Source organism: Hyphomicrobiales bacterium (genome assembly GCA_039973685.1).
In the GTDB taxonomy this organism is placed as follows: domain Bacteria; phylum Pseudomonadota; class Alphaproteobacteria; order Rhizobiales; family JACESI01; genus JACESI01.
Window position 1 is genome coordinate 1 of record JBDWKL010000027.1, and the last position, 50,736, is coordinate 50,736.

Sequence of the window (50,736 nt, forward strand, 5' to 3'; positions counted from 1 at the left end):
TTGTGCGCCAGATGAGATGGGCATCGGCCCGATCTATGCTGTGCCAGCACTGCTTGAAAAGCACAATCTCAAAATGGATGATATTGGCCTTTGGGAACTTAATGAAGCGTTCGCCGTGCAGGTGCTTTATTGCCGTGACAAGCTGGGTATTCCGAATGACGTTTTAAACGTGAATGGTGGCGCCATTTCCATCGGCCATCCTTATGGCATGTCGGGCGCGCGCATGGTTGGTCATGCCTTGATTGAGGGCAAACGGCGCGGCGCGAAATACGTGGTTTCCACCATGTGTGTCGGCGGCGGTATGGGTGCTGCTGGTCTCTTTGAGGTGCTATAGTTCGCTATGTCTGACGAGGCGCAAAACTTAGATATTGCAGCCGTCGCCACCTATGTGCGTGAGCGGATGAATGGCTTTGGTGATGTGACCAACGTCACTAAGTTTGAGACGGGACAATCAAACCCGACTTATCTGCTTGAGACTGCCGCGAAGAACTTTGTATTACGCCGCAAACCGATGGGTGAGCTTTTGAAATCTGCCCATGCGGTTGATCGCGAATTTCGCGTGCAAAGCGCCTTAGCGGGAAGCGCTGTTCCTGTCGCAAGAATGCATGTGCTGTCAGATGATGATAGCGTTCTTGGGTCTCAGTTTTATATTATGGACCACGTGGACGGACGCGGCTTTGATGACCCGCGTTTGCCTGATCTAGCGGTTGAAGAGCGCAAGCCTGTTCTATCAGAAATGGCCCGTGTTTTAGCAGCGCTTCACGATGTTGATATTAATGCTGTTGGTCTTTCTGAATATGGCCCGTCTGGTAATTATTACGTGAGGCAAATCTCGCGATGGTCGAAGCAATATCTTGCCTCAAAAACGCAAGAGCTGGAGCCGATGGACCGTCTCATGGCAGCGCTTGATGAGCATATGCCAGAAGAAGATGGTTTGCGCACGCTGGTGCATGGTGACTACCGCATCGACAATATGATCTTTGATAAGAACAGTGAGAAGTGCCTCGCGGTTTTGGATTGGGAAATCTCAACCCTCGGCCACCCATATGCTGACCTTGCGGGCGTGATCATGCAATGGCAAATGCCAACTGGAAAATTGGGGCGTGGGCTAGCAGGTGTTGATCGCGCGGCACATGGTCTGTTGAGTGATCAAGAATTCATCGACCTTTATTGCGCTCATCGGGGCATCGAGAAAATTGAGAATTTTGGGTTCTATCTTGGATTCTGTTTCTTCCGCATGGCCGCCGTCTTAGAAGGGGTGAAACGCCGTGCCCTTGATGGCAATGCGTCTAATCCGAAAAAAGCACTGGAGCTTGGTGCCCATGTGCCCGCCTTTGCAGCGGGTGGTTTAAAGGCACTTGGTTATGAATGAGGGGCGTTACCAAGATAAAGTCGTAATGATCACAGGTGCTGCTGGTGGGTTTGGCGCTGAGGCGGCTAAGCGTTTCGCGGTAGAAGGGGCGCTGCTTGTGCTTTCAGATATTGATGAACAGGCGCTTGAGGCGTTGGGCGAGCAACTTCGAACTGTTGGCGTAGACATTTTGACCGAAAAGCTCGATGTCACCGAAGAAGAGCAGATGAAAGACCATGTGGCCGCCTGTCTTTCCAAATTCGGCAAGTTGGATGTGGCTATCAATAACGCGGGTATCGCCCATGAGATGGCACCAATCACAGCACTCGACGTTGAGACTTATGAAAAGGCAATGGCAGTCAATGCACGGTCCGTTTTCTTGGGCATGAAACACCAATTGCCACCGATGATTAAGCAGGGAGCAGGTGCTATCCTCAATGTCTCTTCTGCTGCAGGGCTGGTTGGTGCTGGATATATGTCCGCCTATGCAGCCTCCAAGCACGCGGTTATTGGCCTGACCAAAGCCGCAGCCGACGAAGTGGCGCGCAAAGGGGTGCGGGTGAATGCGTTATGTCCGTCTTTCGCTGACACGCCATTGTTTTCTGAGATTGCCGATAAGTTTGGTGAAAGCCGTGGCATTGAACGCAGTGAGGCTTATCAGCAAATTTCCTCACGTGTGCCAATGCAGCGGGTCGCAGAAAGCGGAGAGATCGTGCAAGCGATGTTATGGATTTGCGACGAAGAAAATAGCTTCATGACGGGGCAAGCAATTTCAATTGATGGCGGTTTGACCGCGATTTAAAGACCAATTCAGGAGATAAGCGGCGATGGCGACCCATCCAGATATTATTGAAGCCCCCTATGAGTACCAAGCCTTGCTCGGTTTTGAGATGGTGGAATGGACCGAAACACTGGTGCGTATTCAGGCCGAGATGAAACCGAAGCTCACCAATCGCTACGGCCTGCCGCATGGTGGTGTGCACGCGTCTCTGCTTGATACGGCGATGGGATATTGCGGATGTTTTACGGGCGACCCCGACAACAAGAAATTCGCGATGACGCTCTCCATGACGGTGAACTATCTGTCGCGCCCTAAGGGCAAAATGCTGATTGCCGAAGGGGTGAAAATTGGTGGCGGCAGGAAGGTGTTCTTTGCCGAAGGTAAAGTAATTGACGAGACGGGCGAATTGATCGCCACAGGGTCTGGTTCATTTCGTTATCGCACGGGCAGTGCTGGCTAGATAATTAAACCGCGTCGAAATCCAAAACAACTTTCTTGCTGAGTGCGCGTAATTGGCACGCGAGCACGAAGCCGTCATTGGTTTCCCATTCTTCCAGTGAGAAGTTCTGGATCATCTCAGCGTCACCTTCCACTAATTTGCAGCGGCATGTGGCGCACATGCCATTGGCGCAGGAATAGGGTAGGTCGAGGCCAGATTGGGCGGCGGCTTCTAGTAAGGGTTGCTCTTTGGAAAGCGGGAATTTGCGCCGCGAACCATCAAGCACAATTTCAATTTCTGCATCGCTGGCGTTGGTTGCCTTTTGCGCTGACCCTGCCGTGCGAAGCGGCGTTGATGGGGTGAAGAGTTCGAACTTGATGCGATTTTTCTCAACACCCAAGTCTTCAAGCGCTGATGAAGCGGCCTTGATCATCGGCTCTGGCCCGCAAACATAAATAGCGTCATAACTTAGTGGATCAATCAGCCCGCGCGTTGCCATGGTTTGCAGTTTTTCTGCATCCAACCGCCCGTTGAATAAATCCACATCTTGCGCTTCTTCATCCATCACATGGGTCATGAGAAAGCGGGTGAGATATTGGTCCTTCAAATCATCAAACGACGACTTGAACATAACGCTGTCGGTATTGCGATTGGCATAGCAAAGGGTAACACGACTATCAGCCTCGCCCTCCAGAACAGAGCGGGCGATGGAGTGGATGGGGGTTACACCAGAACCGGCAGCTAGCAGCAGGTAATTATGCGTGCCACCAATCGGCGCCATGAAGCGGCCTTGTGGCGTCATCACCGAGAGCGTGTCGCCAGCTTTAAGCGTTTGTGCGAAGGATGAGAAAGCGCCGTCCTCAATGCGCTTTACACCGACGCTTAAGTGCTCTGCGCCGAGAGGCGATGAGATGGAATAAGAACGCCTTGTGTCTTCGCCGTTGATTTCAGTTCTGAGTGTCAAATATTGACCGGGGGTGAAGGTGAAGTCGTCTTCCAATTCTTGCGGAATGGTGAAACTGATCACCACGCTATCAGCCGTGTCTTGATCGACGGATGAAACTTGAAGCGTGTGGAAGCGGGGTGTTTTATTGCTCATTTCGCCGCCTTAAATGCACTTGAAATAGTCAAACGGTTCCGCGCAATTTGTGCAACGGTATAGGGCTTTACAGGCGGTGGAGCCAAACTCTGAGACCTTTTCCGTCTCCGTTGATTGGCAGCGCGGGCAGGTGACTACCGTCTCACCAAAGAGCGCGCGTTTTGAGTTCTCGCCTTTTACGGGTGGTGCGATGCCATAGGCCGTGAGCTTGTCGCGTCCTTGATCTGTTATCCAGTCCGTTGTCCATGCAGGTGAAATCACGCGGTTTATAACTGGCTCAAAGCCTGCTGCTCGAAGAGCGTTTTCAACTGCTAGTTCAATAGCAAGCACAGCTGGGCAGCCAGAATAAGTTGGTGTGAGGTCAGCGACGGCGCGGCCCTGTTCATCTATCTCAACGCTCCGCAAGATGCCGAGGTCTTCGATGGTCAATACCGGAATTTCTGGATCAAGCACCTGTGCTGCCACTTCATAAGCGCGGCGCTCGGTTGCTTTGTCATCAAAGGAGAGGGCGGCACTTACCATGAAAGCCCCGGATAGGTCCGTTGCAGGTATTGAAGGTCTGCGAGTAGAAAGCCCATGTCTTCTGTGTGGTGTCCTTTGCGCCCACCCGTTTGAGCAGGGGCAAGGTCAGGGACGGGTAAGAGAGCTTCTGCAAAAATCGGCGCGATACGGTCTAGCCACTTTTGTTGCAAGCTTGCTGGATCTGGCAAAACATCGGCTGTTGCAAGCGCTTGCGTGACCTCATTGCTTTCAAAGAACTCAGGCAAATAAGGCGCGAGTTCTTCCAGCGCTTCTTGAGTGCGTCGGGTGCTCTCTTCGGTGCCATCACCAAGGCGGATCACCCATTCACCGCTATGGCGAATATGATAGGCGACCTCTTTGATTGCTTTACCTGCAATGCCGCGCAGGGTTTCATCTGGTGAGGTTAGTGCTTCCTGCCAATAAGCTTCCATAAAGCAGGCGAAGAACAATTGGCGCAGCATGGTGTGGGCGAAGTCACCGTTTGGTCGTTCGCAGATTAAGAGGTTTTGATACTCCCGCTCTAGCCGCAAGTAAGCAAGCTGATCTTCATCGCGGTCTTTTCCCTCAACCTCGCCAGCATAAGTGTAGAGGCTACGGGCCTGACCGATGAGATCAAGCGCGATGTTGGGCATGGCCAAATCTTCTTCCAGCATCGGCGCATGGCCGCACCATTCTGATAGGCGATGACCGAGGATTAAATGATCATCAGCCAACTGCAGCAGGTTTTGGAAAAGGGCGCTTTTGGTGTCCGCCATTACATATGCCCAATTTCGTCGGGAATATCGTAGAAGGTTGGATGGCGGTAGATTTTGTCATCCGATGGATCGAACAGCTCTTCGCTGTTCTGCGGGTCTGAAGCGACAATCTCACTTGACGGAATAACCCAGACCGATGTTCCTTCGCCGCGTCGTGTGTAGACGTCACGCGCCGCTTGGATTGCCATTTCTGCATCAGCTGCATGGAGCGAACCGCAATGGCGGTGGGCCAATCCGTTGCGCGGGCGGATGAACACTTCCCATAGTGGAATTTCGCCAGAATTATTTGTCTCGTCAGCCATGATCAATCCTACTCCGCCGCTACTTTGGCAGCTTGCGCCCGCTCGCGACGTTTGGCGGCATGGGCAAGCGCTGCCTCGCGCACCCATTCGCCGTCTTCCCATGCCTTGCGGCGGGTTTTTATGCGCTGCTTGTTCATTGGGCCATTGCCTTTGACGACTTTCCAAAACTCGTCCCAATCAATCGGACCAAAATCATAACCGCCTTTGCCGTCGTTCTTTTCCTCATTCCATTTGAGGTCTGGGTCTGGAATGGTGAGGCCGATGAATTCAGCTTGAGGCACAGTGGCATCAATGAATTTTTGACGCAGTTCGTTGTTCGTGAAACGCTTGATTTTCCAAGCAGTGGATTGGTCGCCATGAGTGCTTTCAGAATCATCTGGGCCAAACATCATCAGGCTTGGCCACCACCAGCGGTTCAACGCATCTTGGGCCATTTCTTTCTGCTCAGGCGCGCCTTGTGCAAGGGCCATCATCAGCTCATAGCCTTGGCGCTGGTGAAAGCTTTCTTCCTTGCAAACGCGGATCATGGCGCGTGCATAGGGCCCATAAGAGCAGCGGCAAAGCGGCACTTGGTTCATAATCGCCGCGCCATCTACCAGCCAACCAATTGCGCCAATGTCTGCCCATGTTTGTGTCGGGTAATTGAAGATGGATGAGTATTTCGCTTTGCCAGATAAGAGCTCTTCCGTCATCTGCTTGCGCGTAACGCCCAGCGTTTCAGCGGCGGAATAAAGATAAAGCCCGTGGCCACCTTCATCTTGTACTTTGGCGAGTAGGGCCGCTTTTCGGCGCAGGGTTGGCGCGCGGGTAATCCAGTTACCTTCTGGCAACATGCCGACGATTTCAGAATGGGCGTGCTGCCCGATTTGGCGCACTAAGGTCTTGCGGTAGGCAGCAGGCATTGGATCGTTCGGCTCGATCTTTTGATCGGCATCGATACGGGCTTGAAAGGCATCAAGAAATTCTTGCGTCTCTTCCGTTTCAGTTTTTGCGCCGATTAATCCTTGCGAATACATGCGAGCCTCCGTCAATCCTCATCAAACAATATATGTTACGAAAAATATTAAATCAAGAATATTTTGTAATATTTTTAATTATTGGAAGCGCTGCTGAAGGTGTTTTAAACCTGTGTCAGTCGTAGGCGTTTCCCACCAGTTTTCCGATGAGATGATGACGTGACCATAAAGCGCTTTCACCTGTGCGTGCGTCTTGCCACCGACCCAATCAGCATTCGAAAGGCTTTGAGGCAAAAGCGGGTGGCGCAAGACAAGGCGTCGCCAAAAATGGATGGTGATGAAACGAAGCGCCATGGCTTCCAATGGGGAGAGGTTCGCTGCATTGGAGGTATCAATGGATTGCAGCAAGTCATGCAAAGTTTGGTAATTATCGCTGAGCGATTGAGGAATAAGCTGATCTTTTACCCAATTTGGTATGTCCTCAATGGTCGCTTCAAGTGTCAGGCAATCTTTGCCCGCCAAAGGTTCTTGGCTGAGGCATGTGGTCTTGTTGATCTGGAAAGACGTTGCGTGATCAACTGTTGTTGGATCAATCGGCTCGTTGTGAATGGCGAGGTGCCACTGATCGTTGGTGCTGAAAAAGCTAGGATGATAAATCCGTTCAGAGGCGGCAAGGAAGGTGTTCGCGCCAGACTTGCTGAGACTATAGGCGCTGGTGCGGCCTTGTTTATGGCGTGTAAGCCAGCCTTCTTTCGCAAGCCTAGACATGGCTGTTCGAAGGGCGTTGCCCTCAATGCCGATTGCGTCGGTTAATTGCAAAAGCTCTTGTGTGGAAATCGGTGTGCCGCGCGGTTGAACGAGGTCGCCGAAGATCGTCACGACAATGGACCAAACACGCAGGCGGCTGGTTTTGTGCAGTTCGTTTAAAAACGGGGTGAGGGTGGGGAGCGTCGTCATTCGCCTGTTTTATTTGCCGTATTCGTTCATGGTCAAAAGTTCATATTCGGCCACTTGCTCATCGTCTTGATTGGTGAGCGTAACATTCCAGCGCACTTCGCCATAGGTGTCTGTGCGTTTTGTTTTGCGTTTCACCGTTAGGCGCACTTTGATGCTGTCACCTGCTGCAACTGGTTTTTGAAAACTCAGCTCATTAAGGCCCGTATTGGCGAGCACAGGGCCGGGGTTTGGTTCCACGAAAAGTCCCGCTGCAAAACTCAAAAGTAAGTATCCATGGGCAACGCGACCGGGGAAGAACGGGTTTGCTTTTGCGGCTTCATCATCCATGTGGGCATAAAATGTATCGCCTGTGAAATTGGCGAAATGTTCGATGTCCTCCAAGGTCACTTTGCGTGGAGCGGTGTGAATTGTTTCGCCAATTTGCACCTCATCAAAGCTGCGAGTGAAGGGATGGGCTGGAGCCTCAATCTCTTTTGCGCCCTTAATCCAACGGCCTGAGATGGCGGTCAAAATATCAGGGCTACCCTGTATCGCCGTGCGTTGCATGTAGTGCATCACGCCACGAATGCCACCAAGCTCTTCGCCGCCGCCTGCACGGCCTGGCCCACCATGCACCATGTGAGGCAACGGTGCGCCGTGACCTGTTGCTTCGCCCATCGAGGTACGGTCGTTGAAATAGAGCCGTCCGTGGTGAGACGCGGACGCCAGCACCATTTCGCGGGCAACTTCAGGATCATGCGTGATGATCGAGGCAACCAGCGAGCCGCCGCCACGGTTGAGCAATTGAGCTGCGTGGTTGGCGTCTGAATAGGGCATGATGGTTGCAACGGGGCCGAAGGCTTCAACGGCATGGATGTTTGTCGCTTCATCAGGGTTGGCGCAATAAAATAGTTGCGGCGAAACAAACGCGCCTTTTTGTGCATCCGCTCCTTCGACAGTTGGCAGGTCGGCATTGCCAAATACGCATTCGCATTCGCTAGATAACAGTTCAGCCTTTGCTAAAACATCAGCCCGTTGTGCCTGTGAGGCAAGGGCACCCATGCGGGTTTCTTTCAGCCGTGGGTCGCCAATGGTGGTTTTTGAAAGGCGTTGTTTGATTGCCTCAATCACAGGCTCAATCGTGGCCTCAGGCACCATGAGGCGACGAATAGCCGTGCATTTTTGACCAGCCTTTACGGTCATTTCTTGTGCGACTTCTTTGACGAAAAGATCAAACTCTGGTGTGCCGACTATGGCGTCAGGTCCAAGAACAGAAGCGTTGAGGCTGTCCTGTTCTGCGGCAAAACGGGTGGAGTTGGCCATCAACTTGGGATTGGAACGCAACATCAGCGCGGTATCAGCCGAGCCTGTAAAACTCACTACATCTTGCGAACCGAGCTGATCGAGTAGATCGCCAGTGCTGCCAACAATCAGTTGGATCGCACCATCAGGCAGGAGACCGCTTTCGATCATCATACGGAAACAAGCTTCAGCCACATAGCTGGTAGATGTTGCCGGCTTGATGATAGCTGGCATGCCTGCCAAAAATGTCGGTGCGAATTTTTCTAACATGCCCCAGACGGGAAAATTGAAAGCGTTGATGTGGACGGCGACGCCTTGAAGCGGTGTGCAGACGTGCTGACCAAGAAATGTGCCATTGCGGCTGAGTTGTTCAACCTCGCCATCGATGTAAATACGCTCATCTGGCATTTCGCGACGACCTTTGGAGGCGAAGACTTGGGTGGTGATGATGCCGCCATCAATATCGACCTTACTGTCACCCAATGTTGCGCCCGTATTGTAGGAAAGATCATAGAGGTGATCGCGCCGTTCGCGCAGGTAAATTGCGAGCGCTTTGAGGATGCGGGCGCGGTCGTGAAACGTCATTTTGTGAAGGGCTGGACCACCCTTTGTGATCGCGTAATCAATCATGTTGGAGTAGGAAAGGGGCGTGCTTCCGATCTCGGCAATTACGTCTCCAGTTACGGCTGATGGGACGGCTCTTTTGTCTCCATTGGCAGCTATCCACTCGCCGTGTGCAAAACTGTTTAGCGATAAAATTTCCATAAAACTCCCTTTCAATTTTTCCATTACTTCATTAGTTGTGATTTGGATGCAATGATTTTTTCATCGAGTTGGGAGGCTCTATGTCGGAATTTATTTTGACGAATATGCATGACGGTTGGATGGAAATTACCCTCAATCGTCCTGACAGATTGAACTCATTTAACGATGAAATGCACGCCCAATTACGCGATGCTTTAGACCGTGCAAGCGAGCCAGATATTCGCGCCGTTCTCTTAACAGGTTCTGGCCGTGGCTTTTGTGCGGGGCAAGATTTAGATGGCCGCGACCCTCGAAAAATGGACGGGCCGCCAGACCTCAATGATACGATTTCACGTCTCTACAACCCTCTCATCAAACGATTGCAAGCCCTTGAAAAGCCAGTAATTTGTGCTGTTAACGGTGTAGCTGCTGGGGCGGGGGCAAACATCTCGTTTTCCTGCGATATTTTACTAGCCTCCGACAAAGCAAAATTCATTCAGTCCTTTGCAAAAGTGGGCCTTGTTCCAGATGCTGGTGGTACTTGGAACCTTACTCATTTGCTCGGACCGTTACGCGCAAAAGCATGGGCGATGAGTGCTGAACCGATTGACGCTGCAACCGCTCATGCGTGGGGCCTTGTTTGGAAGGTTTACCCACAAGATGAACTTATGGATGCAGCCCGCACCATGACCGCTGATTTTGCCCAAGGTGCAACACTTGGCCTTGCAAAGACAAAACAATTGATTGCGCAAGCTGGAACCAACTCGCTCGAAGAGCAAGTTGTGTTGGAAGCGGAGACCCAAGGTGTGTGCGGTCGTTCTCATGATTATAAGGAAGGCGTTTCTGCTTTTCTCGATAAACGCGCGCCCAATTTTAAGGGCTGTTGACAGCTCATAAGGATCATTTTCAAAATGCCATTGTCTGCCCAAGAAAGAGCTGAAAAATCTGCCGCAAATATGTGGGCAAATGATCGTGCGAGCAAAGCATTGGGGTTTACGATTGAACGTGTCGCACCAGGTGAAGCCGTGCTGACAATGGCGGTGCAAGAAGATCATCTTAACGGTCATGATACGTGCCACGGCGGCATCATTTTTTCGCTGGCTGATAGCGCTTTCGGCTTTGCTTGTAACTCATACAACAAGAATGTGGTTGGTCAGCATTGTTCTGTTACTTATCTGGTGCCGGGTAAGAAAGGTGACACGCTGATAGCCCATGCAAAAGAAGCAAACAGGACAGGTCGCACGGGTGTTTATGATGTGGTTGTGACCAATCAATCAGGTGAGGAACTCGTCCATTTTCGCGGTGTGTCGCGAGAGGTTTCGGGTCAACATTTTCAAGAGGATGAAGCGTGAGAGAAGCTTATATTTGTGAGGGGCTGCGGTCTCCAATTGGTCGTTATGGTGGCACGTTATCGTCTGTGCGGCCTGATGATTTGCTTGCCACTGTGATGAAGGCGGTTTGTGCGTCTGCGCCTAATCTGGATGCAGCAGCGATTGATGATGTGATTATTGGGTGCGCTAATCAGGCGGGTGAAGATAACCGCAATGTAGCGCGTATGGCCGTTTTGCTCGCGGGCCTACCACAAACGATTGGCGGGGCGACGCTCAACCGTCTTTGTGGTTCTGGTCTCGATGCTATTTCTCAAGCTGCCCGCGCGATCAAAGCAGGTGAAGCAGACCTCATTTTAGCTGGTGGTGTGGAAAGCATGAGCCGTGCACCGTTTGTTATGCCAAAGCCAGATGCTGCTTTTTCGCGCAAGGCTGAAATTTATGACACGACGATTGGCTGGCGCTTCATCAACAAGCAATTGAAGAAAGAGTTTGGCGTCGATTCCATGCCAGAAACGGCGGAGAATGTTGCCGAAGATTTCCAGATTTCGCGAGAAGATCAAGATGCCTTCGCGTTTAACAGTCAACAAAAGGCAGCCAAAGCGATAGCGTCAGGTCGTTTAGCGAAAGAGATTACACCTATCAGCGTGCCACAACGTCGCAAAGATCCGATTTTGTTTGAAACTGATGAGCATCCGCGTGAAACATCGCTTGAGAAGCTCGCAAGCCTTTCAACGCCGTTTCGAGAAGGCGGCAGTGTAACGGCGGGCAATGCATCAGGCACCAATGATGGGGCGGCGGCCTTATTGATTGCGTCTGCTGAGGCGGTTGAAAAATACGGTTTGACCCCAAAAGCGAAAGTTGTTGCAACAAGCATTGCAGGTGTTGAACCGCGCATTATGGGCATTGGGCCAGCACCTGCCACGACCAAGCTTTTAGAGCGCACGGGCCATAAAATCAGCGATATTGATATCATCGAGCTCAATGAAGCATTCGCCAGTCAGGGCCTCGCGGTTCTGCGTCAACTTGGCGTTGCGGATGATGCTGATTTCGTCAATCCAAATGGCGGCGCAATTGCGCTGGGTCATCCGCTTGGCATGTCTGGCACTAGGCTTGTGCTAACGGCAGCGCATGAATTGCAAGAACGCGGCGCAAACCGTGCTGTTTGCACCATGTGTATTGGCGTGGGCCAAGGAATTGCCATGATGTTGGAAGCTGCTTAACGGCGCGTCGGGAGGAACGAATGGAAGACTTATCACCAAAAGCGGGCGATTTGGAGCCAATTGAAACGGCAAGCCGTGATGAACTGCAAAGCGTTCAATTGGAGCGCATGAAGACATCGCTGAAACGGGCCTATGATAATGTTCCCCACTATAAGAAATCATTCGATGATGCGGGCGTACATCCAGATGATCTGACTTCGCTTGAAGACCTTGCGAAATTTCCTTTTACGGTGAAAGCAGACCTGCGCGATAACTATCCGTTCGGCATGTTTGCTGTACCCCGTGAGGAGCTTGTCCGCGTTCATGCCTCTTCTGGCACCACTGGCCAGCCGACTGTGGTTGGTTATACCCAAAATGATATTGATATGTGGGCTGGTGTGATTGCCAGAAGCCTCAAGGCGGCGGGCCTGCGTAAAGGTGACCTGCTGCATAATGGCTATGGTTATGGCCTGTTTACAGGCGGACTTGGTGTTCATACGGGCGCAGAGAAAATGGGGCTGACCGTGGTGCCCATTTCTGGCGGCATGACAGAGCGCCAAGTGCGGTTGATGGAAGATTTTCAGGCAACGGGCATTACGGTAACACCATCTTATATGTTGTCGATCCTCGATGAATATCATCGCCAAGGTCGCGACCCGCGCAAAAGCCCGATGAAGGTTGGCGTGTTTGGGGCGGAGCCTTGGACCAACGCCATGCGTAAAGAGGTGGAAGACGCCTTTGATATGCATGCGGTGGATATTTATGGCCTATCAGAAATTATCGGTCCAGGTGTGGCGAGTGAGTGCGTTGAGACCAAAGACGGGCCACATATTTGGGAGGATCATTTCTATCCCGAAGTGATTGATCCTGATACTGGCGAAGTCTTACCAGATGGCGAGCTGGGTGAATTGGTCTTTACATCGCTTACCAAAGAAGCCTTCCCAATCATCCGTTATCGCACCCGCGATCTAACCCGCCTTTTGCCGGGTACAGCGCGCACCATGCGGCGTATGGAAAAGGTGACAGGACGCAGTGATGACATGATGATCTTGCGCGGTGTCAATGTGTTCCCAACCCAGATTGAAGAGCAGCTCATGAAGGTTGAGGCGCTGTCTGCCCATTTCCAAATTGAACTGACCAAGAAAGATCGCATGGACCATATGATAGTCCATTGTGAGACGCTGAAGGATGGCAATGGCGACGTGGCCTCCAAAGAATTGAGCCGTTTGATCAAAGAGACCATCGGTATTTCTGCGGAAGTGCGAGCAGGGGGTGAAAATTCTGTGGCGCGTTCGCAAGGTAAGGCGGTTCGTATTGTTGATAATCGCGGCGAGTAATTATACAGGCAAAGCGGTCGTTCACTGATGTTTTATAGCCATTACCTTGCCATTGGGCGGGTAGGTCTGTAACGAAGCTATAAATTGCTTGTTATTCAGAAGGTTTTTCCATGAATTATGTTTCCTCCCGTTTGGCCCCAGTAAAACCATCCGCCTCTGCAACTGTAAGCGCTGCCGCGAAAGCTGCCCGTGCGCGTGGTGAAGACGTGATTGACCTCGGTCTTGGCGAGCCAGATTTTGATACGCCGAAGCATATTGTTGAAGCAGCTCATGCAGCGGCCCTTAAAGGCGAAACCCGCTATCCGCCGCATGACGGAACGGCGGCATTGAAGCAGGCTGTATCTGATAAGCTGAAACGCGATAATAATCTCGATTATGACGTCTCTGAGGTCATCGTCAGTAACGGCGCCAAGCAGATTATTTTTAATGCGATCATGGCTTCCATTGAACAAGACGACGAAGTGCTCCTATGCGCCCCTTATTTTGGTTCTTATGCGGACATCGTGTTGATCTTGGGCGGCAAGCCTGTGTCTGTGCCTTGTACGGCCGAAGACGGGTTTCGCCTGACACCTGAAAACCTAGAGGCGGCGATTACGCCAAAAAGCCGTTGGTTGTTCTTGAACCTGCCGTCAAATCCATCTGGCGCTGTGTTCTCTGCTGATGATCTCAAAGCCATTGGTGCGGTGGTCGCAAAGCATCCAAACTTGATGGTTCTCTCAGATGAGATTTATGAGCACATCTTGTTTGATGGTCAGAAATTCGATTCATTCGCCGAAGTGTGTCCCGATCTGAAAGACCGCGTTCTCACCGTCAATGGTGTGTCGAAAGCCTATGCCATGACAGGCTGGCGCATTGGTTATGGGGCAGGGCCTCAGCCTTTGATTAAGGCGATGACCAAGGTGCAATCGCAGATTTCTTCTGGTGCTTGTTCTGTTGCGCAAGCTGCCGCCGTTGCTGCACTAAATGGCCCGCAAGACGAAGTACACCGTTTCCGTGAGGCATTTGAAAACCGTCGTAATCTCGTGGTGGACCGTGTAGCCAAAATTGATGGCCTGACCCTAGATCCCCCTGGTGGTGCCTTTTATGCGTTGATTGGCTGTGACGGCTGCATTGGCGCGAAAACGCCTGAGGGTAAGACAATCGAAAACGATATTGATTTCGCGCAGTTCCTGCTTGATGAAGCCAAAATTGCGGCCGTGCCCGGCGATGCTTACGGCCTCTCGCCCTTCTTCCGCATTTCAACGGCAACATCAGAAGATGTACTGACTGAAGCAATGGACCGGATTGAAGCGGCAGTTGCTAAGCTTGAAAAGTAGCGTGAATAAAATACACGCTTGACCTTCTAGTTACTGGAATGTCTATCATGGGCCTGTTGATCATCAAACAGGCCCATTTTTCGTTTTGGAACAAGCATCAAAAATCCCGCAAGAAACCCATGCCATAGACCCCGTCTGCGGCATGTCGGTTAACCTATCCAAAGGAAAGCCAAGCCTTACCTATAAGGGCGTGACGCAGCATTTTTGTTGCCACGGATGCCACGATAAATTTGAGGCTGATCCGTATTTCTATCTTTCTGGCAATAACAACATTAAGGCCGCAAAGAAGGTGGAGGGGGCTAAATATATTTGCCCTATGTGTCCCGAAGTCGAGGAGCACGACCCCGTGCCATGCCCAACTTGCGGCATGGCGTTAGAGGTTGAAGGCGGTGTTTCTGATGGCCCCAATGAAGAGCTGATCGATTTTACCAAACGCTTTTGGGGGAGCGCTATTTGTGCGGGTTTGATTGTGATTTTGACCATGGGTGGTTGGGTTGGATTGCCTATTCGTGACTGGATTGGCGAAACCACCGCGCGTTGGGTTGAGCTGATACTCGCCACGCCTGTGGTTTTATGGGCGGCAAAACCTTTGATGGAGCGCGGTTGGTCGTCGCTTCTTACAAGAAATTATAATATGTGGACGCTCATCATGCTGGGCGTTGGTACGGCTTATATCTTTAGCGTGGCAGGCGTTTTGTTGCCGTCTCTCTTTCCAACATCAATCCTCGATGCAGCAGGCCATGCGCCGCTTTATTTTGAAGCAGCCGCCGTCATCACCGCGTTTGTGTTCTTCGGCCAAATGCTTGAGCTACGCGCCCGCGACCGCACGGGTGATGCGGTGCGTGCATTGGTCGGCTTAGCGCCAAGCACGGCGAGACGTATCACGCCGGACGGCGATGAATACGACGCGCCGCTTGATAATATTTTGGAAGGTGACCGCCTGCGTGTGCGGCCTGGTGAAAGCGTTCCCGTTGATGGGGTGATTGAAGACGGTCAAAGCTATATTGATGAAAGCATGATCACGGGCGAGCCTGTTCCTATTTCAAAACAGGTGGGCGACCGTGTGAGCACAGGCACGCTCAACCAAAACGGCACCTTGATCGTGGGGGCGGAGCAAGTTGGCGCGGACACGATATTGTCGCGCATCGTGGCGATGGTTGCCAATGCTCAACGCAGCAAAGCGCCGATCCAGCGGTTGGCAGATCAAGTGTCATCGGTTTTCGTGCCTGCTGTTGTACTGGTTGCGGTGCTCGCTTTCTTGGTCTGGTCTTTCGCTTTTAACAACACCCCATTTGGCGTGGTCGCAGCGGTCTCTGTTCTTGTTATCGCTTGCCCCTGTGCTCTTGGGCTTGCAACCCCCATGTCAGTTACAATCGCAAGCGGCATCGGCGCGTTAAATGGCTTGCTCATCAAAGATGCTCGCGCCTTGGAGGCGATGGCGAAGGTGGATGTGCTCGTGGTTGATAAGACAGGCACATTGACTGAGGGGAGGCCATCCGTCAGCGATGTCATCGCATTCTCCGATGTAAGCGAGATCGACATCGTGTCGATGGCTGCATCTCTCGAACGTGGATCAGAACATCCTCTTGCTCGTGCGGTTTTGGACCATGCTGAAAAGCAAGGCGTTTCGCTTTCTATTGTCACAGGTTTTGAAGCAATTGTGGGGCATGGTGTTGGTGGTGTTTTGAATGAGCAAATTGTCTTTCTCGGCAATGAGGCTTTGATGGAAGCAAATGGTCTCATGCCGCCAACAGAAGAAATTCAGACTCTGCAAGAACAAGGCAAGACCGTTATTCTTCTCGCCAGCAGTGAGCAACTCATCGGCGCGATAGCTATTTCTGACCCGATACGCGAAAGCGCAAAGGCGACGCTGGAAGCTCTGACCCATGAAGGGATTGAGGTTATTTTGGCCACGGGCGACAATGAGATCACGGCGAACCATGTAGCGAAAGAATTGGGGCTTGGTGATGTCCATGCAGGATTATTCCCTGCGGACAAAAAGCAACTCGTCGATGACCTGCGCGCCAAAGGTAAGCGCGTTGCAATGGCTGGCGACGGTATCAACGATGCGCCGGCTCTTGCTAGTGCTGATATTGGTATCGCGCTTGGCAGTGGTGCGGATGTTGCGATTGAAAGCGCAGGTGTGACCTTGCTCAATGAAGATTTAAACGGATTGTTGAAGCTGGTGCGCTTGTCTCGTGAGACGTTGAAGAATATCAAGCAAAACTTGTTCTTCGCCTTCATTTATAATGCGGTTGGTGTGCCGATAGCAGCGGGCATTTTGTTCCCTGTTTGGGGCGTTTTACTATCCCCCATGATCGCTGCTGCCGCCATGAGCTTGTCGTCAGTCTCCGTCGTCTCAAACGCACTTAGGCTTAAAGGGATAAAATTATGAACATTGGCCGCGCTGCAGAACTCACTAATTTGCCCACCAAGACCATTCGGTTTTATGAGGAAATCGAGTTGATCAAACCTCAACGTGCTAACAATGGGTATCGAGATTATAGTGACGACGATATTCACCGCCTGAAGTTCTTACAGCGGGCGCGAAGTCTTGGGTTTAGCATTGATGAATGCCGCGCACTCTTCTCGCTCTATGAAGATGAAGACCGCGCGAGTGCTGATGTGAAGGCGATAGCCTTGACGAAGATTGAGGCAGTGGACGCCAAAATTCGTGAGCTTCAATCCCTGCGCGATACGCTAAGCCATCTGGCCGAGACCTGTAATGGCGACAACCGACCAGATTGTCCCATCATCCGCGATTTAGCCGGAGAGACGAGCTAACTTAAACGCACTGATCAGGATGTGCTTTTTGGAACGCTGATAGTTCGTTACAGGCATCCATAATGGCATTGATCCGCGTCATGTCGTCGATCTTCGCGCCCCAGCGATTGGCATTGAAAATTTGCGGCATGAGGCAGAAGTCGGCAAGGCCTGGTTTGTCGCCATGACAAAAGCGGCCTGTATTTGGATGATCAAGCATCGTTTCAAACGCAAGCAAACCTTGGCGGATAAATTTGTGCATCCAATCATCGCGCACCTGTTCAGGTTCGCCCTTGGCGATCGTTTGCACATGGGCAATGAGGCCAGAATTGCATATTGGCTGGATTTCCATAGCAATCGCATTGGAAAGCGCCCGCAGGCGTTGGCGCTCAACGGGGTCTTTCGGCATAAAACCGAGATCGCGTGTTTCATCGAGATATTCGATGATGGCGGTTGATTGGGTGAGCATTAGCCCGTCAATATCAAGCGCAGGCACAATGCCTTGCGGGTTGCGGGCGAGGTGCTCCGCGTCCTTTTGCTCTCCAGTTAGAAGGTTCACAGGCACTGTATCGAATGTAATGCCAGCCGTGTTGAGCGCGATACGCACGCGGTAGCTAGCAGAAGAAAGCTTGTAGCCATAAAGAGTGGTCATGTTTGGTCCTCCTGTGCTTTTTCAAGCAATCCATCCATTGTTTCTCCCGCGCCAATGTGGTTCGCCATTAAAAGGACGAGCCTTGCATTGAGACGGGCTGATTGTTCGTCGCTCAAGCCATCATGTAGGCTCATCAAGCGTTCGTAGAAATCATCATTGAGAAGAGTTGTCATGCTATGCGGCTCTCTCATTGGTTGCGCCTGTGTGACGGGCGAGGGTGGCGAGGTGGTTGAGTGCCTCTTCGCTTACATCATTTGTGATGGCAGCAATGTAACGGTCTGGCCTAATGAGATAGGCACAGTTCACGCCATACCGTTTGGCCAGAAGGTTTGTGCTATCTTTAAGGCGTTGTGCTGTGTCTAATTGCCCATCATGTATGTCATATAGATCAGCGCCGCTCTGGTTGAGCATCAGCAATTGATGATTGCCTGTCATGCAATCAATCAACTGGCAGGCCTTGCCATCTTTCGACACGGGAGAATCGACAATAACGGTGCCGATTTTGCGAGGGGCTTTTGCATCGGTTTCTTGATCAAGCGGCAGGGCGCAAGGCACTGATAGACGGCCAGAGTTGATGAGCTTGCGGGCGAAATCTTCTTTGCCAGCAAGTTTCAAAACCTCATCACGGAACATCATTTCCATCGACGACTTAGGCGTCATGAAGCGCGTGGCGCGGCTTGAGTTTTGAACGTTCTCACTCGCACCAAGAAGGCGCTCAGTATTGTAGGTCTCAATCAGGCCTTGATCCGCGCCACCCAATACAGCAGCCAGCTTCCACCCAAGATTGTCCACATCATGGATGCCGCCATTGCCACCGCGCGCGCCGAAGGGGGAAACCACGTGAGCGCTATCACCAACGAAGATCACGCGGTTATGCACCATGCGCTTCAGCTTTGCGCATTGGAATTTATAAACGCTCATCCAATCAAGCTTGAACGGCTTGTCTCCAAGAATAGCCTTGAGGCGAGGCATAACGGCGGCTTCGGTTTTCTCATGCTCGGTATCCGCATCTGGGCCGAGTTGAAGGTCTATGCGGTAGATATTGTCTGGTTGTTTGTGAAGCAGAGCAGACTGGCCGTTATGGAAAGGTGGCTTGAACCAAAACCAGCGCTCTGGCTCATCGGTTTCAAACGGGCTTTGTTCCATTTCAACATCAGCAATGAGGAACTGCTCCTCGAACGTTTCACCCTTGAATGAAAGTCCCATACGTTGCCGCGTGGCAGAACCTGCGCCATCACAGGCGAGCACGTATTCAGCGGCTAAGGCATAAGCCCCATCGGGCGTTTCAACAGTTAGGTGAACCAAATCGCCATCATCTTGGTGGTCCACAACCTTGTTCTTCCAACGAAGATCAATCAGATCAGGAAACTCCGCGCAGCGCTCGGCCAGATATTGCTCGACGTAATATTGTTGCAGGTTGATGAAGGCTGGATATTTGTGACCGTCTTCTGGCAGTAGGTTGAAATTATAGACCTCATCCTCGCCATGAAACAGCCGCCCGATCTTCCACGTAACGCCTTTATCAAGCATCCGCTCGCCAATGCCTAAGCGGTCGAAGATTTCAAGCGTGTGTTTCGCCCAACAAATAGCGCGGGAGCCAATGGAAACGACGTTGTTATCATCCAGAACGATGACCTTGATGCCGCGCTGTGCCAAATCAATCGCTGCCGCCAAACCAATCGGCCCAGCGCCGATAATAGCGACAGGCACCGTGGAGGCCTCACCACCTTCAAGCTCTGGCGGCTTCACATAATCAAACGGTTGATATTGATAGTTCGCCATTGCTCCTCCCAAAGCATTGGTTAGCTCTGAAGTGCGTTCCACATTTCCTTATCGCGTTCCGCCGTCCAAATGCGCGGGTGGTCTAGGCCACGTGCTTCGTCATAAGCGCGGGCCACGTTGAAAGGTAGGCAATGTTCGTAGATTGCATAATCCTTGAACTTATCATCACACGCATCGCGGCACGCATCCCATGCGTCTTTCAAGCTGCCACCACCGCGTGCAATACGGGCGATGGGGTCATAGGTTGAGCGGATGAAATCGTTGGTGAGGTCGATCGCTTCATTGACCATTTTCTTGCCGACAAGCGCATCACCGCGACCAGGTGCGATGGCGTCCACATCATATGAGCGGATGGCTTCCAGCGTTGTTGGCCAGTCTGCAAAGTGACCGTCGCCGCAATAGCAAGCTGATTTATATTCAACGATATCGCCGGTGAACATAACGTTTTGGTCTGGCACGAAAGCAACGATGTCGCCTGCTGTATGAGCGCGACCCACATGCATGAGGTCCACGCGGCGCTTGCCAAGATAGATCGTCATGCTTTTTGAAAATGTCTGTGTCGGCCACGTCAGACCCGGAATGCTTTCATGGCCTTGGAAAAGACGCGGGAAGCGGTCGAATTCGCTGTCCCAATCTTCTTGGCCACGTTCTAGCACCATAGCGCGGGCGGCATCTGACATGATGACTTCTGATGCATTGAAAGCAGATGCGCCTAGCACACGCACCGCATGATAATGAGTGAGCACCACATGCTTGATCGGTTTGTCCGTCACACCGCGTACATGCTCAATCACCTTCTGTGCTAAGCGGGGTGTCGCTTGCGCTTCAATGATCATCACGCTGTCATCGCCAATGATAACGCCAGAGTTCGGATCACCCTCAGCGGTGAAAGCGTAAAGCCCGTCACCAACTTGCGTAAAAGAAATCTCTTTTTCCGCCATGTCGCCTTGTGATGCGAATGCTTTAGCCATTTTGTTGTTCCACCTTTTGCTCGATAGCCCCAAAAATTGAATGGCCGTCTTTGTCTGTCATTTCAATGCGCACGGTGTCACCGAACTTCATGAACTCAGTGGTTGGTTTGCCGTCGTTGATGGTTTCAATCATGCGAATTTCTGCAATGCAGGAATAACCAACGCCACCTTCTGAAATCGCTTTGCCTGCTCCTCCATCTAGCTTGTTGGAAACGGTGCCTGAGCCGATGATTGTTCCAGCAGATAGGGGACGCGTTTTAGCGGCGTGGGCGATTAGAGTTGGGAAATCGAATGTCATATCCACGCCCGCATCGGCTTTGCCAAACGGTTGGTCGTTATAGGTGACGAGCAATGGGAGATGCAGTTTTCCGCCATCCCATGCGTCGCCCAGTGCTTCGGGTGTCACGGTGACAGGTGAAAAGGCGGAGGATGGTTTTGATTGGAAGAAGCCGAAACCCTTGCCAAGTTCTGCTGGAATGAGGCCGCGCAGGGAGACATCGTTGACCAGCATGACGAGACGAATGGCACTTGCTGCTTCTTCACGGCTGGCACCCATTGGCACATCGCCAACGATGACGGCGACTTCGCCTTCCATGTCGATGCCATAGGCTTCATCAGTCATGATAATTGGATCGCGAGGGGCGATGAATGTGTCGGAACCACCTTGATACATCAGCGGGTCTTCCCAGAAAGATGCAGGAATTTCAGCACCACGCGCTTTGCGTACTAATTCCACGTGGTTCACATAAGCGGACCCATCAGCCCACTGGTAAGCGCGAGGCAAGGGCGAGGCGGCATCGGCTTCATGAAATCGTTGAACTGGCTGCGAGCCAGACCGCATACCTTCTGCCACCCGCTCCAAACGTGGGCCGACATGGTCCCAGTCATCAAGGGCTGCTTGTAAGGTACGGGCAATGTGGGGAACGTCGCTGCACTGGGTTAGATCGTCAGAGACGACAACAAGACGGCCATCGCGGGTTTGGTCTTTTAAGGTAGCGAGTTTCATGAATTTCCTTACTTAATCTTGTTTGCCTTGTGGGGTTCCATCAAAGCGGCGTTCTAGGCCGTCCCAGCAGTCAACATAGTCGTCTTGTAACTTGCCATTTTTTGCCGCGAATTCCGTTACTTGTTGAGGGTAGCGGGTCTCAAACATAAAGGCCATTGTGCCATCCAGCTTCACTGGTTTTAGCTCAGCCTTGGTTGCTTTGTCATAGCCAAAGGCATCTGGTCCGTGGGGCAGCATCATGTTGTGGAGGCTCATGCCGCCGGGCACGAATCCTTTTTCTTTGGCGTCATATTGGCCGTATATGAGGCCCATAAATTCGCTCATGATGTTGCGATGGTACCAAGGCGGGCGGAAGGTGTGTTCTGCCACCATCCAACGCGGTGGGAAGATCACGAAATCAACATTAGCGGTGCCCGCTTCATCAGTTGGAGCGGTAAGGACCGTATAGATTGACGGATCGGGATGATCAAACAAGATCGCGCCTACGGGGGAGAAGGTACGAAGATCATACTTATAAGGCGCGTAATTGCCGTGCCATGCCACCACATCAAGTGGGGAATGTTCGATGAAAGTTTCATGGAACGTGCCACACCATTTCACGGTCAAGCGACACTTGGTGCCGTCTTTGTCTTCATAGGCCGCAACGGGTGTTTTGAAGTCGCGAGGGTTAGCAAGGCAATTTGCGCCGACGGGACCGCGATTTGGCAGGGTGAGCTTTGCGCCGTAGTTCTCGCAGATATAACCGCGCGCACTCTCATCCAGCGTTGAAACCTTAAACATCATGCCGCGTGGTAGAACGGCAATTTCTGATGGCTCAAGTTCAATGATACCCATCTCAGTGAAGATTTCCAAACGCCCGACTTGCGGCACAATCAGCATCTCTCCATCTGCATTGAAGAAATACTCATCGTCCATATTTGCGTTAAACAGATAGGCGTGGGAGGCCATGCCAGTTTGGGCTGTGGTGTCACCTGCAACCGTGATTGTCTTTATGCCGTCCAAGAAATTTGTGGGCGTTGCTGGAAGGTCTAACGGGTCCCAACGATATTGACCGAGAGGCAAAGCGTGCTTCGCGTTCGCGTCTGCAGATTTCCAGTCTGATTTCTCAATTTGAGTGAAAGCTTTTGTGTGCTTCACACTTGGGCGAATACGGTAGAGCCATGAACGCTCATTGGTGCCGCTTGGTGCCGTGAAGGGTGAGCCTGATAACTGTTCAGCATAAAGACCATAAGCGCAGTTCTGCGGACTGTTTTGACCCTGTGGTAATGCGCCTTCTAAACTTTCGGTCTCAAAATCGTTGCCGAAACCGGGCATGTAAGCTGGCTTGTTGAGCATCTTTGATCCTTTGCAACAAAGCGCATTTGATGTATTAGTTGCAAACGTAACAATGATTTGTGCAACTATCAAGCAGGGTTTTCATATGTCGGAAAATAATACTGGGTCCTTCCAATTACAAGAATTCTGGCCTTATGCCCTTAACCAAGCGGCTGAGGCAACTAGTCTTGGATTTCAATCGGTCTATCGAAAAAAGTTGGCAATGACACGCACAGAATGGCGTGTTTTGGCCCATTTGGGTGAGTTTGGGCAGATGACGGCGAAAGAAATATGCCATCGGGCAAGCCTGCATAAGACAAAGGTTTCTCGGGCTGTCGTTGCATTGGAGAATAAGCGCTGGCTTAACCGTTCTACCCATGAGCAAGACAGGCGCGCTGAGTATTTGATTCTAACTTCTGCAGGTGAGCAAGCCTATCACGACCTCACAAAAGACGGGGATGCGCTTAATGCTGAACTCGTCGCAGGGCTTAATGCCGATGAGCTTGCGACTTTCAGAAAAGTCTTAGATACCCTGTCGCGCAATGCGAAGGACTTTGTTTAGTCTTCAAACACATAGTGCAACAGCTGCACCTCATTAAAGAACATTGCATAAAAGTCTGGAAGCATATCGCGGGCTTTATATCGAGCCTCAGTCTCCATCGCCTGATCGAGTGAGGCTTGGTCTTCGTAGGTGACGATGAGAGCCAGCGGAATGGTTGGGCCGTTTTTATCGTCTTCAACATTGAACAGAATTTTGACGTCTTCGCTTGGCTGAAACCCGCGCCACAAGGGAGCGAGTTCTGCTTCCACATAGGCACGCATCGCGGCCTCTTGTCCTGCCTTAATGGTTCCTTGAAAGAATGCGCATTTGGTGATCATGGCTAGCCACCACGATGTTTGAAGCTATCACGGCGGAAACTATAGAGCGCGTTCGGGTCAACGGCGATGTCGACAACGGCTGGCTTGCCACAGGCGAGAGCGGCTTCCACCGCGCCTGCTACATCGCCAAGATTGTCTGCACGAAAACCTCTTGCTCCGTATAGCTCTGCTAGTTCATCAAAACGCGGGCTTGAAATATCAGCACCGATATAACGGCCATTGAAGAAATCGCGCTGATAGGCTTTTTCTGCACCCCAACATTGGTTGTTCATGACTAGTGTGACCGTGTTGATGTTGTGATCAACGGCGGTGGAAAGCTCGGAGACCGTCATCCCGAAACCGCCATCTCCCATAAGGCTGACGACGGGTCGGTCTGGACGGGCGCATTTGATGCCGAGGCCAGCCGCGAAGGAGAAGCCAACAAGGCCAAAATCAAGCGGCGTGAACAGGCTTTTGGGTGTCCAGTAATTCAGCGCGTCAGTTGCTTGCAGGCATAGGGTGCCAGCATCCATGGTGATAGCTGCCTCTTGCGGTATCACGCCACGCAGGGTTTTGAAGAGGCCAGAGGGCTGCGTCGGGTCGGTTAAGATCGCATCCGCATCACGTTTGGCGAGATAGGCTTGGCGCTCTTCTTGAAATGTTGTGGTCCACTGATCAGCCAGCGCGCGGTTTTCGATTTTTTCAATTGCCGCCGTCATTTGTTTTGCGGCCATTGGGGCATCTGACCAAATGCCAAGCTCAACAGGGAAAAAGCGGCCAATCGCTGTCGGTTCTAATTCTACATGGATGATCTTCGCATCGCGGTTGATGTTGTCATAGGTATAGAATGTCGAGTTAAACCCGAGGCGTGTCCCAAGCGCCAAAATAACGTCAGCCTCCTTTGCAAGCCGAGAAGCAACGGGATTGCCGCGTGGGCCCATTTGCCCCGCGTTTAGGGGATGACCGAAGGGTATCGCATCACCATGACCGGGTGAAGTGACAATTGGCGCGTTGAGCTTTTCGGCAAGAGCAAGCGCTGCCGCGTGACCATTTGTGTTCTTGATGCCACCACCTGCAATAATCACGGGTTGAGTGGCGCCAGCCAACATCCGCGCAGCTTGTTCGATTAGATCTGGATCACCAGCGGGGAGCGATTGGTTGCGATAATTCTTTGGCGCTTGTAGATCATCGAATTCTGCTTGGGCAGAGAGCACATCGCGCGGCAAGTTTAATTGAACTGGCCCACGACGCGGGGTGAGGGCTGTTCTGAAGGCTTCCCGCATTAGTTCAGGCACACGACCTGCTGATGGTGCTGTCCATGTTTTCTTGGTGACAGGCGTGAACAATGATTGCTGATCGACTTCTTGAAACGCATCGCGGTAGATGTGTTCAGAAGATAAAGCGCCTGAGATAGAGACCACGGGCGAGAAGGCCGCTTTTGCTTGACTGAGACCTGTTACCAAGTTCGTGGTGCCGGGGCCGTTTTGTCCGGCAAGGATAACGCCAGCTTTGCCAGAGGCACGGGCAAATCCGTCCGCCATATGGGTGCCTGTGCGTTCATCATGCACGCCGATGAAGTTGATGTCTTTTGCATCATAAAGGGCATCGAACATTTCCATTGTGGCTGAACCGATAAGGCCGAATACGTGGGAGGTTTCTTCGGCCTTTAGCGCTTCAACGGCTGCTTGCCCGCCTGAAAGTGTCTTTGTCATTGGGCCTCCGCCTTTTTTAAATCTAAGAATGTTAGGACGGGTTCGATGAAGAGGTCAGGTCTTTCCATCATCCCTAAATGCTGCAGATGATCGACGATGATCGTCTCGCTACCCGCAATTTCGCCTGCAATATCATGGCTCATTTTAGGTGTGCTGCCGGTGTCGTTTTCACAGGTCATCACTAGGGTTGGCTTGGTGATTGGTGGCTCTGGGTTGATGAGTTCCCGCACACCATTGGCCAAAACCCACGCAGCCTGTGCATAGCTTTCAGGATCCACGAGATCACGCCACGCTCGAACTTTTGTGACACCATCACCCGTTTCTAAATAGTCAGGTGTGAACCAACGGCTCAAAGCAGCATCAAGCGTTGCCGTTGGGCCTTCTTCGCGGACTTTGGCCGCACGTTCTTCAACGGCCAATTGTGCTTCTTCGCCGCGATCATGGGGAGAATTCAGGATGACGAGGTTTTCAAGTCGATTGTTATGGTCAAAAGCGAAGCGGCGATTGATCATGCCGCCAATTGAAAAACCGATGAGGCTTGCGGTTTGAATATCCAAATGATCGAGCAAGTGCGCGATTTGATCTGAATATACTTTCAGCGATGCGGTCTTAGGCGGTGGTGTGCTTTCGCCGTGGCCGTATAGATCATAGAGAATAAGCTGGTAATCTTTGGACCACGCCTCAGTGAAATCATCAAAGATATGATGACAAAGACCAAGGCCGTGGATCAACACCAGTGGCGGATGGTCAGCATTGCCGACCACCTCATGTGCTGTGCCATCTGGTGCATGCTTTGTTGCCATGATGCTTACACACCTGCTGGATTGTCGACGTCATGCCCCATTTCTTTGAGGTCTTCGTAGCGATTGCCGATGCGGTGATGTGGGTGGCCACCAACGGAGGCGCCAAGGGCGATGACCATCTCATCTTCTGCTGGTGCATCTGGAATGCTGAGGTGGATGGTTTGATAATGCGAACGACGCCCGCCATCATCTTTATCCATCAATGGGATTACCAATGATGTGCCAGCGCCGCCACGTGTGTTGGCGAAGACGAGATAAGATTTCGCGTCCACAGCTTCGCGGTATTGATTGCCGAAATAAAGCGTGTGGGTGAGGGCTTGTGCGTGTTCTAGCGAGCCGCCCATGCCAACAAGAGATGCTTTGCCGTAGCCTTCCAATTTGTCGCCTGTCACATCAAGGATCATGTCGGTCAGCAATTTACCAATTACTGGCCCTGTTTCGCGCGTTGCTGGGCGAAGGTCTTCAACATAGCCTTGCCCGGCCCAAGGGTTCTTGATGATTGCCATTGCGGCAACAAGCTTTGTTGGCTGCGCAACAGCGCGGTCTTCTTCGTGCAGGGTGGTTTGGATATTTAAGAGGGTGCGGCGAATTTCTACGGCCATGAATTGTCTCCATAAGGGTATTTAAGCAAAGGCGGGCATGACTTCATCAATGAAGAGTTTGAGCGAGCGTTTTTGTACGTCGCGATCTAGGCCCATTGAGGCGTAATAGATGAATGCATCGACACCAATTTTTTCGTGTTGTTTGATTTTCTCAATCACCGTATCGGGTGAGCCGAACATCAAGTTTTCTTCGAGCATCTTAGGGTCAACACGCACATTGCCATCAAGCTCTTCCAGCGGCACTTGATCAGGGAAGCCATTGTGAACGTCACCTTTTTTCATCATCAAATTGCCGAATTGACCAAGAACGTGACGCACGGACGAAATCGACTTTTCGCGGTCTGCTTCATTGGCGTAAAGGGCGGTGTGGCGCATCAATGCAAATGTGCGGTTCCATGTGCCACCAGCCTTTGCGATGGATTCGTCCAACTGCGTGCGATATTTTTCAGATTCTGAAAACGGCATGGTGAGAGGCCAGCACATAATATTGCAATCATTAGCAACCGCATAATCAAACGTGATTGGTGAGCGAGCCGCAACCCAAATAGGCACTTCATCTTGCAACGGCTTCGGGCAAGAGGTTGATTTTGGAAATTCCCAATAGTCGCCTTTGTGCTCCACATCGCCTTTCCAAAGCTTACGAATAAGGGGCAGCATTTCTTGCATATAGCGCCATGAGTCAGGCTGTTGCAGGCCCGGTTTCATGCGGTCAAATTCGCGTTGATAGGCGCCAGAACCAAGACCCATTTCAAGACGGCCACCTGATAAAAGGTCAACCATTGCTGCTTCACCAGCGATATTGATTGGGTGCCAATAAGCAGCATTGGCCACACCGCAACCAAGGCGGATATTGTTGGTATGATCTCCCCACCATGTCATCAATTGAAACGGGTTTGGTGCGATGGTCATTTCAACGGCATGATGTTCTGCCGCCCAAGCAATTTCGAAACCGGCAGCATCTGCCATTTGCACCATTTCAAGCGTATGGTCGCGGACCTCACGCATGTCAGTTTCAGCGTTCATTCGTTCCAGATTGATGGCAATTTGAAATTTCATGACTTAGGCTCCCCCCGAGCATATGGTCGTTTATTGTCAGCGCATTTTAAATGGGTTGGCGATTGGATCGTCTGACAGGTTCATCCAAACGGTTTTTGGTCTTGTGTAATCGTAAAGCGCCTGCAGACCTGCTTCGCGGCCATATCCGCTGTGTTTCATGCCGCCAAATTCTGCGATTGGCGAAATCACGCGGTATGTGTTGACCCAGATGATGCCAGCTTTGACTTTCTTAGACATACGAAGCGAGCGTGCGCTGTCACGAGTGAAGATGCCAGCGGCGAGGCCGTGCTTTGTATCGTTCGCGAGGGCTACCACTTCGTCTTCCGTTTTGAAGCGCTGCACAGCGAGGACAGGGCCAAACAGTTCTGTGTCTACAATCGTCATGTCTTGGCGTGGGCATTCGATGATGGTCGGCTCATAAAACATGCCCGCAAGGTCGGGCTGCTTGCCGCCTGTCAGCACTGTGCCGCCTTCTTTTTCAGCAAGTGCAACTTGCTCTTGAATATGGTCAAGCTGTCCCTGTGTGCAAAGCGGCCCCATTTCGGTTTCATCAGCCTGCGGGTCGCCGATTTTAATGGTTTTAGCAATGGCGATCATCTTTTCCAAAAATGCATCCGCAATGTCTTCATGGAGATATAGCCGTGAACCTGCGACACAGCTTTGGCCCGTTGCGCCGAAAATACCAGCGACAGAACCATTTACAGCGCTATCAAGGTCCGCATCATCAAACACGATGAAGGGCGATTTTCCGCCGAGTTCTAAGGAAACTTCAGCAAAGTTTTCCGCTGAATTTCGAATGATGTGCTTGGCGGATTGTGGTCCGCCAGTAAAGGCAACGCGGGCAACATCTGGGTGTGAGGTGAGGGTGCGGCCACAGGGTTCGCCGTGGCCTGTGATAATGTTGATTACACCTTTTGGAATGCCTGCTTGTTCAACCAATTTGCCAAAGGCTAACAGCGGCGCAGATGCCTGCTCTGACGCTTTCAATACAATGGTGTTTCCTGCAGCTAAGGCGGGGCCAATTTTGGTGGCACTTAAGAACATTTGGCTATTCCACGGCACAACCGCCGCGATCACGCCAAGGGGTTCACGGGCAGTGAAAACGAACATGTCTGGCTTGTCGATTGGTAAGGTTTCACCGTGAATTTTATCCGCAGCACCACCATAAAAATGCAGGTACTCCGCGATATAAGTGGCTTGCCACGCGGTTTCCTTGAACATCTTGCCCGTGTCTTGGGTTTCAATGCGGCCAAGTTCTTCTGAATTTGCAGCCAGCAGATCACCAAGCCGATGTAAGCACTTGCCGCGTGCCGTTGGTGTCATGGCTCCCCATTCACCTTCTAACGCATACTTGGCGGCGGCAACTGCGCGCTCGACATCGGCCTCAGTGGCTTCTGGCACGGTTGCCCATACAGCACCAGTGGCTGGATTGGTGCTTTCAAAGGTCTTGCCGTTTGATGCTTGCACCCAGTCTCCGTCGATTAACATGTCAAAAGATTGGATGTCGTTCATCTTAGGCCTCTTCTGTTTTCTTTTGGAGTGTTTGATAGTCTCCGTCGCAATAAGTAAGCGGAGGCTTTCCAACGATTGTTGAAGCATCAACCAAGCCGATTGCTATTACATGGCTACCGGATGGGACGAGTTGTTCTAATTGGCAGCGAAAGACCGTTGAACCGACAATTTCAGGCACCACAGCGTCAGTGGTGTTGATGCCATCAAATCTGTCTTCGACATTGTCGTCGTCCATGCCTGCAAAGCGCTTGGCAATGGCTGCACTACCTTCAGGCAACACATTGACGGTGAAAACGCCGTTTGCTTTTACCAATTCGCCAATGCGTGACGTGGCATTCAAGCATACCAGCACAGTCGGAGGATCAGCTGAAACGGAACAAAACGCGGAAACAGTTGCGCCATGCCGACCGCTAGCACCATCGGTGGTGACGACTGTTACACTATGTGCGACAGCACGCATGGCTTGGATGAATTCTTCGCGTTTCACTTGTGTTCCTTTCAACAGGCTCAACATGTCCCGTTATGTTGCAAAGTATTTGAATTTCATGATATTGAAAAACGAATTATTTCGATAGTTTAATGCAAAAAATTCGAATTGATCATCATGCAACTCAACGAACTACGTACCTTTTTGGCAATTATAGAAACAGGTAGCTTGATCAAGGCATCTGAGCAACTCAATGTCACGCAATCAACCGTTACTGCAAGGTTGAAATCTTTGGAAGCTGAGATTGGGCAAAGCTTGATCAATCGGCAAAAATCTGGCGTCTCATTAACGGCGGCAGGTGTGCGGTTTCAACGCTATGCCAGCACCATCACGAACCTATGGCGGCAAGCAAGACAAGAAACTTCTTTGCCTGATGCGCTCAGTTCGGTTTGCAACATTGGGTGCCATCCAGATTTGTGGCCGGCATTGGGGCAGGAGGTTTTTAATTACATTCGCAAAGAGGTGCCTCAGGTGGCGCTTTCGATTTGGCAAGGTAGTTCTAGAGATATGCGGGGCTGGTTGGATGACGGTTTGGTTGATTTTGCCATCACGCATTCACCCAGTGTGGCGCAAGAACAAGAGATTGTTCGCAGCATAGATGACCAATTGATTTTGGTTTCAACCGAAAGAGACAGCCCCATCACATTTGATCCGAAATACTTCTTCGTTGAGGCGGGTGAGGCTTTTGGTCGCGAACATGCTGCAACCTTTGCCGATGCAAATACATCGCGTATCAGTTTTGGCTCGGCCACATTGGGGCTTGAATATTTGTTATCTGAAGGCGGCAGTGCATATCTTCCCTTACGATTGGCGCGCCCTTACATCGACAAAGGGGAGATCCATATTTTAGAAGCAGCACCCACCTTCGAACGCGGCGCCTATTTAATTGTTAACAAGACAGCAGCTAAAGCGTGGCCATGGCTTGAAAACTGTCTCATCAATTCCATAAATTTGGCGATGGACAAATAGAAGCACGAAGTTCATTGTCAGCCGTCGACAACCAAACGAATCCATTCCCAAACAAACGGAATGGCTAAGAGCCGCGAAAACTTGGCGGCTTTGATTATTTCAAGGAGATGGCTATGCAAGATGCCCGCAAATTTTATATAAATGGCCAATGGGTTGCTCCATTGTCTGGAACGGATATGGACGTAATTGATCCTTCTAACGAAGAGGCGTTTGCGACTATTTCTCTAGGTGGTGAAGCTGACACCAATGCGGCAGTTGCGGCGGCTAATGCTGCGTTTGCCAAATGGCGTCTGACTTCAAAGGCAGAACGGCTTGAGCTTCTTGAAAACATTTTGGCGATTTATCTCAAGCGTTCCGATGAAATGGGCGCTGTTATCTCCCGCGAAATGGGTGCGCCGATTGTTATGTCAAAGCAGATGCAATCTGGCACTGGCAGCTTTCACATTCAGGCATTTATTGAGGCCTTGAAGGGGTTTGAGTTTGAGCGCGAGCTGAGACCAAACACGCCAAACGACAAGATTATTTATGAGCCAATCGGGGTTTGTGGTTTGATCACACCTTGGAACTGGCCAATGAACCAGATTTGCTTGAAGGTTATTCCGGCTCTTGCAACTGGTTGCACGATGATTTTGAAACCATCTGAGCAATCACCATTGTCTGCAATGCTCTTCACAGAAATTTTGGATGAAGCGGGTGTTCCAGCTGGCGTTTACAACCTCGTCAACGGCGATGGCCCAGGTGTTGGTTCACAGCTTTCAAACCACCCTGATGTTGAAATGATCAGCTTCACGGGTTCAACTCGTGCTGGTAAAGCAATCAGCATTGCTGGTGCTGAGACAATCAAGCGCATCAGCTTGGAGCTTGGTGGCAAGGGTGCGAATTTGATCTTTGCTGATGCGAGCGACAAAGCCGTGCAGCAAGGTATTGCTCGTTGTTTCAACAACACTGGCCAATCGTGCAACGCGCCAACACGTATGCTTGTTGAGCGTTCGCGCTATGATCAAGCGGTTGAAGAAGCGACTGCGGCGGCTGAAGCGACTGCGGTTAATCTATCCTCAGAAGAAGGCCGTCACATTGGCCCACTTGTTTCTGAGATGCAGTTTAACAAGGTTCAAGACCTTATTCAGATCGGCATTGATGAAGGCGCTAAATTGGTTGCTGGTGGTGTTGGTCGTCCGAATGGTTTGAACCGTGGTTTCTTCGTTAAACCAACCGTCTTTGCTGATTGTAACAATGACATGCGCATCATGCGTGAAGAAGTCTTTGGTCCGGTTATCTCTTTGATGGCGTTTGACAGCGAAGAGGAAGCCATTGCCATTGCAAATGACACGGATTATGGCCTCACCAATTACATTCAGACCTCTGATCAAGAAAAAGCACACCGCGTTGCTCGCGAACTTCGCAGCGGCATGGTGGACATCAACGGTGTTGGCAGAAGCGCTGGTTCACCGTTCGGTGGCATGAAGCAATCTGGTAATGGCCGTGAAGGTGGCGAATGGGGACTAGAAGAGTTCCTCGAAGTTCGTGCCATCGGTGGTTGGGATACATAATCACCCAAACTAGGCCTTTGATAATTGACGAGAAATGGTGGGCTTGCCCCACCATTTTTTTTGGCGTGAGAGCATGAATTGAAACCGAGTATTAAGCTTCGATCGTGGGTAGGGTGATTGCTAGATCAAACCCGCTTTAACTCAGTTCAATTTCCAAACGTGCATATAGGCCGAAGTTAGAGTATAGAGAGGTCGTGTGCCGCTATTATCCGTTTTCTTGATTTGAATGATGCTTTGACTATGTATCGTAATGCTCTGAAAAATAAGACAAAAATGTTCTCAGTCGCTCCAATGATGGATTGGACCGACCGCCATTGCCGTTATTTACATCGTACCCTCACGAAGCAAGCCTTGCTTTATACTGAGATGGTGACGGCGGATGCTGTTATTCATGGGCAGCGTGAGCGGTTGATTGGTTTTTCAAAGCAAGAACATCCGCTCGCCATTCAGCTTGGCGGCAGTGATCCTAATAAGCTGCAAAAAGCCGCAAAGATTGCAGAAGATTTTGGCTACGATGAAGTCAATCTCAATGTCGGGTGCCCCTCTGACCGCGTGCAAAACGGTACCTTCGGCGCTTGCTTGATGCGCGACCCGCAGTTGGTCGCTGATTGTGTTGATGCCATGAAGCAAGCGGTATCCATGCCTGTCACCGTTAAATGTCGCATTGGTGTGGATGATCAAGAGCCAGAAGAGGCGCTCAATAAGATCGCTGATGATGTTTTCACCGCAGGTTGTGACGCCTTATGGGTTCATGCCCGAAAAGCTTGGTTGCAAGGGCTTAGCCCGAAAGAAAACCGCGATGTGCCGCCACTTGATTATGGGCTTGTCTATGCATTGAAAGAGCGCTTGTCAGATCGTTTCATCGGGATCAATGGCGGGATCGCCACGCTTGATGATGCCGAACCACATCTTAAATTTGTAGATGGTGTTATGCTGGGCCGCGCTGCTTATCATGATGCTAGTCTTCTAGCAGATGTTGATCAGCGCATTTACGGCGTTGAGAGCGACGATTTTGATTGGAACGACGTGTTAGAGACCATGATGGCTTATTGCGCTGAGCAGCAGGCGAACGGTTTCCGTCTCTCAGCTATTACGCGTCATATGATTGGCCTGTTCCATGGCCGCACGGGCGCTAAACGCTATCGCCAAATTTTGTCTGAAGAAGCGCGGTTAGACACAGCAACGCCGGATATCTTGCGCCGTGCCTTTGCGGTGGTGATGCCTGAGCTTGGCGATCAAGACGCTGCTTAAACGCTCAATCCCTAGTTTTTAAACTCCAGCGTATCGCCCGTTACCTGAAACGATGACAGCGTGTCCATGAAGGTCATGCCGAGTAAGCTGGTGCGTAGATCGCCTTGCTGCGCGATGAGGCCGCGCACATTTTCACGGCGGATTGAACCGACTTCTAAAACGCCGATGCGAATGGGGGCGGTTTGTGTCGTACCGTTTGCTGTGCTGACGGTTATGCCGAAGCTGAGTTTTTCAGGGCTGAAGCCTGCTTTAACCGCGTCGTTATAGGTCAGGACAACCGCACTTGCGCCCGTATCGAATATGAAATCGATAGCGGCGTCATTCACTTTAGATTTGACGACGAAGTCATTGCTTTGATTGCGCTTTATCACAACACGGCCATCACCTAATTCAGCAGGTGTGCCAGGGGTAAGGCTTGCAATCGTTTGAGAGTAAATTGGTGCGAGGCTGTCTTTGGCTGAATATCCAACGATCAATGCTAAGCCAAGAGCCAACCAAATTCCGGCATCGCGCAAAAACTTGGTCAATTTGAAATTCCGCAATGTTATGCCAGACGCGATAAGTATCAACACAGCGGCCAGATAACCCAAACGGCCAAGCTCTTCGTTCTCCAGCCCGACAGATTGTGACGCACCGGGAAAAAACACCAAGATTACGAGTAAAGTCCCGATTGCCGCCAGAACCAGCGACAGGATGAGATTGCCTCTCATGATATCGTTCTCCGTTTAGCTTTCTAAGCCACGTTCTGCCCTAAGGCGTTGGCGGTTTGCTCGTCCGGTTCGGTTTTTGCGACGTTTCGCGGTTATCTGCTCAATGCGGTCATCTAACTGCGGAATTATCTTTTCGCGATCTGCCCGCGATATATTCAGCCAATTGTTGATTTCTTCCGAAGTACGCCCGCAACCAAGGCAAACACCGTCATCGCTGTCTCGAACGCAAATTTGAACACAGGGGTTTGCTAGGCGCTGTTCTAAGGAAAGGGAGGATTTCTCGTTCATGGTGTGAATGTAAGCAGTCCGATTAGAAATGCAATCTCTGCAAGCACTTGTATTGCACCGATTGTATCACCGCTTTGCCCACCAATCTGCTGGATGCACAGTTTGCGAAAGCCAACCAACAGCAAGATGATAAGGCCGATTGAGATAGTAATGGAGAAAATCGAAACGCCTGCGATTAATGGCAAGAGAACACTACCGCCGCCAATTAATAAGGCTGTTCGTGCAGATTGTGGTGATGGTGTCCCAAAAGTGCTCGATAGCCCATCTTCTCTGGCGGCTGGAAGGCTCTGCCAGAACCAAACTTGCACAGATCGTGATACTGTTTGCGCGGCGATAAAGCCTGCAATCGCAAGGAAGAATGAGAGGTCGAGGAGGCTTGATAGGAGTGCAAACCGCATTAAGAATGAAATGACCAGCGCCACAGCACCAAAGGCACCGACGCTGCTGTCTTTCATAATCTCGAGCTTTCGATCACGAGTTGAGCCGCCGCCAAATCCGTCCGCGATATCGGCAAGGCCATCTTCATGTAAAGCGCCGGTGACGAGCGCTTGTGTTGCGATGGTAAGCACCGCGATAATTTCTGCATTTAGGCCAAGTGCGTAGGCCACGACCATAATGACGACAGCAGGCAAGCAGATGACAATGCCAGCAAGTGGAAATGACCAACTGCCATTTTCAAAATCGGGTTTTTTATGATTGGCAAGGCTGTCGGGTATAGGAATACGGGACAAAAATTGGACAGAAGAAAGTATGCACCCAAGAGAACTGCGTTCTCTATCGTCATTTTCGTCAGATTGCTCGCTAGACATTCATTCTACTCTTCAAAACTACCAAAATAGTGACTGATTTGGTGGATAACGGTGCTTTGCTAGTTATACAATCAACTCACGCCTTGTGAAAAGTAATAAAGACGCGTTAGAGGGGCACGTGCGTGGTAGGTATCACGGGCGAATGAAATTATACGCAAGGCCAAGTTAAATGAGTGAAAAAGCCGCAGGTGATCCTCTCGACGATATCCGCAATTTGTTGCGTATGATCCCTCAAGAAGACAAAGAAGCCATTGCAGCCGTTCGTGCACGCGACAAACAGCTTACCAAACCTGCTGGATCATTGGGAAAATTGGAAGAATTGGTTGAATGGCTTGCCGCTTGGCAAGGTGATCCTAAGCCGATTATCACACGTCCTTTGGTCACAATATTTGCGGCAAACCATGGCGTCGCTGACAAAGGTGTTTCCGCTTTCCCGCAAAGTGTTACGCAGTCGATGGTTGAAAACTTTGCAGCTGGTGGTGCGGCCATCAACCAGCTCTGCCTTGCTCATGACCTCGGTCTCAAAATATTCGATTTGGCGCTTGAAGTGCCAACACCAGATGTCAGCGAAGAAGATGCCTTCGATGCGGCAGGATGTGCGGCAACGCTGGCTTTTGGTATGGAAGCCATTGCTGGTGGCACGGATCTCTTGTGCATTGGTGAGATGGGCATTGCCAATACCACAGTGGCGTCAATCTTGTTCAATGCGCTTTATGGCGGTGATGCGAGTGATTGGGTTGGACCTGGCACTGGCATTGATAACGATACAATGAAAATCAAAGCGGATGTAGTGACCGCAGCCGTTAAGCGGATTGGCGGTCCTGTATCAACGTCAGGTCTAAGCGGGTTGGAGTTGTTGCGTCGTGTTGGTGGCCGTGAGATTGCGGCAATGTGCGGTGCTATTTTGGCAGCCCGTCATCAACGCATTCCTGTGATTATCGATGGTTTTGTTGCAACAGCTTCTGCTGCCATTCTGCACGCTGAACGCGCGGATGCGATTGACCATTGCTTGTTTGGTCACCGATCTGCGGAACCAGCCCATGATGCTGCTTTGAAAAAACTTGGCAAAGAGCCATTGCTTGATCTTGGTATGAGGCTAGGTGAGGGCAGTGGTGCGGCGATTGCAGCTGGCATTGTTAAGGCCGCTGCAAAAACCCACGCCGATATGGCGACCTTTGAACAAGCAGGTGTTGCTACGTCTTAAGCGCTTCGGCGATGCATAACCCGTTGAGGTGTTTGCTGGACAACGTTTCTTGAGTTTGTTTCTTTTGGTGCTAGCGCTTCGATGACGCGGCCTTTTGGTAGCGACACAGTAACCGAGGTTCCAACGCGTAATTTGGATTTTAAATCCAGCGTGCCTGAATGCATGTTGATGAGCGCCTGACAGATTGGAAGACCAAGACCTGTTCCTTGCTCTGCACTTTTGATAGCCAGCGAACCCTGACCGAATTGCGACAAGACAATTGGAATTTCCTCTTCGGGAATCCCTGGACCATTATCGCGAACCGCAATGTATTGACCGCCGCCTTTAGTCCAACCAACAAGCACGTTAATCTCACCACCTTGTGGTGTGAATTTTACGGCATTTGCCATGAGGTTGAGAATGATCTGACGAATTGCCCGTTCGTCCGCCCAGATACGGTTCATTCCTGGCTCTGTGGTGATCTTGATTTTGATATCTTTGTTCTTGGCTCTCAACATCATCAAAGTGTTACAGTCATTCAAGACCTCGACAATTGAGATAGCCTCTTCGTTCAATTCGTATCTACCAGCTTCGACGCGTGACAAATCAAGGATTTCATTGATGAGGTTTAGCAGGTGATCACCACTGGAATGAATGTCTGTGACATATTCTTTATAAGAAGCGTTTTCCAATGGGCCGAGCAATTCTTCTTTCATGATTTCAGAAAAACCAATGATCGCATTGAGTGGCGTTCTAAGTTCGTGGCTCATCGTGGCCAAGAAACGGGATTTAGCGAGGTTTGCTTCTTCAGCGCGACGTCTGGAATCGTTAGAGATCGCGGTTGCTTCTTCAAGCTCTACAATAAGGCCGTCTTTCTCAACCTTGATCTTGAACAATTGTAGCAAAGTGCTGCGAACTTGTTTGCCAAGCATGATAAACAAGAGTTGAGCTGCAACAAATAAGCCCGCCATCATCGTTAGGCTGGAATAACCAGTTTGGAAGAAGACAACGACAAGTACCATTGTAATAGGGCTTGTCGCAGCCAGCATGCCAATAAAGAGAGGTGCGGCAATAAAGGAGTAAAGTGCGACCACCACAAGCAAGGTTGCGAACAGGAACACCGGTTGGCTGAGTGAGCTTGTGCTGACAGGTATAAGCAAGAATGTTGACCAAACGATCCCGCTCAGTAGGTCGCCGCATACGAAAATACGGCGCCAGCCTTCAAGATCTTTGGGATCGTCGGGCATCTTCTTCAAAAACTTCATATTTTGATGCACGATCAGCATTTGTGCAGTTAGACTGACAAAAATCCATGCCAAAATATGGAAATAATTGTACCAAGTAAGACTGAGCATCCCGGTGAAGATGATAAACCAAGGAACGATTAGACCAGCGGTATTAAAATTACGGGCATGAGCAAGAAGAACATCGCGGTCAAAGTCGATCGAATAACCAGTCTCAGACGTAAGGTTTTCGCGTGCATTTCGCACAGCATTATTGACAGCATGACGGCGGTCCGCACGCTCTCTATTGGGGTGTTGACGTTCGTTTTTCGTTTGTGTCTCTGTAGCAAAGTCAGTCATTCTAGTCCCCAACGAACCATTCTGGTTCAATTTCCAAAGGACATCATGATTGATAAGGTTTAAAAATCGGCTGAAATGTATGGTTAATGAAGTGTTTTTGTTTGTTGCCAGATTGAAAAACGAGGAATTGAAAAAATGCGGTTATATGAAGACCCAAGAACACCTAACTCTTTGAGAGTGCAGTATTTTTTGTCAGAAAAGGGTGTGGACGTTGAGCGTGTTATTCTCGATATCAATTCACATGATCATAAGTCGGTAGAATTTGCGGAAAAAAATCCCAAAATGCGTGTTTCTGTTTTGGAGCTGGATGATGGCACGTTCATTTCTGAAAGCATGGCGATTTGTCGGTATTTTGAGGAGTTGCATCCAAAACCATCCTTGTTCGGTGATAGCGCAAAAGAGAAAGCCTTGATTGAAATGTGGAGCCGCCGTGCAGAACTTGGCTTGATGAGCGTCGTTGCTTCTGTGTTTCGGCACACCCACCCAAGCATGGCGACATTAGAAGTGCCGCAGATTAATGAATGGGCTGAAGCTAATCGTGGGAAGATCTCTGAAGAACTCGAAATGTATGATCATGCACTTGCTGATCGTCAATTTATTGCGGGCGATGCGTTTTCTGTTGCAGACATTACGCTTTTTGTGGCCGCCAACTTCATGCGGGTGACGAAGCGTCGTGTTGATGATAGCACCCCAAACCTGCTGGATTGGTTTGAGCGCATTAGTGCACGCGAGGCATTTCAACGTGGCCCTTGATGCATTGATCGAAGATATATCTGCTTGCCGGATTTGCGTGGAGACCCCGCTAAAGGAGCCGCTACCCCATGAGCCACGGCCTGTTTGTGTTTTGTCTCAAACGGCGCGTATTTGTATCGCAGGGCAGGCACCTGGAACGCGGGTCCATCAATCTGGGCGCCCCTTCACAGATCCATCTGGCGATCGTTTGCGGGACTGGATGGGTATTGGTGAGGACATTTTTTACAATCCTGATCAACTTGCTATCGTGCCGATGGGATTTTGCTTTCCTGGACTAGATGCAAAAGGCGGGGATTTGCCGCCGCGCCGCGAGTGTGTGGCGAAGTGGCACGATCAGATATTTGCCCAAATGCCGCAGATTGAGTTGGTGCTGGTCATTGGCCAATATGCACAAGCTTACCATCTGGGAAAAGCGCGAGAGAAAACGCTGACGGCGACGGTTCAAAACTGGCGACAGTATTATGAAAGTGATGCGCCCCGAAAAGTAATCCCTCTGCCGCACCCATCTTGGCGCAACAGTGGGTGGATAAAGAAAAACCCTTGGTTTAGTGATGACTTATTGCCTGTCTTGAAAAGCGAAATCGCACGCTTAGTATGATCTTTTGTTAATGGTTGTCGAAAAATATTCTAATCCAGCGCTATTTTTGAGTTGATATTAGAATGAAATTGCTTACTTTGCGCCCATCCTCAAGGAGTATGTGATGCTTGATCGCCTCGATAAGAAAATTCTGTCTATTATTCAGCAAGACGCCACTGTGTCCGTTGCAGAAATCGGTAAACGTGTGGGGCTTTCAACCACTCCGTGCTGGCGCCGTATTCAAAAGATGGAAGAGGATGGTGTGATCAAAGCGCGTGTTGCTTTGCTTGATCCTGACGGCGTGAATGTTGCTGTTACCGCATTTGTGGCGATCACGACCAATGAGCATTCGGATGAATGGCTCAAGCGTTTTGCGGAGCTGATCAGCGAATTTCCTGAAGTTGTCGAGTTTTACCGGATGGCGGGACAGATTGATTATTTGTTGCGCGTCGTGGTGCCGGATATTGCTTCGTATGATGCTTTTTACAAAAAGCTGATTGCGAAGATTAAAATCTCGGATGTCTCGACCACATTCGCAATGGAGCAAATCAAATATACAACTGAATTGCCGCTCTCTTATATTCCATTGTCAAAATCAGATAAATCAGGCGATTAAGGGCGAACCACAGTCCGCCCTTTGCGTTTGTTTCGCTGCTTAGCTGTCGCGCAGTAGCGTAAGCAAGCTTGATGTGTCGTAACGGTTGCCGCCGCGTTGTTGGATTTGGCTGTAAAATTGATCAACCATAGCCGTTACAGGCAAATGTGAGCCATTCGCGTTTGCTTCTTCAAGGCAAATACCCAAATCTTTACGCATCCAATCAACAGCAAAGCCGAATTCGAACTCGTCTTTTGCCATTGTTGAATGGCGGTTTTCCATTTGCCATGAACCGGCAGCACCTTTTGAAATCACGTCAAAGACGACTTCTGTATCAAGGCCAGCTTTTTGAGCGAAGGCAACACCTTCTGAAAGCGCTTGAACAAGGCCCGCGATACAAATTTGGTTGACCATTTTTGTAAGCTGACCAGAACCTGTCGACCCCATAAGGCGTGATGCTTTTGCATAGTGCATAATGACAGGCTCAGCTTTGTCATAAGCTGCTTGATCGCCGCCGCACATAACGGTCAATACGCCGTTTTCTGCACCTGCTTGACCGCCAGAGACGGGCGCATCAATGAAGCCGACGCCTTTTGCTTTAGCCGCTTCCGCCAATTCGCGGGCAACACCTGCGGAGGCGGTTGTATTATCAATGAAGACTGAGCCTTCTTTTAAGCCGTGAAATGCACCGTTCTCGCCTGTGGTGACAGAACGGAGGTCATCATCATTGCCAACGCAGCAAAACACGAAATCAGCGCCATCTGCTGCTGCTTGAGGTGTCGCGGCGGCCTTGCCACCAAACTCTGCCGCCCATTTTTCAGCTTTTGCCGCGGTGCGGTTATAAACAGTAACGTCATGGTCACCCTTGGTCGCGATATGTCCCGCCATTGGATACCCCATTACGCCAAGACCGATGAATGCTACTTTTGCCATGACTTATGTTTCCTCTAATTACATTTAATCTGAATTGGAACGCGGAAAGATAACGTTGAAAATCTATGATTACCGACATGTTCCATGTCATTTATAGTTATAGCGCGGGTTGCGACAATTTCACCCTAAATCGGCAAGGTTCGTTGAATAAATTGGCGGTGCGGATATTCGCGGCCTAAAGACCAAAGCTGTGAAACGGGATGAAGCTCACGGGATCACCTTCATTCAAGCTATTTATGTCTTCTGCAATCTCAATCAGCCCATCGGCCTCACGCAGACCTGAGATAAGGCCTGACCCGTCGCGCTTGAATTTATCGACCATCAAGCGCCCATCCACTTCACGCAAGATGCCGCGCTGGAATTCGCGTCTATCGGTTTTCTTCTTCCCAATGGAAAAAGCAGCGGGCAGGGGAAAACGATGCGGTGTTTGCCATGTGGCACCGCCCAGCGCGAGGATGATTTGGCGGGCATAGAGCAAGAAGCAAACAAAGGCTGCAACTGGATTGCCCGGAAGACCAATAAAGGCGGCATTGCCGATATGGCCAAATGTCATGGGGCGACCAGGCTTAATGGCGAGCTGCCACATATGCCGACGGCCAATTGCATCAAGTGCGGTTAGAACATGATCTTCTTCGCCACGGCTTGCTCCGCCCGTTGTTAAGATCACGTCGTGGGTTGCTGAGAGCTTTTGCAGGGTGTCGGATATGGTGCCGAGATCATCTGGCAAGATGCCAGCGTTGGTGATTGTGACGGGAAGGCTCTCGAGCAAGCTTTCTAAAAGCGGTCCGTTAGAATTATAGACCTGTCCAGCTTTGATATCATTGCCTGCGGGGACCAGCTCATCACCAGTTGAGATGATGGCAACTCTGACATATTGAAAAACCAATACTTCATCACGTCCAAGCGAAGCAAGGGAGGCGATGTCGGCTGGGTTTAAGCGCTTGCCGCTGGAGAATAAAACCGTTCCTTCGCGCACATCTTCTCCGGCACGTCTGCAATTGGCTCCCTGTTTTAAACCCTGTGGAATAACGACAAAGGAAACACCGTCTTGCTCGCGCGTTTCGCAATCTTCTTGCATGGCGACACTGTCTGTGCCTTCAGGCATGGAAGCGCCTGTGAAAATGCGGGCAGCGCCATCATCTGGGACCACCATTGGTGATAAGTCACCAGCGGCCACCCGCGAGACCACGGGGAACGTTCCGCCATTGGCCTCATATGATTGATGAGAGAACGCATAGCCATCAACGGCTGCATTGTCACTTAGCGGCACATTGCGCGGCGCGGTGATTTCTTCTGCGATAATCCGTCCTGTTGCGTCTTTAAGCGGGATGGTTTCAGTCTGCCCAAGAGCTTCAATTTGTGCTTTTAAAATTTCCAGCGCGTCATCATGTTTCAGCCGATCTTTGTCGTGCAAAAAGCAATCGTTGAGGTCTGGCTTTTTATTGGTTTCCTGCTCAGGCATCGTGAGCGTCCATATTATCGTTGGAGATGATGCCCACATGGCCCAGCACGAAATCGGTTAGTGCGTTGATGTCATTAATGTCGAAATTGGGCAGATCGCTAGCAATTTCATGATCCCGCGCAATCGCCACCACATTTGAGTCGAGAGGGGCAATCTCTTCTTGTGAGCGGGAATCCACACGGCGGCATTCAATTTTTGGATGTGGTTCGCGTTTATAGCCCTCGATAATCACCAAATCGACTGGGGTGAGGCGGTTTAACATGTCATCGAGACTTGGTTGCTCATCACCGCGCAACTCATGCAAAACGGCCCAACGCATTTTGGAGCTGATCGCGACTTCCTGCGCGCCACTTAAACGGTGTTCGTGGCTATCGCGCCCTGGGTGGTCCATGTCGAATGTTTCGTGGGCATGTTTGATGGTTGAAACGGAGAAACCACGGCTTGTTATTTCACGCACTAGTTTACACACAAGCGTCGTTTTACCTGAGTTCTTCCAGCCCGTTACACCAAAGACACGTTGTTCGCTCATGCGGTTGGCTCCGTCGTTTTATTATCTGCCAATAGTTGTTCTGCAATCGCGAAATCTTCTGGCGTATTGATATTGAAAAAGGGATCGGTGTCATCACCCTCGAACGCTGGCTCTTCAAATTCAGCCATAGCCCAAGAATGTTGATTAACCCAAGCTAGAACCTTGCGGTTTTCTTCATCTGATAGCCATGCTTCCAGATGATCGGCGAGGCTAACGGGCCAAAGGCCGAAAACGGGGTGGCGACGACCGTTTGATCCAGCCAAGACAATGGTCTCATCCGTCGCTGCTTCGCTCAAAAAGCGCTCAACCAACGTCTCTGGGAAAAACGGTGTATCAGCTGCAGCTGTTACGATGAAGGTTGGCGGATTATCTAACGCGGCTGCATAACGCATGCCTGCAAGAACACCCGCCAAAGGACCAGCAAAGCCTGAAATCGTATCAGGCACAACGGTTGTCTCAAAACCAGCAAAGCGCGATGGATCGCCGTTAGCATTGATGATTATGCCGTCAGTTTGTGCACGAAGGCGTTCAAAAGCATGTTGCATGACGGGCTTGCCGCCAAGGGGCATCAAGCCTTTATCGCCGCCGCCCATTCGTCTTGAAAGGCCACCAGCAAGCAATACTCCAAGCGATTTCATTCTGCGGCCTCCGCGCCTTTGCGACGGTGCTTTTTGTCTTCATCAGCACCTGAAAGATCATCATCAAAAATCAGCCGTTCTTGACCCGCGAGCGCTACAAAGCGCTTTCCACGGGCACGACCAATGAGGGTGAGGCCTGCTTGCCTTGCCAAATCAACACCCCAAGCGGTGAAGCCAGAGCGGGAGATAAGAATCGGGATGCCCATGCGGACAGTTTTGATCACCATTTCTGAGGTGAGGCGGCCTGTTGTGTAGAAAATTTTGTTTGATGGATCGATGTTATTTTGGTGCATGAAGCCCGCGATCTTATCAACGGCGTTGTGACGACCGACATCTTCCATATAGGCGATCACGCGGTCTTCTTCGCACAACACGCAACCATGTATCGCGCCCGCTGTTAGGTAGAGCGATGGGGTGGTGTTGATGGTTTTGGTCAAGGTGCCAAGCCAGCTGGTTTTAAGCGAAGAGCCTTCGGGAAAAGAGAACCCTTCCAAGCTTTCCATCAAATCGCCAAATGTGGTGCCTTGTGCGCAGCCTGATGTGCGCACTTTCTTTTTCATTTTGTCTTCGTAGTTTGTTTCGCGCTCAGTGCGCACAACAACGACGTCGAGATCATCATCAAAATCGACGTCGGTGATGACGTCATCGGCGTGAAGCATGTTTTGATTGAGTAAGAATCCGATGGCAAGAAGATCAGGGTGGTCGCCAATCGTCATCATAGTGACGACTTCTTGGGAATTTAAATAAAGCGTCAACGCGCGTTCCGTCACCACATTGGTCGAAACACGTTCGCCTGCTTCATTGATGCCGTCGACTGTAGTGGAAAGCCCTTCGGCCTCTGGGTCGGGTTGGATGCTGAATTCACTCATGTTTTCAGCATAAGCATGGTTTGCGTGAGGTGCAATGAATTTGCCCCGTAAAAACAAATGTAAAAAGCAAAACGTCCGGACGAATGCCGGACGCTTTTGTATTACCCCTATAATTGAACTGAGCTTAATAGCTTCGTCTGTTTGATCTTTTGCGCATTTGCGATAGGCGACCCATCATTGACCAAAAGGCTTTCGAGCGTTCAATGTGTCCGCGTTGAATATAAGTTTCTGTATTTGTTTGGTAATTTGAATTTTTCATGATGCTTCTCCGTGGACCATTGGGTCTGTTTCGTTGTTGTTGAACCAGATATAAGCGTCAAAAATCTTGCTGACAAACGGGTAATTTTCAGCTATCACTTAAAATTATTTTATGTGAAGCGTTTTAATGACAAACTAGGAAGCCAATAAATGCCGGATAGATTACCGCCTCTCAACGCTTTGCGAGCCTTTGAAGCAACCGCGCGTCATATGAGTTTTTCAAAAGCGGCAGATGAGTTGTTTGTCACACCGTCCGCGCTTTCTTATCAAGTGCGTCAACTTGAAGAGAATTTAGGACAAAAATTGTTCGAACGCCTGAACCGCGCCATTGCTTTGACTGCCGCAGGGGAAAAGCTCTATCCGGGCATCCACACAGGTTTGCTTGCCATGAGTGAAGCGGTTGGCAGCTTGAAGAACGTAACGCCTGATGATGTTCTTGTCGTTTCAACGGGACCCGCGTTTGCAGCCAAATGGCTTGCCCCGCGCATGTATCGCTTCATTGAGGCTCATCCCGATATTGAACTGCAATTATCTGCCAGTTTGAAATTGATTGAATTTGGCGGGGGCGATGTCGATGTGGCGGTGCGCTTTGGGTATGGTGATTATCCTGATCTCCATGTTGAGCCGATTTTTGATGAACTCGTGACACCTATGTGCGCGCCAGAATTGATAGAGCGTGGGTTGAAGCAGCCTTCGGATTTAAAGAACTTCACCCTTCTACATGACGATTCGATGCGTCACATTGATCGTGCACCTGATTGGCAAGAATGGTTGCGACGTGCTGGCGTCACCAACGTTGATGCAAGCAGAGGAATGCGGTTTAGCCATGCTGACCATAGTGTTGATGCCGCCGTTGAGGGGGCAGGTGTGGCTTTGGGGCGTTCGTCGCTTGCGGGACGTGAATTGCAATCGGGCCGATTGGTGGCACCCTTTGATATTAATCTCAGTACATCGGCAGCATTTTGGTTTGTCTGCGCACCAGCAGATTTGGAAAAGCCAAAAGTTGCAGCATTTCGCGAGTGGCTTATGAAAGAAGCCTCCAAGCACAATGTTAATCCGACAGCTAAGTCGCTAGTTGCTTCGCCGCTTTAATCCGCACGCGTTCTCTGTAAAGCGTATAGATGCCCGTCGCCGTTACAATAGCGCTACCAAGCAGGGTCATCCAGTCGAGCTTGTCGCCGAAGACGATGATACCGAGCGCAATGGCCCATAAAAGGTTGGTATATCGAAAGGGCGCAACAATCGCGACTTCACCTACGCGCATGGCAGAGACGATGAAGAAATAAGCGACTGATAACAACAAAGCAGAGGCGAACAACCAACCAAACTCAGTGTTGGTCGGAGGTTGGTATTCAGCAAAAAAGTATGTGCCGAATGCGCCACTTAGTGTGATAGCGGTAGCGGTGGCGAATGTTAGGCTGACCGATGAGATGTCTTTTGGTGCTTGTTTGGTAACAAGGTCTCTGGCAGCCGCAAAAACCACGGCGCCTAATATGTTGAGCGAATAGATATTAAATGCTTCAAGTCCGGGGCGCACAATGAGCAAGACGCCAATAAACCCAACGGCAATCGCACTCCAACGACGCCAACCGACTTTTTCGTTCAGGAATATGACACTGCCAATTGTGACCGCGAGCGGTAGAGCTGATAGAATCGCTGCTGCGTTTGCCAACTCCACATGTATCAAGCCTGTTAAGAAGCAATATGTCGCGCCAACTTCGCACAGCGCGCGCCACCATATGATGGGCCTGTTGAGTTTGGAAAAAGACGAAAGTCCAGCAGTAAAGCTTATAAATGCGCCAATGAGCACAACGGTGAATGCGCCGCGCAAAAGGATGACTTCGACAATTGGCAGGTTTTGGCCCAGCACTTTGACGATGGCATCATTAAAGGTGAAGAGCGCCATCGCGCCCACCATGAACGCGCTGCCAGTCATATTTGGAGATAGCATTAGCGGGAACCGTTAGCCGCCGGTCATGCTCATATGTCGACCAACAGATGGTTTTTGCTGGCGGTCAATGATGAAATCATGGCCTTTGGGTTTGAGAGAAATAGCATTGTCGATGGCTGCATAAAGCGCTTCGTTGCCGTCTGATTGGCGCATTGGCGCGCGCAGGTCAGCAGCGTCGTCTTGGCCAAGGCACATATACAAGGTGCCTGTGCAGGTAATACGCACGCGGTTGCAGCTTTCGCAGAAATTGTGAGACATCGGTGTGATAAACCCAAGTCTTCCGCCTGTTTCCTGCACCTCAACATAGCGAGCAGGGCCACCAGTCTTATATGGAATGTCTGAGAGCGTGTAATCAGCCAGAATGTTCTCGCGCACATGCTTCAATGAAAGATACTGATCTGTACGATCTTCGTCGATTTCACCCAATGGCATGGTCTCGATAAGGGTCAAATCATGGCCTTCACCATGTGCCCATTTCATCATATCGATGATTTCATGCTCATTATCGCCTTTAAGAGCAACAGCATTGAGTTTTACAGCAATGCCAGCTTTTTTCGCAGCCGTGATGCCATCAAGTACTTGGTCAAGATCACCACGCCGAGTGATTCTCTTAAATTTGTCGGAATCAAGCGTATCGACAGATACATTCACACGGCGAATACCAAGATCAGCCATCTCCGAGGCGTATTTTGTCAGTTGTGAACCGTTTGTTGTGAGCGTCAATTCTTCCAAATCACCATTATCTAGGTGGCGGGAGAGGGCGCGAATGAGGGTCATGATGCCTTTGCGAACAAGTGGTTCGCCGCCTGTTAGGCGTAACTTTTTGACGCCTTTATCAATGAAGGCAGTGCAAAGACGGTCGATTTCCTCAAGCGTTAAAACTTCACGTTTTGGCAAAAAGGTCATGTCTTCTGACATGCAATAGGTACAGCGGAAATCGCAGCGATCTGTCACTGAGACGCGCAAATAGGTGATTGCACGCTGATATGGATCAATGAGTTGAGGCGTGTCTTCATTGACGGAACGAAGAGGTAGCGTCATTGGTTCTGGCGTCGGCCCGATGTGTTTTGGTCTGTTATCTTTAGAAATGATCGTCGCCAAAGCCGCACCTCCCAATGCACTCGATGCTTATATTTCTAACCTATCTGCATTTTTATCGAAAGCAAGCAAAAGGCGAAATTACATAGGAATTGATGCGGCATTGGCATTGCCAAGGAAAGTTAATCAGAATGAATTTAGGGGCTTTTAATTCTTGCAAGCATACGATATTGAAGCCCTTACTGTGACCACAGAATGGGGCCTCATGGCGGAGTGGTTACGCAGCGGATTGCAAATCCGTCAACCCCGGTTCGATTCCGGGTGAGGCCTCCAAATCCCTGATGGATTAGAAGAAATTCTTCTGCCGTTGCGGTTTAAAGTACGGTTTAACGCTATCTGGAACAGAGCGGAGAATACAGTGATGATGGATTTTGATGCAGCACGTCGGCAAATGGTTGATTGCCAAATTCGACCGAACGATGTGACCGACTACGATATCATTGATGCTTTTAGTACAGTCCCGCGTGAGTTATTTGTCCCATCAAGCAAAAAAGCGATCGCTTATAGCGACGCTGATGTCGATCTGGATGGACGCAGTCTTGGGCAGGTAACGCCACTTGCAAAGATGTTGCAGGTTGCTGATATTTCTAGTTCAGACGTGGTTTTGTGTGTTGGTTCGGGTGCTGGTTATGGCGCTGCTGTTATTTCACGGCTTGCAAACAGTGTGATCGCGGTTGAATCAAACGAGGATCTGGTTTCACGCTCAAGCGAGACGTTGATCGATCTTGGTTATGACAATGTAGCAGTTGTTCAAGCGGAATTAGAGGTTGGCTGCCCATCTGAGGCGCCATTCGACGTAATCCTCATTGAAGGTGCCGTTTCAACTTTGCCGCAAGCGCTGCTTGATCAATTGCGTGACGAGGGTCGTTTGGTGGCCGTTGAAGGTGAAGGCTTGTCTGGCCAGATCCGTGTTTATAGCCGTCATGGCGACGATATTTCAGCGACAGGGTTCTCAAATGTTGCTGTCCCGCGTCTGCCTGGCTTTGATAAAGCCGAAGAATTTGTCTTTTAAGCCGTTTTGTTACTAAACGTGAACTTGATTTCTGTTGAGCGCCATTTTTTTTGCCAACATGATTGTTAATGAATGCTATTGTTAACATAATGTAAACAAACATGATTCGTATTGTTAATGAATTACGTTATGTTTTGATATTTATTGCTGCTAATTTTTATATGGATTGGCTTTTCAAGGTCGAGCTTTCGGCTGGCAAGAGTAGGGTATAGGTGGATGAAACCCATCGGGAATTTTAAGACGATATCATTATTAATGGGTCTTGGTTTGTCTTCAGCACTTGTTGCCGTTCAACCGGCCTTGGCTGAGACATTGTATCAAGCGCTTGTTTCGACTTATTCAAATAACCCAACTCTAAACGCTGCACGTGCCGCCCAACGCGCCCAAAATGAAACGATCAATCAAGCGTTAGCTGGCAGACGTCCGACGATTACTGGTACGACATCAATTGGCGGTGAAAGTACTAATAGCTCCTCTAGTGGTGGTTTTAGTACGAGCCAAAGTAGCGACGCAGTAACTGGCTCGGCCGGTGTTACCTTAACGCAGAACCTATTCAACGGGTTTCAGGTTTCAAACAACGTTAAATCTGCAGAAGCTGGTGTGAAAGCTGGGGTTTCGAACCTTCAAAATACCGAGCAATCTGTGCTGCAACTTGCTGTCACCGCATACGCTGATGTTTTTCGTGATCGTAGAATCCTAGGCTTGCAACAACGAAACGTAAAATTCTCACAAGAACAGCTAAGAGCATCGCGTGCTCAGGCTGAAGTGGGCGAGGGAACGCGGACTGATGTGGCGCTTGCGCGTGCGAACGTCGCGGATTCTCTCTCCGACCTTGCAGGATCAAAATCCAGCCTTATTTCCAGCGAAGCGACATATCTGCAAATTATTGGTACCCGTCCAGGTACACTGAAAACAGCGACAGGTGCCGCAAAACACATCCCATCCACGCTTTCTGCCGCTCTTAGCAGGGCAAGAACGTCTCACCCTTTAATCAAAGCCGCTCAGCACAATGTGGATGCTGGACAGTTTAACGTGAAGGTTTCTGAAGGGACATTGCTGCCTACTGTTAGCTTAAATGGGTCATACCTTAGAAGTTTTGAGGGTGGCGCATCGGGTTCTGATTCTAGCAACAGCTCATTAACTGCCAATGTTTCGATACCGCTTTACCAAGGTGGTTCGCGGTTCTCAAGCATACGCCAAGCACGGCAGACTGTTTCTCAGTTACGCATTCAGGTTGACGAAGTGCGCCGCTCGGTTGAACAGGCTGTACGCGCTGCGTGGGCCGCTCTTGATGCCAGCAAATCCCAAATTAGATCAGCGCAAACCAATGTTAGTGCTTCGCAAACTGCGTTGAACGGTTTGGTTGAGGAACGCCGTTTGGGTGAGGCGACAACCCTTGATGTTCTTAATGCTCAGTCGAATTTAATTACTGCGCAGGTGGCTCTTGAAAATGCCCGTCGCGACCGTCTTGTTGCCTCTTATGCATTGTTGTCATCGATCGGTAATTTGACAGGTGATCGTTTGCAAGTCGCAAAAAGCACCAATGTCCGCCCGCCGAAGTACCACTATAAAGTCACGAGAGATCGCTGGCTTGGCCTGAGATCGCCTGGCGCTAAGTAAAAAATTGCCATTTCAGTGATTGATCGGCGTTAATTAACCATTTTTGTTATTTAATCTGCGGATAAGCGAAAGTGGTGCTTGTCCGCATTCCTAGAGACCTGCAATTACTCTAAACTCAAAGTCGGCGAATCAGTTCCGATATTTTTTTGACGTTGTTTATCGTCAAGGTGGAGAGTAGGCATGTCGAGCGCAAAAGCTTCTACAGAACCG

Annotated in this window: 53 protein-coding genes and 1 tRNA gene; 23 read left to right on the plus strand and 31 right to left on the minus strand. The window is 50.4% G+C overall.

The window, feature by feature from the left end; genetic code table 11:
- The 4 genes from ABJO30_07775 to ABJO30_07790 all read left to right on the plus strand — a co-directional run.
- On the plus strand, positions 1-334 hold a 334-nt coding region (locus tag ABJO30_07775), incomplete at its 5' end, for an acetyl-CoA C-acyltransferase (protein MEP3232711.1).
- Between the two features lie 6 nt (positions 335-340).
- Complete coding sequence (locus tag ABJO30_07780; protein MEP3232712.1) at positions 341-1,372, plus strand: phosphotransferase family protein; 1,032 nt, start codon at positions 341-343, stop codon at positions 1,370-1,372.
- Complete coding sequence (locus ABJO30_07785) at positions 1,365-2,153, plus strand: glucose 1-dehydrogenase (protein ID MEP3232713.1); 789 nt, start codon at positions 1,365-1,367, stop codon at positions 2,151-2,153. Before ABJO30_07780 ends, ABJO30_07785 begins: the two co-directional genes overlap by 8 nt.
- Before the next feature lie 25 nt (positions 2,154-2,178).
- Complete coding sequence (locus ABJO30_07790; GenBank protein MEP3232714.1) at positions 2,179-2,592, plus strand: PaaI family thioesterase; 414 nt, start codon at positions 2,179-2,181, stop codon at positions 2,590-2,592.
- Between the two features lie 4 nt (positions 2,593-2,596).
- On the opposite strand, the gene ABJO30_07795 is transcribed toward ABJO30_07790, so the two are convergent.
- From ABJO30_07795 to paaZ, 7 genes are all read right to left on the minus strand, one after another.
- Positions 2,597-3,670, minus strand: coding sequence for a ferredoxin--NADP reductase (locus tag ABJO30_07795; GenBank protein ID MEP3232715.1), 1,074 nt, complete (start codon positions 3,668-3,670; stop codon positions 2,597-2,599).
- A 9-nt stretch (positions 3,671-3,679) separates the two neighbouring features.
- Positions 3,680-4,192, minus strand: a complete 513-nt coding sequence (paaD, locus tag ABJO30_07800; protein ID MEP3232716.1) for a 1,2-phenylacetyl-CoA epoxidase subunit PaaD — start codon at positions 4,190-4,192, stop codon at positions 3,680-3,682.
- Positions 4,186-4,947: a 1,2-phenylacetyl-CoA epoxidase subunit PaaC gene (gene paaC / locus ABJO30_07805; protein MEP3232717.1), complete on the minus strand. Its 762-nt coding sequence runs from the start codon at positions 4,945-4,947 to the stop codon at positions 4,186-4,188. Before paaC ends, paaD begins: the two co-directional genes overlap by 7 nt.
- On the minus strand, positions 4,947-5,249 hold the full coding sequence (gene paaB / locus ABJO30_07810) for a 1,2-phenylacetyl-CoA epoxidase subunit PaaB (GenBank protein MEP3232718.1): 303 nt from the start codon (positions 5,247-5,249) through the stop codon (positions 4,947-4,949). Before paaB ends, paaC begins: the two co-directional genes overlap by 1 nt.
- Positions 5,250-5,257: 8 nt before the next feature.
- Complete coding sequence (gene paaA, locus ABJO30_07815) at positions 5,258-6,265, minus strand: 1,2-phenylacetyl-CoA epoxidase subunit PaaA (GenBank protein MEP3232719.1); 1,008 nt, start codon at positions 6,263-6,265, stop codon at positions 5,258-5,260.
- Positions 6,266-6,343: 78 nt separating this feature from the next.
- Entirely contained in the window at positions 6,344-7,162 is an 819-nt protein-coding gene (locus tag ABJO30_07820; protein ID MEP3232720.1) for a PaaX family transcriptional regulator C-terminal domain-containing protein, read from the minus strand.
- Positions 7,163-7,171: 9 nt separating this feature from the next.
- Entirely contained in the window at positions 7,172-9,208 is a 2,037-nt protein-coding gene (gene paaZ, locus ABJO30_07825) for a phenylacetic acid degradation bifunctional protein PaaZ (protein ID MEP3232721.1), read from the minus strand.
- A gap of 80 nt (positions 9,209-9,288) precedes the next feature.
- Between paaZ and paaG the strand changes: the two genes are divergently transcribed.
- The 7 genes from paaG (at position 9,289) to cueR (ending at position 17,154) form a co-directional block, all read left to right on the plus strand.
- Entirely contained in the window at positions 9,289-10,074 is a 786-nt protein-coding gene (gene paaG / locus ABJO30_07830) for a 2-(1,2-epoxy-1,2-dihydrophenyl)acetyl-CoA isomerase PaaG (GenBank protein MEP3232722.1), read from the plus strand.
- A 24-nt stretch (positions 10,075-10,098) separates the two neighbouring features.
- Positions 10,099-10,539, plus strand: a complete 441-nt coding sequence (gene paaI / locus ABJO30_07835; protein ID MEP3232723.1) for a hydroxyphenylacetyl-CoA thioesterase PaaI — start codon at positions 10,099-10,101, stop codon at positions 10,537-10,539.
- Positions 10,536-11,738, plus strand: coding sequence for a 3-oxoadipyl-CoA thiolase (pcaF, locus tag ABJO30_07840; GenBank protein MEP3232724.1), 1,203 nt, complete (start codon positions 10,536-10,538; stop codon positions 11,736-11,738). Before paaI ends, pcaF begins: the two co-directional genes overlap by 4 nt.
- 20 nt (positions 11,739-11,758) lie before the next feature.
- Positions 11,759-13,054: a phenylacetate--CoA ligase PaaK gene (gene paaK / locus ABJO30_07845; GenBank protein MEP3232725.1), complete on the plus strand. Its 1,296-nt coding sequence runs from the start codon at positions 11,759-11,761 to the stop codon at positions 13,052-13,054.
- 110 nt (positions 13,055-13,164) lie between these two features.
- Entirely contained in the window at positions 13,165-14,370 is a 1,206-nt protein-coding gene (locus ABJO30_07850; protein MEP3232726.1) for a pyridoxal phosphate-dependent aminotransferase, read from the plus strand.
- Between the two features lie 85 nt (positions 14,371-14,455).
- Positions 14,456-16,765 carry a heavy metal translocating P-type ATPase gene (locus ABJO30_07855; GenBank protein ID MEP3232727.1) on the plus strand — a complete coding sequence of 770 codons (2,310 nt, stop codon included), beginning with the start codon at positions 14,456-14,458 and terminating at the stop codon, positions 16,763-16,765.
- A complete protein-coding gene (cueR, locus tag ABJO30_07860) occupies positions 16,762-17,154 on the plus strand; it encodes a Cu(I)-responsive transcriptional regulator (protein ID MEP3232728.1) in 393 nt (130 codons plus the stop codon). Before ABJO30_07855 ends, cueR begins: the two co-directional genes overlap by 4 nt.
- A 1-nt stretch (position 17,155) precedes the next feature.
- On the opposite strand, the gene maiA is transcribed toward cueR, so the two are convergent.
- Genes maiA through hmgA form a run of 6 tightly spaced genes read right to left on the minus strand, consistent with a single transcriptional unit; the run spans position 17,156 to position 22,879 of the window.
- The gene (gene maiA / locus ABJO30_07865) at positions 17,156-17,785 is read right to left on the minus strand and encodes a maleylacetoacetate isomerase (GenBank protein MEP3232729.1); all 630 of its coding nucleotides are present in this window, start codon (positions 17,783-17,785) and stop codon (positions 17,156-17,158) included.
- The gene (locus ABJO30_07870) at positions 17,782-17,958 is read right to left on the minus strand and encodes a DUF2783 domain-containing protein (protein ID MEP3232730.1); all 177 of its coding nucleotides are present in this window, start codon (positions 17,956-17,958) and stop codon (positions 17,782-17,784) included. Before ABJO30_07870 ends, maiA begins: the two co-directional genes overlap by 4 nt.
- Position 17,959: 1 nt before the next feature.
- Positions 17,960-19,567 carry an FAD-dependent oxidoreductase gene (locus tag ABJO30_07875; GenBank protein MEP3232731.1) on the minus strand — a complete coding sequence of 536 codons (1,608 nt, stop codon included), beginning with the start codon at positions 19,565-19,567 and terminating at the stop codon, positions 17,960-17,962.
- Positions 19,568-19,587: 20 nt separating this feature from the next.
- The gene (locus tag ABJO30_07880) at positions 19,588-20,538 is read right to left on the minus strand and encodes an MBL fold metallo-hydrolase (protein ID MEP3232732.1); all 951 of its coding nucleotides are present in this window, start codon (positions 20,536-20,538) and stop codon (positions 19,588-19,590) included.
- Positions 20,531-21,544 carry a fumarylacetoacetate hydrolase family protein gene (locus ABJO30_07885; GenBank protein ID MEP3232733.1) on the minus strand — a complete coding sequence of 338 codons (1,014 nt, stop codon included), beginning with the start codon at positions 21,542-21,544 and terminating at the stop codon, positions 20,531-20,533. Before ABJO30_07885 ends, ABJO30_07880 begins: the two co-directional genes overlap by 8 nt.
- 12 nt (positions 21,545-21,556) lie before the next feature.
- Entirely contained in the window at positions 21,557-22,879 is a 1,323-nt protein-coding gene (gene hmgA, locus ABJO30_07890; protein MEP3232734.1) for a homogentisate 1,2-dioxygenase, read from the minus strand.
- Between the two features lie 85 nt (positions 22,880-22,964).
- Between hmgA and ABJO30_07895 the strand changes: the two genes are divergently transcribed.
- Positions 22,965-23,420: a MarR family winged helix-turn-helix transcriptional regulator gene (locus ABJO30_07895; GenBank protein ID MEP3232735.1), complete on the plus strand. Its 456-nt coding sequence runs from the start codon at positions 22,965-22,967 to the stop codon at positions 23,418-23,420.
- Here the strand turns inward: ABJO30_07895 and ABJO30_07900 are convergent.
- Genes ABJO30_07900 through ABJO30_07930 form a run of 7 tightly spaced genes read right to left on the minus strand, consistent with a single transcriptional unit; the run spans position 23,417 to position 29,888 of the window.
- Positions 23,417-23,737 (minus strand): hypothetical protein, encoded by a 321-nt coding sequence (locus ABJO30_07900; protein MEP3232736.1) that lies wholly within the window; start codon positions 23,735-23,737, stop codon positions 23,417-23,419. The two genes, ABJO30_07895 and ABJO30_07900, sit on opposite strands and share 4 nt — an antisense overlap.
- Before the next feature lie 2 nt (positions 23,738-23,739).
- A complete protein-coding gene (locus ABJO30_07905; protein ID MEP3232737.1) occupies positions 23,740-25,428 on the minus strand; it encodes a thiamine pyrophosphate-binding protein in 1,689 nt (562 codons plus the stop codon).
- The gene (locus ABJO30_07910) at positions 25,425-26,231 is read right to left on the minus strand and encodes an alpha/beta fold hydrolase (protein MEP3232738.1); all 807 of its coding nucleotides are present in this window, start codon (positions 26,229-26,231) and stop codon (positions 25,425-25,427) included. Before ABJO30_07910 ends, ABJO30_07905 begins: the two co-directional genes overlap by 4 nt.
- Positions 26,232-26,236: 5 nt before the next feature.
- The gene (locus ABJO30_07915; protein ID MEP3232739.1) at positions 26,237-26,833 is read right to left on the minus strand and encodes an amino acid synthesis family protein; all 597 of its coding nucleotides are present in this window, start codon (positions 26,831-26,833) and stop codon (positions 26,237-26,239) included.
- A gap of 21 nt (positions 26,834-26,854) precedes the next feature.
- Positions 26,855-27,889 (minus strand): LLM class flavin-dependent oxidoreductase, encoded by a 1,035-nt coding sequence (locus ABJO30_07920; protein ID MEP3232740.1) that lies wholly within the window; start codon positions 27,887-27,889, stop codon positions 26,855-26,857.
- Between the two features lie 36 nt (positions 27,890-27,925).
- Positions 27,926-29,377 carry an aldehyde dehydrogenase gene (locus ABJO30_07925; protein ID MEP3232741.1) on the minus strand — a complete coding sequence of 484 codons (1,452 nt, stop codon included), beginning with the start codon at positions 29,375-29,377 and terminating at the stop codon, positions 27,926-27,928.
- Between the two features lie 25 nt (positions 29,378-29,402).
- On the minus strand, positions 29,403-29,888 hold the full coding sequence (locus tag ABJO30_07930; protein ID MEP3232742.1) for a flavin reductase family protein: 486 nt from the start codon (positions 29,886-29,888) through the stop codon (positions 29,403-29,405).
- A 117-nt stretch (positions 29,889-30,005) separates the two neighbouring features.
- Between ABJO30_07930 and ABJO30_07935 the strand changes: the two genes are divergently transcribed.
- From ABJO30_07935 to dusA, 3 genes are all read left to right on the plus strand, one after another.
- Complete coding sequence (locus tag ABJO30_07935) at positions 30,006-30,857, plus strand: LysR family transcriptional regulator (GenBank protein MEP3232743.1); 852 nt, start codon at positions 30,006-30,008, stop codon at positions 30,855-30,857.
- 113 nt (positions 30,858-30,970) lie between these two features.
- Positions 30,971-32,407, plus strand: a complete 1,437-nt coding sequence (locus ABJO30_07940; GenBank protein ID MEP3232744.1) for an aldehyde dehydrogenase family protein — start codon at positions 30,971-30,973, stop codon at positions 32,405-32,407.
- 240 nt (positions 32,408-32,647) lie between these two features.
- Positions 32,648-33,658, plus strand: a complete 1,011-nt coding sequence (gene dusA / locus ABJO30_07945) for a tRNA dihydrouridine(20/20a) synthase DusA (GenBank protein ID MEP3232745.1) — start codon at positions 32,648-32,650, stop codon at positions 33,656-33,658.
- An 11-nt stretch (positions 33,659-33,669) separates the two neighbouring features.
- Here dusA and ABJO30_07950 read toward each other — a convergent pair whose 3' ends face one another.
- From ABJO30_07950 to cobS, 3 genes are read right to left on the minus strand one after another with little or no spacing between them, the layout of a single operon-like run.
- Positions 33,670-34,368, minus strand: a complete 699-nt coding sequence (locus ABJO30_07950) for a TIGR02281 family clan AA aspartic protease (GenBank protein MEP3232746.1) — start codon at positions 34,366-34,368, stop codon at positions 33,670-33,672.
- Between the two features lie 15 nt (positions 34,369-34,383).
- On the minus strand, positions 34,384-34,656 hold the full coding sequence (locus ABJO30_07955) for a DUF1289 domain-containing protein (GenBank protein MEP3232747.1): 273 nt from the start codon (positions 34,654-34,656) through the stop codon (positions 34,384-34,386).
- On the minus strand, positions 34,653-35,465 hold the full coding sequence (cobS, locus tag ABJO30_07960; protein MEP3232748.1) for an adenosylcobinamide-GDP ribazoletransferase: 813 nt from the start codon (positions 35,463-35,465) through the stop codon (positions 34,653-34,655). Before cobS ends, ABJO30_07955 begins: the two co-directional genes overlap by 4 nt.
- Positions 35,466-35,634: 169 nt before the next feature.
- On the opposite strand from cobS, the gene cobT reads away from it, so the two are divergent.
- A complete protein-coding gene (cobT, locus tag ABJO30_07965) occupies positions 35,635-36,669 on the plus strand; it encodes a nicotinate-nucleotide--dimethylbenzimidazole phosphoribosyltransferase (protein MEP3232749.1) in 1,035 nt (344 codons plus the stop codon).
- Here the strand turns inward: cobT and ABJO30_07970 are convergent.
- The gene (locus ABJO30_07970) at positions 36,666-38,231 is read right to left on the minus strand and encodes a HAMP domain-containing sensor histidine kinase (GenBank protein ID MEP3232750.1); all 1,566 of its coding nucleotides are present in this window, start codon (positions 38,229-38,231) and stop codon (positions 36,666-36,668) included. The two genes, cobT and ABJO30_07970, sit on opposite strands and share 4 nt — an antisense overlap.
- A 135-nt stretch (positions 38,232-38,366) precedes the next feature.
- On the opposite strand from ABJO30_07970, the gene ABJO30_07975 reads away from it, so the two are divergent.
- The 3 genes from ABJO30_07975 to ABJO30_07985 all read left to right on the plus strand — a co-directional run bounded on the left by ABJO30_07975 (position 38,367) and on the right by ABJO30_07985 (position 40,177).
- Complete coding sequence (locus tag ABJO30_07975) at positions 38,367-38,984, plus strand: glutathione S-transferase family protein (GenBank protein MEP3232751.1); 618 nt, start codon at positions 38,367-38,369, stop codon at positions 38,982-38,984.
- Positions 38,974-39,582 carry a uracil-DNA glycosylase family protein gene (locus ABJO30_07980; protein ID MEP3232752.1) on the plus strand — a complete coding sequence of 203 codons (609 nt, stop codon included), beginning with the start codon at positions 38,974-38,976 and terminating at the stop codon, positions 39,580-39,582. The genes ABJO30_07975 and ABJO30_07980 overlap by 11 nt, the downstream gene beginning before the upstream one ends.
- Before the next feature lie 103 nt (positions 39,583-39,685).
- Positions 39,686-40,177: an Lrp/AsnC family transcriptional regulator gene (locus tag ABJO30_07985; GenBank protein MEP3232753.1), complete on the plus strand. Its 492-nt coding sequence runs from the start codon at positions 39,686-39,688 to the stop codon at positions 40,175-40,177.
- A gap of 39 nt (positions 40,178-40,216) precedes the next feature.
- On the opposite strand, the gene ABJO30_07990 is transcribed toward ABJO30_07985, so the two are convergent.
- The 5 genes from ABJO30_07990 to fdhD all read right to left on the minus strand — a co-directional run bounded on the left by ABJO30_07990 (position 40,217) and on the right by fdhD (position 44,587).
- Positions 40,217-41,089: an NAD(P)-dependent oxidoreductase gene (locus ABJO30_07990; protein ID MEP3232754.1), complete on the minus strand. Its 873-nt coding sequence runs from the start codon at positions 41,087-41,089 to the stop codon at positions 40,217-40,219.
- A 175-nt stretch (positions 41,090-41,264) separates the two neighbouring features.
- Entirely contained in the window at positions 41,265-42,551 is a 1,287-nt protein-coding gene (gene glp, locus ABJO30_07995) for a gephyrin-like molybdotransferase Glp (GenBank protein MEP3232755.1), read from the minus strand.
- Positions 42,544-43,080 (minus strand): molybdopterin-guanine dinucleotide biosynthesis protein B, encoded by a 537-nt coding sequence (gene mobB, locus ABJO30_08000; GenBank protein MEP3232756.1) that lies wholly within the window; start codon positions 43,078-43,080, stop codon positions 42,544-42,546. The genes glp and mobB overlap by 8 nt, the downstream gene beginning before the upstream one ends.
- A complete protein-coding gene (gene mobA / locus ABJO30_08005) occupies positions 43,077-43,718 on the minus strand; it encodes a molybdenum cofactor guanylyltransferase MobA (GenBank protein ID MEP3232757.1) in 642 nt (213 codons plus the stop codon). Before mobA ends, mobB begins: the two co-directional genes overlap by 4 nt.
- Positions 43,715-44,587 carry a formate dehydrogenase accessory sulfurtransferase FdhD gene (gene fdhD, locus ABJO30_08010; protein ID MEP3232758.1) on the minus strand — a complete coding sequence of 291 codons (873 nt, stop codon included), beginning with the start codon at positions 44,585-44,587 and terminating at the stop codon, positions 43,715-43,717. Before fdhD ends, mobA begins: the two co-directional genes overlap by 4 nt.
- A gap of 408 nt (positions 44,588-44,995) precedes the next feature.
- On the opposite strand from fdhD, the gene ABJO30_08015 reads away from it, so the two are divergent.
- Positions 44,996-45,937 carry a transcriptional regulator GcvA gene (locus tag ABJO30_08015; GenBank protein MEP3232759.1) on the plus strand — a complete coding sequence of 314 codons (942 nt, stop codon included), beginning with the start codon at positions 44,996-44,998 and terminating at the stop codon, positions 45,935-45,937.
- Here ABJO30_08015 and ABJO30_08020 read toward each other — a convergent pair.
- A complete protein-coding gene (locus tag ABJO30_08020) occupies positions 45,909-46,796 on the minus strand; it encodes a DMT family transporter (GenBank protein MEP3232760.1) in 888 nt (295 codons plus the stop codon). The two genes, ABJO30_08015 and ABJO30_08020, sit on opposite strands and share 29 nt — an antisense overlap.
- A 12-nt stretch (positions 46,797-46,808) precedes the next feature.
- Positions 46,809-47,837 carry a GTP 3',8-cyclase MoaA gene (gene moaA, locus ABJO30_08025; protein ID MEP3232761.1) on the minus strand — a complete coding sequence of 343 codons (1,029 nt, stop codon included), beginning with the start codon at positions 47,835-47,837 and terminating at the stop codon, positions 46,809-46,811.
- 256 nt (positions 47,838-48,093) lie between these two features.
- On the opposite strand from moaA, the gene ABJO30_08030 reads away from it, so the two are divergent.
- From ABJO30_08030 to ABJO30_08040, 3 genes are all read left to right on the plus strand, one after another.
- A tRNA-Cys gene (locus tag ABJO30_08030) sits at positions 48,094-48,167 on the plus strand.
- Positions 48,168-48,255: 88 nt separating this feature from the next.
- Positions 48,256-48,906, plus strand: coding sequence for a protein-L-isoaspartate O-methyltransferase (locus ABJO30_08035; GenBank protein ID MEP3232762.1), 651 nt, complete (start codon positions 48,256-48,258; stop codon positions 48,904-48,906).
- 267 nt (positions 48,907-49,173) lie between these two features.
- Positions 49,174-50,526, plus strand: coding sequence for a TolC family outer membrane protein (locus tag ABJO30_08040; protein MEP3232763.1), 1,353 nt, complete (start codon positions 49,174-49,176; stop codon positions 50,524-50,526).
- The last annotated feature ends 210 nt before the right edge of the window (positions 50,527-50,736 follow it).

What these genes read in the sequence shown, in the direction of transcription:
- ABJO30_07780 (MEP3232712.1), top strand. Translation starts at nt 341, where the DNA reads ATGTCTGACGAGGCGCAAAACTTAGATATTGCAGCCGTCGCCACCTAT.
- ABJO30_07785 (MEP3232713.1), top strand. Translation starts at nt 1,365, where the DNA reads ATGAATGAGGGGCGTTACCAAGATAAAGTCGTAATGATCACAGGTGCT.
- ABJO30_07790 (MEP3232714.1), top strand. Translation starts at nt 2,179, where the DNA reads ATGGCGACCCATCCAGATATTATTGAAGCCCCCTATGAGTACCAAGCC.
- ABJO30_07795 (MEP3232715.1), bottom strand. Translation starts at nt 3,670, where the DNA reads ATGAGCAATAAAACACCCCGCTTCCACACGCTTCAAGTTTCATCCGTC.
- paaD (MEP3232716.1), bottom strand. Translation starts at nt 4,192, where the DNA reads ATGGTAAGTGCCGCCCTCTCCTTTGATGACAAAGCAACCGAGCGCCGC.
- paaC (MEP3232717.1), bottom strand. Translation starts at nt 4,947, where the DNA reads ATGGCGGACACCAAAAGCGCCCTTTTCCAAAACCTGCTGCAGTTGGCT.
- paaB (MEP3232718.1), bottom strand. Translation starts at nt 5,249, where the DNA reads ATGGCTGACGAGACAAATAATTCTGGCGAAATTCCACTATGGGAAGTG.
- paaA (MEP3232719.1), bottom strand. Translation starts at nt 6,265, where the DNA reads ATGTATTCGCAAGGATTAATCGGCGCAAAAACTGAAACGGAAGAGACG.
- ABJO30_07820 (MEP3232720.1), bottom strand. Translation starts at nt 7,162, where the DNA reads ATGACGACGCTCCCCACCCTCACCCCGTTTTTAAACGAACTGCACAAA.
- paaZ (MEP3232721.1), bottom strand. Translation starts at nt 9,208, where the DNA reads ATGGAAATTTTATCGCTAAACAGTTTTGCACACGGCGAGTGGATAGCT.
- paaG (MEP3232722.1), top strand. Translation starts at nt 9,289, where the DNA reads ATGTCGGAATTTATTTTGACGAATATGCATGACGGTTGGATGGAAATT.
- paaI (MEP3232723.1), top strand. Translation starts at nt 10,099, where the DNA reads ATGCCATTGTCTGCCCAAGAAAGAGCTGAAAAATCTGCCGCAAATATG.
- paaK (MEP3232725.1), top strand. Translation starts at nt 11,759, where the DNA reads ATGGAAGACTTATCACCAAAAGCGGGCGATTTGGAGCCAATTGAAACG.
- ABJO30_07850 (MEP3232726.1), top strand. Translation starts at nt 13,165, where the DNA reads ATGAATTATGTTTCCTCCCGTTTGGCCCCAGTAAAACCATCCGCCTCT.
- cueR (MEP3232728.1), top strand. Translation starts at nt 16,762, where the DNA reads ATGAACATTGGCCGCGCTGCAGAACTCACTAATTTGCCCACCAAGACC.
- maiA (MEP3232729.1), bottom strand. Translation starts at nt 17,785, where the DNA reads ATGACCACTCTTTATGGCTACAAGCTTTCTTCTGCTAGCTACCGCGTG.
- ABJO30_07870 (MEP3232730.1), bottom strand. Translation starts at nt 17,958, where the DNA reads ATGACAACTCTTCTCAATGATGATTTCTACGAACGCTTGATGAGCCTA.
- ABJO30_07875 (MEP3232731.1), bottom strand. Translation starts at nt 19,567, where the DNA reads ATGGCGAACTATCAATATCAACCGTTTGATTATGTGAAGCCGCCAGAG.
- ABJO30_07880 (MEP3232732.1), bottom strand. Translation starts at nt 20,538, where the DNA reads ATGGCTAAAGCATTCGCATCACAAGGCGACATGGCGGAAAAAGAGATT.
- ABJO30_07885 (MEP3232733.1), bottom strand. Translation starts at nt 21,544, where the DNA reads ATGAAACTCGCTACCTTAAAAGACCAAACCCGCGATGGCCGTCTTGTT.
- hmgA (MEP3232734.1), bottom strand. Translation starts at nt 22,879, where the DNA reads ATGCTCAACAAGCCAGCTTACATGCCCGGTTTCGGCAACGATTTTGAG.
- ABJO30_07895 (MEP3232735.1), top strand. Translation starts at nt 22,965, where the DNA reads ATGTCGGAAAATAATACTGGGTCCTTCCAATTACAAGAATTCTGGCCT.
- ABJO30_07900 (MEP3232736.1), bottom strand. Translation starts at nt 23,737, where the DNA reads ATGATCACCAAATGCGCATTCTTTCAAGGAACCATTAAGGCAGGACAA.
- ABJO30_07905 (MEP3232737.1), bottom strand. Translation starts at nt 25,428, where the DNA reads ATGACAAAGACACTTTCAGGCGGGCAAGCAGCCGTTGAAGCGCTAAAG.
- ABJO30_07910 (MEP3232738.1), bottom strand. Translation starts at nt 26,231, where the DNA reads ATGGCAACAAAGCATGCACCAGATGGCACAGCACATGAGGTGGTCGGC.
- ABJO30_07915 (MEP3232739.1), bottom strand. Translation starts at nt 26,833, where the DNA reads ATGGCCGTAGAAATTCGCCGCACCCTCTTAAATATCCAAACCACCCTG.
- ABJO30_07920 (MEP3232740.1), bottom strand. Translation starts at nt 27,889, where the DNA reads ATGAAATTTCAAATTGCCATCAATCTGGAACGAATGAACGCTGAAACT.
- ABJO30_07925 (MEP3232741.1), bottom strand. Translation starts at nt 29,377, where the DNA reads ATGTTAATCGACGGAGACTGGGTGCAAGCATCAAACGGCAAGACCTTT.
- ABJO30_07935 (MEP3232743.1), top strand. Translation starts at nt 30,006, where the DNA reads ATGCAACTCAACGAACTACGTACCTTTTTGGCAATTATAGAAACAGGT.
- ABJO30_07940 (MEP3232744.1), top strand. Translation starts at nt 30,971, where the DNA reads ATGCAAGATGCCCGCAAATTTTATATAAATGGCCAATGGGTTGCTCCA.
- dusA (MEP3232745.1), top strand. Translation starts at nt 32,648, where the DNA reads ATGTATCGTAATGCTCTGAAAAATAAGACAAAAATGTTCTCAGTCGCT.
- ABJO30_07950 (MEP3232746.1), bottom strand. Translation starts at nt 34,368, where the DNA reads ATGAGAGGCAATCTCATCCTGTCGCTGGTTCTGGCGGCAATCGGGACT.
- ABJO30_07955 (MEP3232747.1), bottom strand. Translation starts at nt 34,656, where the DNA reads ATGAACGAGAAATCCTCCCTTTCCTTAGAACAGCGCCTAGCAAACCCC.
- cobS (MEP3232748.1), bottom strand. Translation starts at nt 35,465, where the DNA reads ATGTCTAGCGAGCAATCTGACGAAAATGACGATAGAGAACGCAGTTCT.
- cobT (MEP3232749.1), top strand. Translation starts at nt 35,635, where the DNA reads ATGAGTGAAAAAGCCGCAGGTGATCCTCTCGACGATATCCGCAATTTG.
- ABJO30_07970 (MEP3232750.1), bottom strand. Translation starts at nt 38,231, where the DNA reads ATGACTGACTTTGCTACAGAGACACAAACGAAAAACGAACGTCAACAC.
- ABJO30_07975 (MEP3232751.1), top strand. Translation starts at nt 38,367, where the DNA reads ATGCGGTTATATGAAGACCCAAGAACACCTAACTCTTTGAGAGTGCAG.
- ABJO30_07985 (MEP3232753.1), top strand. Translation starts at nt 39,686, where the DNA reads ATGCTTGATCGCCTCGATAAGAAAATTCTGTCTATTATTCAGCAAGAC.
- ABJO30_07990 (MEP3232754.1), bottom strand. Translation starts at nt 41,089, where the DNA reads ATGGCAAAAGTAGCATTCATCGGTCTTGGCGTAATGGGGTATCCAATG.
- glp (MEP3232755.1), bottom strand. Translation starts at nt 42,551, where the DNA reads ATGCCTGAGCAGGAAACCAATAAAAAGCCAGACCTCAACGATTGCTTT.
- mobB (MEP3232756.1), bottom strand. Translation starts at nt 43,080, where the DNA reads ATGAGCGAACAACGTGTCTTTGGTGTAACGGGCTGGAAGAACTCAGGT.
- mobA (MEP3232757.1), bottom strand. Translation starts at nt 43,718, where the DNA reads ATGAAATCGCTTGGAGTATTGCTTGCTGGTGGCCTTTCAAGACGAATG.
- fdhD (MEP3232758.1), bottom strand. Translation starts at nt 44,587, where the DNA reads ATGAGTGAATTCAGCATCCAACCCGACCCAGAGGCCGAAGGGCTTTCC.
- ABJO30_08015 (MEP3232759.1), top strand. Translation starts at nt 44,996, where the DNA reads ATGCCGGATAGATTACCGCCTCTCAACGCTTTGCGAGCCTTTGAAGCA.
- ABJO30_08020 (MEP3232760.1), bottom strand. Translation starts at nt 46,796, where the DNA reads ATGCTATCTCCAAATATGACTGGCAGCGCGTTCATGGTGGGCGCGATG.
- moaA (MEP3232761.1), bottom strand. Translation starts at nt 47,837, where the DNA reads ATGACGCTACCTCTTCGTTCCGTCAATGAAGACACGCCTCAACTCATT.
- ABJO30_08035 (MEP3232762.1), top strand. Translation starts at nt 48,256, where the DNA reads ATGATGGATTTTGATGCAGCACGTCGGCAAATGGTTGATTGCCAAATT.